Source organism: Xanthomonas sp. NCPPB 3761 (assembly GCF_041475705.2).
Classification (GTDB): domain Bacteria; phylum Pseudomonadota; class Gammaproteobacteria; order Xanthomonadales; family Xanthomonadaceae; genus Xanthomonas; species Xanthomonas phaseoli.
This window is the reverse complement of record NZ_CM191262.1, coordinates 3,854,003-3,911,673: the sequence shown is the minus strand read 5'-3', so window position 1 is coordinate 3,911,673 and position 57,671 is coordinate 3,854,003. Positions and strand designations below refer to the sequence as shown.

General features: G+C 64.9%; 39 protein-coding genes, 1 pseudogene and 1 riboswitch (2 of these 41 running past the window's edge). Of the genes and pseudogenes, 24 read left to right on the top strand and 16 right to left on the bottom strand.

Translation table 11 applies throughout. The features are described from left to right. Both ACCQ00_RS16945 and ACCQ00_RS16940 read right to left on the bottom strand, forming a co-directional pair. Nucleotides 1-287: the 5' end (the start) of a protein-L-isoaspartate O-methyltransferase family protein gene (locus ACCQ00_RS16945; protein WP_017157477.1), read on the bottom strand. The gene continues 370 nt to the left of window position 1, outside the view; 287 of the gene's 657 nt are visible here — the first part of the coding sequence; the start codon lies at nt 285-287; its stop codon lies off the left edge, out of view. Between the two features lie 128 nt (nt 288-415). Next, nucleotides 416-1,069: a TetR/AcrR family transcriptional regulator gene (locus tag ACCQ00_RS16940; RefSeq protein ID WP_039572637.1), complete on the bottom strand. Its 654-nt coding sequence runs from the start codon at nt 1,067-1,069 to the stop codon at nt 416-418. A gap of 217 nt (nt 1,070-1,286) precedes the next feature. Between ACCQ00_RS16940 and ACCQ00_RS16935 the strand changes: the two are divergent. Next, nucleotides 1,287-4,291: pseudogene (locus tag ACCQ00_RS16935) on the top strand (two-component regulator propeller domain-containing protein). Between the two features lie 238 nt (nt 4,292-4,529). Here the strand turns inward: ACCQ00_RS16935 and ACCQ00_RS16930 are convergent. After that, nucleotides 4,530-5,414 (bottom strand): LysR family transcriptional regulator, encoded by an 885-nt coding sequence (locus ACCQ00_RS16930; RefSeq protein WP_039572640.1) that lies wholly within the window; start codon nt 5,412-5,414, stop codon nt 4,530-4,532. A gap of 120 nt (nt 5,415-5,534) precedes the next feature. On the opposite strand from ACCQ00_RS16930, the gene leuC reads away from it, so the two are divergent. From leuC to leuB, 3 genes are all read left to right on the top strand, one after another. Beyond that, a complete protein-coding gene (gene leuC / locus ACCQ00_RS16925) occupies nt 5,535-6,974 on the top strand; it encodes a 3-isopropylmalate dehydratase large subunit (protein ID WP_039572644.1) in 1,440 nt (479 codons plus the stop codon). A gap of 69 nt (nt 6,975-7,043) precedes the next feature. Further along, the gene (leuD, locus tag ACCQ00_RS16920) at nt 7,044-7,691 is read left to right on the top strand and encodes a 3-isopropylmalate dehydratase small subunit (protein WP_007967735.1); all 648 of its coding nucleotides are present in this window, start codon (nt 7,044-7,046) and stop codon (nt 7,689-7,691) included. Nucleotides 7,692-7,781: 90 nt separating this feature from the next. Then, the gene (gene leuB, locus ACCQ00_RS16915) at nt 7,782-8,855 is read left to right on the top strand and encodes a 3-isopropylmalate dehydrogenase (RefSeq protein WP_039572649.1); all 1,074 of its coding nucleotides are present in this window, start codon (nt 7,782-7,784) and stop codon (nt 8,853-8,855) included. A gap of 1,342 nt (nt 8,856-10,197) precedes the next feature. On the opposite strand, the gene ACCQ00_RS16910 is transcribed toward leuB, so the two are convergent. The 5 genes from ACCQ00_RS16910 to ilvC form a co-directional block, all read right to left on the bottom strand. Beyond that, on the bottom strand, nt 10,198-11,760 hold the full coding sequence (locus ACCQ00_RS16910) for a 2-isopropylmalate synthase (protein ID WP_017156818.1): 1,563 nt from the start codon (nt 11,758-11,760) through the stop codon (nt 10,198-10,200). Next, nucleotides 11,757-12,827, bottom strand: coding sequence for a threonine dehydratase (locus ACCQ00_RS16905; RefSeq protein WP_236493374.1), 1,071 nt, complete (start codon nt 12,825-12,827; stop codon nt 11,757-11,759). Before ACCQ00_RS16905 ends, ACCQ00_RS16910 begins: the two co-directional genes overlap by 4 nt. A gap of 123 nt (nt 12,828-12,950) precedes the next feature. Continuing rightward, a complete protein-coding gene (locus ACCQ00_RS16900) occupies nt 12,951-13,208 on the bottom strand; it encodes an ACT domain-containing protein (protein ID WP_003483347.1) in 258 nt (85 codons plus the stop codon). Beyond that, nucleotides 13,192-14,913 carry an acetolactate synthase 2 catalytic subunit gene (gene ilvG / locus ACCQ00_RS16895; RefSeq protein ID WP_039572658.1) on the bottom strand — a complete coding sequence of 574 codons (1,722 nt, stop codon included), beginning with the start codon at nt 14,911-14,913 and terminating at the stop codon, nt 13,192-13,194. Before ilvG ends, ACCQ00_RS16900 begins: the two co-directional genes overlap by 17 nt. A 43-nt stretch (nt 14,914-14,956) precedes the next feature. Next, nucleotides 14,957-15,958 carry a ketol-acid reductoisomerase gene (gene ilvC, locus ACCQ00_RS16890; protein ID WP_017156821.1) on the bottom strand — a complete coding sequence of 334 codons (1,002 nt, stop codon included), beginning with the start codon at nt 15,956-15,958 and terminating at the stop codon, nt 14,957-14,959. 651 nt (nt 15,959-16,609) lie between these two features. On the opposite strand from ilvC, the gene ggt reads away from it, so the two are divergent. Together ggt and ACCQ00_RS16880 are read left to right on the top strand one after the other, a co-directional pair. After that, nucleotides 16,610-18,319 (top strand): gamma-glutamyltransferase, encoded by a 1,710-nt coding sequence (gene ggt, locus ACCQ00_RS16885; protein ID WP_039572662.1) that lies wholly within the window; start codon nt 16,610-16,612, stop codon nt 18,317-18,319. Between the two features lie 58 nt (nt 18,320-18,377). Then, nucleotides 18,378-20,234 (top strand): methyl-accepting chemotaxis protein, encoded by a 1,857-nt coding sequence (locus ACCQ00_RS16880; protein WP_180301725.1) that lies wholly within the window; start codon nt 18,378-18,380, stop codon nt 20,232-20,234. Nucleotides 20,235-20,497: 263 nt separating this feature from the next. Here the strand turns inward: ACCQ00_RS16880 and ACCQ00_RS16875 are convergent, their stop codons facing one another. After that, nucleotides 20,498-23,269: a TonB-dependent receptor gene (locus ACCQ00_RS16875; protein WP_039572664.1), complete on the bottom strand. Its 2,772-nt coding sequence runs from the start codon at nt 23,267-23,269 to the stop codon at nt 20,498-20,500. A 431-nt stretch (nt 23,270-23,700) separates the two neighbouring features. Beyond that, a riboswitch (TPP riboswitch) is annotated at nt 23,701-23,798 on the top strand. A gap of 91 nt (nt 23,799-23,889) precedes the next feature. On the opposite strand from ACCQ00_RS16875, the gene thiC reads away from it, so the two are divergent. The 4 genes from thiC (at nt 23,890) to ACCQ00_RS16855 (ending at nt 32,439) form a co-directional block, all read left to right on the top strand. Beyond that, the gene (gene thiC, locus ACCQ00_RS16870; protein ID WP_039572667.1) at nt 23,890-25,767 is read left to right on the top strand and encodes a phosphomethylpyrimidine synthase ThiC; all 1,878 of its coding nucleotides are present in this window, start codon (nt 23,890-23,892) and stop codon (nt 25,765-25,767) included. 421 nt (nt 25,768-26,188) lie between these two features. Continuing rightward, nucleotides 26,189-28,543, top strand: coding sequence for a winged helix-turn-helix domain-containing protein (locus ACCQ00_RS16865; RefSeq protein ID WP_039572670.1), 2,355 nt, complete (start codon nt 26,189-26,191; stop codon nt 28,541-28,543). Between the two features lie 110 nt (nt 28,544-28,653). Further along, nucleotides 28,654-29,547 carry a helix-turn-helix domain-containing protein gene (locus ACCQ00_RS16860; protein ID WP_039572674.1) on the top strand — a complete coding sequence of 298 codons (894 nt, stop codon included), beginning with the start codon at nt 28,654-28,656 and terminating at the stop codon, nt 29,545-29,547. A 48-nt stretch (nt 29,548-29,595) separates the two neighbouring features. Next, a complete protein-coding gene (locus ACCQ00_RS16855) occupies nt 29,596-32,439 on the top strand; it encodes a TonB-dependent receptor plug domain-containing protein (protein WP_017160076.1) in 2,844 nt (947 codons plus the stop codon). Nucleotides 32,440-32,855: 416 nt separating this feature from the next. Here ACCQ00_RS16855 and ACCQ00_RS16850 read toward each other — a convergent pair whose 3' ends face one another. Together ACCQ00_RS16850 and ppa are read right to left on the bottom strand one after the other, a co-directional pair. Beyond that, nucleotides 32,856-34,004 (bottom strand): HDOD domain-containing protein, encoded by a 1,149-nt coding sequence (locus ACCQ00_RS16850; protein ID WP_017156829.1) that lies wholly within the window; start codon nt 34,002-34,004, stop codon nt 32,856-32,858. A 113-nt stretch (nt 34,005-34,117) separates the two neighbouring features. Further along, nucleotides 34,118-34,654, bottom strand: coding sequence for an inorganic diphosphatase (ppa, locus tag ACCQ00_RS16845; RefSeq protein WP_017156830.1), 537 nt, complete (start codon nt 34,652-34,654; stop codon nt 34,118-34,120). Between the two features lie 197 nt (nt 34,655-34,851). On the opposite strand from ppa, the gene ACCQ00_RS16840 reads away from it, so the two are divergent. Further along, the gene (locus ACCQ00_RS16840; protein ID WP_039572679.1) at nt 34,852-35,334 is read left to right on the top strand and encodes a hypothetical protein; all 483 of its coding nucleotides are present in this window, start codon (nt 34,852-34,854) and stop codon (nt 35,332-35,334) included. Between the two features lie 299 nt (nt 35,335-35,633). On the opposite strand, the gene ACCQ00_RS16835 is transcribed toward ACCQ00_RS16840, so the two are convergent. Next, nucleotides 35,634-37,661: a sodium-translocating pyrophosphatase gene (locus ACCQ00_RS16835; protein ID WP_039572682.1), complete on the bottom strand. Its 2,028-nt coding sequence runs from the start codon at nt 37,659-37,661 to the stop codon at nt 35,634-35,636. A gap of 250 nt (nt 37,662-37,911) precedes the next feature. Between ACCQ00_RS16835 and ACCQ00_RS16830 the strand changes: the two genes are divergently transcribed. Beyond that, nucleotides 37,912-38,436, top strand: coding sequence for a hypothetical protein (locus tag ACCQ00_RS16830; RefSeq protein ID WP_017156833.1), 525 nt, complete (start codon nt 37,912-37,914; stop codon nt 38,434-38,436). A 247-nt stretch (nt 38,437-38,683) separates the two neighbouring features. Here the strand turns inward: ACCQ00_RS16830 and ACCQ00_RS16825 are convergent, their stop codons facing one another. Beyond that, nucleotides 38,684-39,940 carry a 6-phosphofructokinase gene (locus ACCQ00_RS16825; RefSeq protein WP_039572685.1) on the bottom strand — a complete coding sequence of 419 codons (1,257 nt, stop codon included), beginning with the start codon at nt 39,938-39,940 and terminating at the stop codon, nt 38,684-38,686. 160 nt (nt 39,941-40,100) lie between these two features. Between ACCQ00_RS16825 and ACCQ00_RS16820 the strand changes: the two genes are divergently transcribed. The 4 genes from ACCQ00_RS16820 (at nt 40,101) to ACCQ00_RS16805 (ending at nt 44,019) form a co-directional block, all read left to right on the top strand. Further along, nucleotides 40,101-40,664, top strand: a complete 564-nt coding sequence (locus tag ACCQ00_RS16820; RefSeq protein ID WP_003483308.1) for an adenylate kinase — start codon at nt 40,101-40,103, stop codon at nt 40,662-40,664. A gap of 358 nt (nt 40,665-41,022) precedes the next feature. Next, a complete protein-coding gene (mpl, locus tag ACCQ00_RS16815; RefSeq protein WP_180959819.1) occupies nt 41,023-42,390 on the top strand; it encodes a UDP-N-acetylmuramate:L-alanyl-gamma-D-glutamyl-meso-diaminopimelate ligase in 1,368 nt (455 codons plus the stop codon). Further along, nucleotides 42,390-42,986 (top strand): LON peptidase substrate-binding domain-containing protein, encoded by a 597-nt coding sequence (locus ACCQ00_RS16810; RefSeq protein WP_039572689.1) that lies wholly within the window; start codon nt 42,390-42,392, stop codon nt 42,984-42,986. Before mpl ends, ACCQ00_RS16810 begins: the two co-directional genes overlap by 1 nt. Nucleotides 42,987-43,134: 148 nt before the next feature. Continuing rightward, entirely contained in the window at nt 43,135-44,019 is an 885-nt protein-coding gene (locus tag ACCQ00_RS16805) for a bestrophin family protein (protein WP_017156837.1), read from the top strand. A gap of 583 nt (nt 44,020-44,602) precedes the next feature. Here ACCQ00_RS16805 and ACCQ00_RS16800 read toward each other — a convergent pair. Continuing rightward, nucleotides 44,603-46,684 carry a bifunctional DedA family/phosphatase PAP2 family protein gene (locus ACCQ00_RS16800; RefSeq protein WP_039572691.1) on the bottom strand — a complete coding sequence of 694 codons (2,082 nt, stop codon included), beginning with the start codon at nt 46,682-46,684 and terminating at the stop codon, nt 44,603-44,605. 151 nt (nt 46,685-46,835) lie between these two features. On the opposite strand from ACCQ00_RS16800, the gene ACCQ00_RS16795 reads away from it, so the two are divergent. Both ACCQ00_RS16795 and ACCQ00_RS16790 read left to right on the top strand, forming a co-directional pair. Continuing rightward, on the top strand, nt 46,836-47,495 hold the full coding sequence (locus tag ACCQ00_RS16795) for a serine/threonine-protein kinase (RefSeq protein WP_039572695.1): 660 nt from the start codon (nt 46,836-46,838) through the stop codon (nt 47,493-47,495). A gap of 125 nt (nt 47,496-47,620) precedes the next feature. Next, nucleotides 47,621-48,436, top strand: coding sequence for an SDR family oxidoreductase (locus tag ACCQ00_RS16790; RefSeq protein WP_039583367.1), 816 nt, complete (start codon nt 47,621-47,623; stop codon nt 48,434-48,436). A gap of 133 nt (nt 48,437-48,569) precedes the next feature. Here the strand turns inward: ACCQ00_RS16790 and ACCQ00_RS16785 are convergent, their stop codons facing one another. Continuing rightward, the gene (locus tag ACCQ00_RS16785; protein WP_007967699.1) at nt 48,570-49,442 is read right to left on the bottom strand and encodes an ion transporter; all 873 of its coding nucleotides are present in this window, start codon (nt 49,440-49,442) and stop codon (nt 48,570-48,572) included. A gap of 72 nt (nt 49,443-49,514) precedes the next feature. Between ACCQ00_RS16785 and ACCQ00_RS16780 the strand changes: the two genes are divergently transcribed. Then, complete coding sequence (locus ACCQ00_RS16780) at nt 49,515-50,741, top strand: acetylornithine transaminase (RefSeq protein WP_039572700.1); 1,227 nt, start codon at nt 49,515-49,517, stop codon at nt 50,739-50,741. A 184-nt stretch (nt 50,742-50,925) separates the two neighbouring features. On the opposite strand, the gene ACCQ00_RS16775 is transcribed toward ACCQ00_RS16780, so the two are convergent. Then, nucleotides 50,926-51,540 carry an HAD-IA family hydrolase gene (locus ACCQ00_RS16775; protein ID WP_039572702.1) on the bottom strand — a complete coding sequence of 205 codons (615 nt, stop codon included), beginning with the start codon at nt 51,538-51,540 and terminating at the stop codon, nt 50,926-50,928. A gap of 297 nt (nt 51,541-51,837) precedes the next feature. Here ACCQ00_RS16775 and ACCQ00_RS16770 point away from each other — a divergent pair, with 297 nt between their 5' ends. From ACCQ00_RS16770 to ACCQ00_RS16750, 5 genes are all read left to right on the top strand, one after another. Then, entirely contained in the window at nt 51,838-54,120 is a 2,283-nt protein-coding gene (locus tag ACCQ00_RS16770) for a TonB-dependent receptor (RefSeq protein WP_372354147.1), read from the top strand. 69 nt (nt 54,121-54,189) lie between these two features. Continuing rightward, nucleotides 54,190-55,797 carry a flavin monoamine oxidase family protein gene (locus ACCQ00_RS16765; protein WP_039572709.1) on the top strand — a complete coding sequence of 536 codons (1,608 nt, stop codon included), beginning with the start codon at nt 54,190-54,192 and terminating at the stop codon, nt 55,795-55,797. After that, on the top strand, nt 55,794-56,219 hold the full coding sequence (locus ACCQ00_RS16760) for a c-type cytochrome (protein WP_039572712.1): 426 nt from the start codon (nt 55,794-55,796) through the stop codon (nt 56,217-56,219). Before ACCQ00_RS16765 ends, ACCQ00_RS16760 begins: the two co-directional genes overlap by 4 nt. Nucleotides 56,220-56,243: 24 nt before the next feature. Further along, nucleotides 56,244-56,747 carry a RidA family protein gene (locus ACCQ00_RS16755; RefSeq protein ID WP_039572714.1) on the top strand — a complete coding sequence of 168 codons (504 nt, stop codon included), beginning with the start codon at nt 56,244-56,246 and terminating at the stop codon, nt 56,745-56,747. Between the two features lie 30 nt (nt 56,748-56,777). Then, nucleotides 56,778-57,671: the 5' portion of a pyridoxal phosphate-dependent aminotransferase gene (locus tag ACCQ00_RS16750; protein WP_039572716.1), read on the top strand. The gene runs 309 nt beyond the window's last position; only the first 894 of its 1,203 coding nucleotides appear in the window; the start codon lies at nt 56,778-56,780; the stop codon falls past the right edge of the window.

Genomic DNA, 57,671 nt, shown 5'->3' with positions numbered 1-57,671 from the left:
CAGGCGGTGGCAAAGCCGCTGCCGGTGCCGACTTCCAGCACGTCCTCGCCCGGTTGCAGGTCCAGTGCCTGCAACATGCGGCCTTCGACCACCGGCTTCATCATCTTGTGGCCGGCCGACAGCGGAATTTCCACGTCGACATAGGCCAGCGTCTTGTAGGCCTCCGGCACGAAGGCTTCGCGCGGCAGGCGCGCCAGCACGTCGAGTACGCGCAGGTCCAGCACGTCCCACGGCCGGATCTGCTGCTCGACCATCTTTTCGCGGGCCTGGGTGAAATCTATCGTCATGGTGCGGGTATCCAACGCGGTGGGGCGAACATTTTACCGGTGCGCGAGGCACCTGGCGCATCTAGCATCGCCGCGCGCTGCCATCCGGCGCAGTGCCGGAAGTCATCGCCACCAAAGGCCGGGGACGCTCAACGCGGCGCATAGGCCCTCAAAAAGAAGTCGACGCTGGTGTCGATGTGCTCATCGACCTGGGCGCGGGTGGGCTGGCCGTGCAGGCCGCACATCATCAGGGCGTAGAGCTCGCCCTTGAGCAGGCAGAAGAATTGCGAGGCGGCGCGCGCGACGTCCGGAATCTCCAGCTGGCCGTCGGCCACCCGCGCGGACAGGAAATCCGCCAGCGCCCCCTGCGTGCGCTTGGGGCCTGCATCCCAGAACATCTCGCGGATATGCACGTCGCCGGTGCCGGGCGCCATCATCATGCGGTGGGTGGAGATGGCCGATTCGGTGCTGACCATGGCGAAGAACGCATGGGCAATCTCGGTGAGCTGGTCGCGCAACGCGCCCTTGGGAGCATGATCGAACAGGTCGTCCGGCATCATGTGCTGACATTGCGCGCGGATCGCCTCGGAAAACAGGCTCTCCTTGTCGCCGAAGTGGCTGTACACGGTCAGTTTGGAGACGCCGGCCTGCGCGGCGATCCCATCCATGCTGACCCCTGCATAGCCCTGTTCCATGAACATGGTGCGGGCAGCACCCAGGATGGCGGCACGCTTTCCAAGATCCTTGGGACGGCCAGGGCCGTTGCTCTTGGTCTTGGAAGTGAGGGGGGACGAGCTGGACATGTCGTCAATACTAGACCATGGGGTTCTATATTTATACTCGGCGCCCAACCGCGACGTTAACGGTTCCGTCTGCCCGGTTCCCGGTGTCGTGCCGCTCCCGGTAGCTGTCAGGGATCCACCGAAGGCAGCACCAAAACCCCGGTGATAAATTTGCCGTAGGCCTGCCAGTGCATACGGGCAGGTATCTCCAGCGAGCACGGACGAGGGGACGGGGAGCGTGGGAAGGGGCGGTACGCAGGCGCACACAAGCTGCGTTCGCAGCACGTGCGTGCGGCGGATCGGGCACGCGTGGCTGTGGCTGTGGCTGCTGCTGTGCTGCGCCATGCTCAACGCCTGGCCTGCCGACGCGCAGGTGCTCAAGCACTCCGCTTACCACACCGTCACGCGCTGGAACATGGACGACGGCCTGCCGCACAACCTGGTGCACGCGGTGGCCCAGGGCGAAGACGGGCTGATCTGGCTGGGTACCTGGGAAGGCGTGGCGCGCTTCAATGGGCGCGATTTCACCGTGTACGACCGTCAGAACACTCCCGGCGTCGAGCTGGGCGGGGTATTTGTGGTGGTTCGCGACAGCACCGGCGGCATGCTGCTCGGCACTGCGTTCGACGGCGTCTACCACTATCAGGACGGTCACTGGCAGCAGCTGGGCGATGCGTCGGCGCGGCATCTTGCGGTCAGCGCCCTGCTGCGGCGTGCCGATGGCGCGCTGTGGGTGGGCACGCCGCAGACGCTGTACCGCATCGAGGGCGACGGGCGGGTGGTCGACGTCGGCCGTCAGACCGGCTTGCCGCGCGCGCGCGTCACCGCACTGTCTGCAGACGAAAGCGGCGACCTGTGGGTCGGCACCGAGGTCGGGCTGTATCGCCTGCCGCACGATGGCGTCCAGGCTGCGGCCTGGGGAAGGGCGCACGGGATGCGCGATGCGCCGGTGCGGCGGCTGGCCAGCGACCGTCAGGGCGGCCTGTTGGTCGCCGGCGACGATGGTGTGTGGTGGTGGAGCCGCGGCGGTGGCCTGCAGCGCTTCCGCCAGGGCCAACGCGTGGATTCGGTGTTGCTGGACCGCCGTGGGCACCTGTGGATGAGCCTGTCTTCGGGAATGCTGGTGGTGCACAGCGGCCCGAACGACCCGGACGAGCAGATCGCCATTTCCGGCGTCGCCAGCCCGGCGCTGCTGGAAGACGCCGAAGGCCTGATCTGGGTCGGCAGCACCCACGGGCTGTTCCGTATTGCCGAGGGCGCCGCGCACGGCGTCACCCACGACGAAGGCCTGAGTTCGGACTACGTGCGCTGCGTGCTGCAGACCGGCGAGGGCACGGTGTGGGTGGGCAATGCCGTCGGCCTGGATCGTTGGCGCGACGGCACCATCAGCCGCGTGTCGCTGTCGCCCAGCGAAGGTGGGCGCGTGCTCGAGCAATCGGTGCTGGCGCTGGCCGATGCTGGCGATGGCGGCGTCTGGGCCGGTACCTATAGCCAGGGTGTGGTGCGTCTGGACGCGCAAGGCCACGTGCTGGTGCGCATCGGCGCGGCCGATGGCCTGCCCTCCATGTCGGTGCGTGCGGTGTTGCCGGACGGCGACGATCTGTGGATCGGCACCGCCGCCGGGCTGGTGCGCTGGCGCAACGGCAAGGCGCGCCGCTACACCGCCGCCGACGGCGTACCGGATGGGTCGGTGCAGGTGTTGTACCGCGATGCGCAGGGCATCGTCTGGATCGGCACCGATCGCGGCGTGACCGCGCTGTCGCCGGACGGCAGCACCCGCGCCTGGCTGGGCGAGCAGGATTTCCCCGGGCAGAACGCCTTCGATTTCCTGCGCGATGCCGCTGGCGATATGTGGATTGCCAGCGATCGCGGCCTGCTGCGGTTGCGCGGCGACCGCTTCCGCGTCTACGACCACCGGGTCGGGCTGCCGCGCGACAAGGTGTTTCGCGTGATCGACGACGGCCATGGCTATTTCTGGTTGTCGAGCAACCACGGGGTGTTCCGCATCGCACGCGATAACTTCGACCAGCTCGATGCGGGCACGCGCGAGCAATTGAGCGTGGAGGTGGTCGACCGCAGCGACGGCATGCCCAGCAACCAGGGCAACGGCAGCAGCGCACCGGCTGGCTGACCCAGTCCGGGCAGTTGCTGTTCCCCACCGCCGCAGGCCTGGGCGTGATCGACCCGGCCCGCGTGGGCACCTTGCAAGGCCATCGGGTGCCGATCGTCTTCGAGCGCCTGCTGGTCGATGGCATGGTGCAGCCGCTCAGTGGCCCGCACCGGTTCGGCGCCGAGACCCGGCGTATCGCGATCGTGTATGCCGGGCTGAATTTCCGCGGCCCGGACAAGGTGCGGTATCGCTACCGGCTGGAAGGCTTCGACCCGGAGTGGGTGGATGCCGACAATGCCAGCGAAGCGGTCTACACCAATTTGCCGCCGGGCCGTTTCCGCTTCCGCGTGCAAGCGATGTCGCTGCCGGTGGATTGGCGCCAAGACGATCTGCTGGGCGAGGCCAGCCTGGTCATCGAACTGGCGCCGCCGTGGTGGCGCCGGGGCGAAGTGATCGGCCTGGGCATCCTTGGCCTGGCCAGCGTGATCTACGGCTTGTATCTGTGGCGTACCGCCAGCTATCGCCTGCGTCAGCGCCAGCTCAATACCGTCATCGACCGGCGTACGCGCGAACTGAGCGACAAGAACCTGGCGCTGCAGCAGGCCAGCCAGGAGCGCGAAGCGTTGATGCGCCAGCTGGAATACCGCGCCAGCCACGACGTGCTGACGGCCTTGCCGAACCGACGCGAAGCCGAGCGCGTGCTGCAGCACTGGTTCGATGAGGCGCACGCCGGTGGCGCGGCGTTGGCGCTGGCGTTGATGGATATCGATCATTTCAAGCGCATCAACGACGACTACGGCCATGAGGTGGGCGATGCGGTGCTATCGGCCATCGGCGAGGTGCTGGGCGAGCAGGAGCAGGCGCATTGCTTCGCCGCGCGTCACGGCGGCGAAGAATTCCTGCTGGCGGCCACCGGACTGGATGCGGCGCAGGCGCGCGCGCTGTTCGAGCGCATGCGACAGCGACTGGCCGACATCCAAGTCGATGCGCAGGGCATGACCGTGCGTTGTACCGCCAGCATGGGCATGGCGATGAGCGAGGAGGCGCCCAGCCGGCGCGAATTGCTGGCGTTGGCCGACCATCGTCTGTACGAAGCCAAGCGGCAGGGGCGGAATCGTTTGATCGGGCCGTAAGGCGTTGCTTACGCTCGTGAGTTGCTTGACGCAGACCCGATGCAGACAGGCGTTGTTACATTGCACGGGTGGCGCGTGGCGAAGAACCATCGCCGCATTGCCGGCCCGGCCGCGGCACCGCCGAGTCAACAAACCGCGTGTGACCCATCGCACCTCGCGTGCGCTCGTGCCGAGATCGAACTGCTGACGTCATCTTTCGCCGACACGTGCAGCACGCTGCAGACATATCGCCGGCAGCCTACGCCTGCGCCAGATCCGCCTGCGCATGCAACAACGCAACAAACGCCTGCGCCGCACGCGACAAGGTGCGCCCACCATGGGTGACGCAACCCAGCTCGCGGGATAACGCCACATCGGCCAGCGGCAGCGCCACGATCTGGTGGTCGATCATGCGCTCGGGCAGCACGCTCCAGGCCAGGCCCACCGACACCAGCATCTTGATCGTTTCCAGGTAATTGGTGGTCATGCGCAGACTCGGCACCAGGCCGCGCTCGGCGAACAGGTTGGCAACGATGCGATGGGTGAAGGTGCCCGGATCCGGCAACACCGCCGGGTGCGCCACCACATCGTCCAGGGACACCGCAGGCCGTGCTGCCAACGGGTGATCGGGTGCAACGACGAACTGCAGGCGGTCGTGCCAGATCGGCTGCGCGCGCAGCGGAGCGCGCGTGTCCGGTGCCAGGGTCGTCACTGCCAGCTCCACCTCGCCGCGCAGCACCGCGGCGTACGCCAGCTCCGAATCCAGGAACTGGATGTCCAGCGCCGCCTGCGGATGTTGCGTGGCAAAACCGCGCAACAAGGCCGGCAGGCGGTGCAGCCCCACATGGTGGCTGGTGGCCAGGCTCAAGCGGCCGCCAACGGCTGCTCCCAAATGCTCCAGCACGCGGCGGGTGTCCTGCAGCTCGGCCAGGATGCGTTGCGCACGCGGCAGCAATGCCTGGCCGGCTTCGGTCAACACCACCTGCCGGCCCAGGCGATCGAACAGCCGCGCCGACAATTGCGCCTCCAGCAGTGCGATGCGTTTGCTTACCGCCGGCTGGGTCAGGTGCAAGGCCTCGCCGGCTGCCGAAAAGCTGCCGCTCTCGGCGATCGCCACGAAGGCATTGAGGCTCGCCAGGTCCATTGCTATTCCTAAAATTCATTTCTTGAATAAACAATATGAATTTGCGTAATCCAAGGCAAGCTCCTAGCATCGATCTCAGCCAGGTGGGCGCACCCACCATCCGCCACTCGGATTGCCGCGATGACTGCCAAGACCCTGTACGACAAGCTGTGGGACCTGCATGAGGTCACACGCCGTGACGATGGTTCGTCGCTGATCTACATCGACCGCCACATCCTGCACGAGGTGACCTCGCCGCAAGCCTTCGAAGGCCTGCGCCTGGCCGGGCGCAGGCCGTGGCGCATCGACGCCAATATCGCCACGCCCGACCACAACGTGCCGACCACGCGCGCCGAGCGCCAGGGCGGGCTGGAGTCGATCTCCGACGAGGTCTCGCGCCTGCAGGTGCAGACGCTGGACGAGAACTGCGACGACTTCGGCATCCTTGAGTTCAAGATGAACGATGCGCGCCAGGGCATCGTGCATGTGGTCGGCCCGGAGCAGGGCGCCACCTTGCCGGGCATGACCGTGGTCTGCGGCGATTCGCATACCTCCACGCATGGCGCGTTCGGCGCGTTGGCCCATGGCATCGGCACCTCCGAGGTCGAGCACGTGCTGGCCACGCAGTGCCTGATCGCCAAGAAGATGAAGAACATGCAGGTGCGCGTGGAAGGCACGTTGCCGTTCGGGGTGACCGCCAAGGACATCGTGCTGGCGGTGATCGGCAAGATCGGCACCGCCGGCGGCAATGGGCATGCGTTGGAATTCGCCGGCAGCGCCATCCGTGCGCTGTCGATGGAAGGCCGCATGACCATCTGCAACATGGCCATCGAAGCCGGTGCGCGCGTGGGCATGGTGGCGGTGGACGAGAAGACCATTGCCTACGTCAAAGGGCGCCCGTTCGCGCCCAAGGGCGCCGACTGGGAAGCGGCGGTGGCGCTCTGGAGCACGCTGGTCTCCGATCCGGACGCGCACTTCGACACCGTGGTGGAGTTGCGCGCCGAAGACATCAAGCCGCAGGTCAGCTGGGGCACTTCGCCGGAAATGGTGCTGGCCATCGATCAGCACGTGCCCGATCCGGCCGCCGAGCAGGACCCGACCAGGCGCGATTCGATCGAGCGCGCGCTCAAATACATGGGATTGACCGCCAACCAGCCGATCACCGCCATTCGCCTGGATCGCGTGTTCATTGGCTCGTGCACCAACTCGCGGATCGAAGACCTGCGTGCCGCCGCTGCCGTGGCCAAGGGCCGCAAGGTGGCTTCCACCATCAAGCAGGCGTTGGTGGTGCCGGGCTCGGGCCTGGTGAAGGCACAGGCCGAAGCCGAAGGCCTGGACAAGGTGTTTCTGGATGCCGGTTTCGAATGGCGCGAGCCAGGCTGCTCGATGTGTCTGGCCATGAACCCGGACAAGCTGGGCAGCGGCGAGCATTGCGCTTCGACCTCCAACCGCAACTTCGAAGGCCGCCAGGGCGCCGGCGGCCGCACGCATCTGGTCAGCCCGGCGATGGCGGCGGCTGCGGCGGTGAGCGGTCATTTTGTCGATGTGCGTGAACTGCAGGGAATCGAGAGTCGGGAATAGGGAATCGCAAAGTCCTGCTTCCCGCTCTGCCCATTCCCGACTCCCCATTCCCCATTCTCGGCCTCTCTCATGACCCCTTTTACCCAACACACCGGACTGGTCGCGCCGCTGGATCGCGCCAATGTCGATACCGACCAGATCATTCCCAAGCAATTCCTGAAGTCGATCAAGCGCACCGGCTTCGGGCCGAACCTGTTCGACGAATGGCGCTATCTGGATATCGGCGAGCCGGGTCGCGATAACAGCACGCGCCCGCTCAATCCGGAATTCGTGCTCAATTTCCCGCGCTATCAGGGCGCCAGCGTGTTGCTGGCGCGGGAAAACTTCGGCTGCGGTTCCTCGCGCGAGCATGCGCCGTGGGCGCTGGACGAATACGGCTTTCGCACCGTGATCGCGCCGAGCTTTGCCGACATCTTCTACAACAACAGTTTCAAGAACGGCCTGCTGCCGATCGTGCTGGCCGAAGCGCAGGTCGATGCGTTGTTCGAGCAATGCCTGGCGACCGAGGGCTACCAACTCACCGTGGATCTGGCCGCACAACGCGTGCGCCGCCCCGATGGCGTGGAGTACGGCTTTGACATCGATGCCTTCCGCAAGCATTGCCTGCTCAACGGGCTGGACGATATCGGCCTCACCTTGCAGGACGCCGATGCCATCGGGCGCTTCGAGCAAGGTCATCGCGCACGCCAGCCGTGGTTGTTTGGCGCGTTGCAGTGATGTCGAGCCGCACGCGGGTGCGTTGATCGTGCCGCGTGCGCTTATTGCATTGAATTCAATGACGCTGCGGCGTCACTTCACGAGGGTGGCATGAGCAAGCAGATTCTGATTCTTCCCGGCGACGGGATCGGCCCGGAGATCATGGCCGAAGCGGTCAAGGTGTTGAAGCGCATTGACGCGCAACACGCTCTGGGTTTCGAGCTGGTGTATGACGAGCTGGGCGGCGCTGCGTACGACAAATACGGCAGCCCGTTGGCCGATGAAACGCTGGAGCGCGCGCGTGCCGCCGATGCGGTGCTGCTGGGTGCGGTGGGTGGCCCGCAGTGGGACACCATCGACCCGGCGCTGCGGCCGGAGCGTGGGCTGCTCAAGATCCGCTCGCAGCTGGGCCTGTTCGCCAACCTGCGGCCGGCCTTGCTGTACCCGCAGCTGGCCGATGCGTCCACGCTCAAGCCGGAGGTCGTGGCCGGGCTGGATCTGCTGATCCTGCGCGAACTCACCGGCGGCATCTATTTCGGCCAGCCGCGTGGCAACCGCACCTTGGACAACGGCGAGCGCCAGGCGTACGACACCTTGCCCTATAGCGAGAGCGAGATTCGCCGCATCGCCAAGGCAGGCTTCGACATGGCACGCCTGCGCGGCAAGAAGTTGTGTTCGGTGGACAAGGCCAACGTACTGGCGTCGAGCCAGCTATGGCGTGCGGTGGTCGAGGAAGTGGCCAAGGACTACCCGGATATCGCGCTGTCGCATATGTACGTGGACAACGCGGCGATGCAGTTGGTGCGCGCGCCCAAGCAGTTCGACGTGATCGTGACCGACAACATGTTCGGCGACATCCTGTCCGACCAGGCCTCGATGCTCACCGGTTCCATCGGCATGCTGCCGTCGGCCTCGCTGGATGCCAACAGCAAGGGCATGTACGAACCGTGCCACGGCTCGGCACCGGACATCGCCGGCAAGGGCATCGCCAATCCGCTGGCGACGATCCTGTCGGTGGCGATGATGTTGCGCTACACCTTCGCGCAGGCCGCTGCGGCGGATGCGATCGAACACGCGGTTGGCAAGGTGCTCGATCAAGGCCTGCGCACTGCCGACATCTGGTCGGAAGGCACCACCAAGGTCGGTACCGTGGCAATGGGCGATGCAGTGGTGGCCGCGCTGTAAGAGCGTTCGCGTCCCCGACAGGTTGTGGCTTTGCGGGTGGCTATCGTTCTTCGGACGATAGCCACTTTCGTTTGCTTGACCGATTCGTGATCACATCATTCGACCGAAGCGCTGGCATGAAATCGGCGGATGTCGTGCGCAGCACTGGTCGGCATCCAGGGGCGGTCGGCAGCGCGGTGCCGCATCCAGTGCCGGGACACGCCGTGGATCCGTCCATGCAGGCTCGGTGGCGGCATCCATGCCGCCACACGGTCCCGCCCCCGGACGCGACACCGCGCTCTCAAGATTGCTACTGCTGATCGGCACGCAATGCTTCAAGCAGGTGTTGATTCGTGATGACTTCGTGGCCGATGTGATCGGCAAGCCATCCATCGACTGTCATGTCGCCAGCGATAATGACGCTCCGAAAGACCTGCAGACCACTAGGCCCTTCGCATTTCCTTCGGCAATCGAAGACAACCGGTGGTGCTTGCGCGCGTGCTGGCGTGGGGCCTTGAGCGGCATGGATGCCGCGCCAGCGCCTACATGGACGTACTCGCGGCGTGTCCCAGGCCGGTTGCGTGCAAGCGCCTGCCGCAGACCGAAGCATTGGCATGAAACGGACGGCTTCGTGCGAGATTGATCGGCGTGCTGAGTTGATCGGCAGCGCGGTGCCGCATCCAGTGTCGGGACACGCCGTGAATCCGTCCATGCAGGCTCGGTGGCGGCATCCATGCCGCCACACGGTCCCGCCCCGGACGCGACACCGCGCTCTCAAGATTACTACTGCTGATCGGCACGCAATGCTTCAAGCAGGTGTTGATTCCTGAGCACTTCGTGGCCGATGTGATCGGCAAGGCATTTATCTGCTCTTGCATCTCAAGGAATGGGTGCCCGGAAAAACGGGCAGTTCATCTGGCTGTCGGCATTTCGTTCCGCGACCGACAGCAATCGGTGGTGCTTGCGCGCGTACCGATGTGGGACCTTGAGCGGCATGGATGCCACGCCAGCGCCTGCATGGATGTACTTGCGGCGTGTCCCAGGCCGGTACGCGTGCAAGCGACCGCAGCGGACCGAAGCATTCATACAGAACCCGCAGACACCGCCCGCAAAGCCTCGAATGGGAGGTAGGTGCCCGATGTCGGTATGAATGCAAGCGCCTCCACAGACCGACATATTCGTACAGAACTCGCAGACGTCGCCCGCCAGGCTGGTCCGTGGCGTAGCGCCGTTTCCAGCATACGTATACCCACAGGCGGCGGTACCAAAGCCACGCGCCTGCAAAAGTGAAGCAACAATTACCAGAACGGCCAGCAGATCACTCTGCCGGCCGTCAGGTTTGCATCGTCCAGCGCAGGGCCGGTTACGCCACCGCAGCCGTCTTGCCGGCCACCACGCCACGCTCGCGCTGACGCAACAAGCGGTTGGCCACATCGAGCCACGCAAGCGCGCTGGCTTCGATGATGTCCTTGCTGGTGCCGGTGCCTTCGTATTCCACGCCGTCGTGACGCACGCTCAAGCTGGCTTCGCCGCGCGCGTCCGCGCCGATGCCCACGCTGTGCACCTGGTAGCTGTCCAGTTCCAGCCTCACGCCGGTCGCCGAGGCCAAGGCACCGAACAGTGCATCCACTGGCCCGTTGCCTTGCGCGGTTTCGGCCACACGGTTGCCTTCCGGGTCGGACAACTCCACCAACGCATTGGCGCGGCTGCCCACATCGCTGATGGTCATCGATGCCAGGCGATAGCCTTCCTGCACGGTAGCGTCCTGCATCAACGCCTGCAGATCCGCATCGGTGACCACGCGCTGCTTCTCGCACAGCGCCTTGAACTGTTCGAATACCAGCTTGACCTCTTCTTCCTCCAGCAGGTACCCCAGCGCACGCAGACGCTGCTCGACTGCGGCGCGGCCGCTGTGGCGGCCCAGCACCATTTGCGAGGATTCCCAGCCCACATCTTCCGGGCGCATGATTTCGTAGGTGCCGCGATGGCGCAGCATGCCGTGCTGATGAATGCCGGATTCGTGCGCGAATGCGTTGCCGCCCACCACCGCCTTGTTGCGCTGTACCGGCATGCCGACCAGGCGTTGCAACAATTGCGACGTGGACACGATACGCGGCGTATTGATCGCCGAATCGATGTTGTAGAACGCGCCACGCACCTTCAACGCCATGGTGATCTCTTCCAGCGCGCAGTTGCCGGCGCGCTCTCCGATGCCGTTGATGGTGCATTCCACCTGGCGCGCACCGCCTTCGATGGCCGCCAGCGAGTTGGCCACCGCCAGGCCCAGATCGTTGTGGCAGTGCGCGCTGAAGATGACCTTGTCGGCACCGTCCACGCTGGCGATCAGGCGCGAGAACATGCCGCGGATTTCTTCCGGCGTGGTGAAGCCGACCGTGTCGGGCAAATTGATGGTGGTGGCGCCGGCGGAAATCGCCACGCGGGTGACCTCGGCCAGGAAATCTTCTTCGGTGCGGGTCGCATCCTCGGCGGAGAATTCGATGTCGTCGATATAGCCGCGCGCCAGCGTCACATGTTTGTGCACCGACTCCAGCACCTGCTCGCGGCTCATGCGCAGTTTGTGTTCGCGGTGCAGCGGGCTGGTGGACAGGAACACATGCAGCCGCGGATTGGCTGCCGATTCCAGCGCCTTGGCCGAGGTTTCGATATCGGCCTGCAGGCAGCGCGACAACACCGCCAGGGTGGGGCGGCGCAGTTCGCGGCCCATCATCGCCACCGCTTCGCGGTCCGAGTGCGAGCTGGCAGGAAAACCGGTTTCGATGATGTCCACGCCGAGTTCGTCCAGCGCGCGCGCCATGACCAGCTTCTGCTGGGGCGTCATGCTGCAGCCGGGGGATTGCTCGCCGTCGCGCAGGGTGGTGTCGAAAATTCGGATACGCGGGGTCTGGTTGGATACGGTCGTGTTCACCAGGAAGACTCCTCTACGGCGATGGCGGTGACAGGCGTTGAAGCGACTGCGGATGGGCGGGAAAGAACGTGTGTGGCGGGTGGCGGATTGGCGCTGCGTTCGTTGCGGAGTCGCTCGGTATTGCGACGGCGCGGCTTGCGTGGCGGACGCGGCCGCACCTCGGACAAGAGTGTAGCCAGCACGGTTGCGTCGATATTACCGCCAGAGACCACCGCACATTTGCGTTTGCCGGAAACGCGGCGACCGGCGGCCAGGGCGAGGGCGCCAGCGCCCTCGGCAATGACGTGTTCTTCCAGTGCCAGGCGCACCAATGTTTCGCGAAGTTCGGCCTCGCGCACGATCACCACATCATCGAGCAGACTCGAGCACAGGCGGCGCGTGAGCAGGCCTGGAATCTTGACTTTCACGCCATCGGCGAGCGTCGGTACCGGGGTGATTTCGCGCAGATCGCCGCGGACGGCGCGCGCCATCGAATCCACGCCTTCCACCTGCGCCCCGACCACGCGCACGCCTTGCGACTTCAATGCCAGCGCCACGCCGGAGGCCAGGCCGCCGCCGCCGATCGGCACGATCACCACGTCCGGCGCATGCGCCGCCAGCTCGATGCCGACGGTGCCCTGGCCGGCGATCACGTCCGGGTCGTCGAAGGCGGACAGGAAGCGATAGCCGTTCTGCTCGGCCAGCTCGCGCGCAAACGCGAACGCTTCATCGTAGCTGTTGCCGTGCTGGCGCACGGTGGCGCCCCAGTGCGCGACACCGGCGATCTTGGTCTGCGGCGCGCCATAGGGCATCACCGTGATGGCCTGCACGCCCAGCCGGTACGCCGACCACGCCACACCTTGCGCGTGGTTGCCGGCCGAGGCGCAGATCACCGGGCGCTCGTCGCCGCGTTCCAGGCCGGCCAGCAAGGCATTCAAGGCGCCGCGCACCTTGTAGGAACCGGTGCGCTGCAGATTCTCCAGCTTCAACCACACACCGAAGCGTTCGGCGTAGTGCAGCGGCGTGGGCGACAGGTACTTGCGCAGGCGTGCCTGCGCGGCCAGGACGTCGGCCACGCTGACGGCCACGTCGCCTACCTCTGGCTCCTGTGCGGAAGGGCGGCCGGAATCAGGCATTGCGGCACGCGCGCGGGCGATCCGGAAGAAGGCACCTCCGGACGGCTGTCTGATGGTCGCGCGAGGTCTGCATGCTCATGCCGCCGCCTCGACCGATTCCAGTGCGGTGATCACCACCGATTCGCAGTCGTAGACCTTTTCCAGCTGCAGGCGCAGCGTTTCCGGCGGACGGTTGCTGTCCACATCCAGCAGCAGATGCCAGCGCCCGGCATCGTCTGGCGCTGCGGCGCCCTGGATCGCGCATGGGCGGAAGCCGCGGCGTTCGGTCATGCCGATCACCCGCACCAACGCGCCTTCTGCCGGCTTCAGCACCAGATCAAGCCGGTAACGCATGCGATGTCTCCTTGGCCGCGTGTGCGGGATTGCTGTCCAGCATGGTGCTGTTGGCGTTGTTGGGCGGCACCAGCGGCCACACGTTGGCACGCGCGTCGATCGCCACATGCAACAGGCCGGGACCGGGCTGCGCCAGCAAATCGGCCAGCGCCGCGTCCACGTCGCCGCGGGCGATGATGCGCTTGGCCGGAATGCCGAACACCTGCGCCAGCGCCGCAAAATCCGGGTTGTCGGACAGGTCGATTTCGCTGTAGCGCTCGGCAAAGAACAGTTCCTGCCACTGCCGCACCATGCCCAGTGAGCTGTTGTCCAGCAGCACGATCTTCACCGGCAGCTTGCAGCGCGTAATCGTCACCAGCTCCTGCACGTTCATCATGAAACTGCCGTCGCCGGAGACCAGCACCACGGTGCGGTCGGGGCAGGCGAACTGCGCGCCCATCGCGGCCGGCAGACCGAAGCCCATGGTGCCGAGCGCGCCGCTGGTGAGGTGATTGCGCGGGTCGTTGAAGCGGCAATGCTGGGCCACCCACATCTGATGCTGACCCACGTCGCACGCGATGATGGTGTCGGCCGGGGCCACTTCGCTCAGGCGCTTGAGCAGCGCCGGCGCGTAGATATCGGTGCCGGGCGCGTCGTAACGCGCGCCGAATTTTTCGCGGTTGGCAAAGCAGCGCGTACGCCAGCCCTGGCAGTTGGCCCGCGCTGCGCTCAGTGCCTTGAGACTGGTGGCCACGTCGCCGGGCACTGCGATGTCGGCAGTGCGCAGCTTGGAAATTTCATACGCGTCGGCATCCAGGTGGATGACGCGCGCAAACGGTGCGAACTCGCTCAGCTTGCCGGTGGCACGGTCGTCGAAACGCGCACCGACCACCACCAGCAGATCGCATTCCTGGATGGCCATGTTGGCCGCACGGGTGCCGTGCATGCCCAGCATGCCCAGGTAATCGGGATGCGCATGCGGCAGCGCACCCAGGCCGCGCAAGGTCAGCGCGGTCGGGATGCCGGTGGCTTCGACGAAGCGCCGGAACGCCTCCACCGCACCCGCCAGCGCGATTCCGCCACCGCCGTACACCACCGGGCGTTCGGCGCCGGCGATCGCCGCCAGTGCTTCGGCCAGTTTCGCGTCCGCCGGCGCCGGCGGCGGCTGCACGGCTGCCGGAACATGCGGCGGCAGATGCGAGGCATCTGCCACCTGCACGTCCTTGGGCAGGTCGATCAGCACCGGCCCGGGACGTCCTTCGCGCGCGATGCGAAATGCCTCGCGCACCATCTCCGGAAGCTCCTCCACGCGCCGCACCAGAAAGCTGTGCTTGACGATCGGCATGGTCATGCCGAACACGTCCAGCTCCTGGAATGCATCGGTGCCCAGCAACGGGGTGGCGACCTGGCCGGTCAGGCAGATCATCGGCACCGAGTCGAGCATCGCATCGGCGATGCCGGTGACCAGGTTGGACGCGCCCGGGCCGGAGGTGGCCACGCACACGCCGACCCGGCCGCTGGCACGGGCATAGCCGTTGGCAGCCAGTGCAGCGCCCTGTTCGTGACGAACCAGGATGTGCTTGAGCCTGGAATCCACCAGGGCATCGTAGAACGGCATGATGGTGCCGCCCGGATAGCCGAATAGCGTTTCCACGCCTTCGGCTTCCAGGGCCTGCGTCAGCCAGCGCGCGCCATTGCGGGGCGTGCTGTGTGCGGAGGTGTTCATGCGTTGCGGACCTTCGGTTTAAGCGGTGGGGGAGGCGGCGGCGTTATGCCGCCTGTTGATTCGCAGGTGCGGCAGCGGCTTGCTGTTGCCCGTTGAGCCACACCATCTTGGCGCGCAGCTTCTTGCCCACTTCCTCGATCGGGTGCTCCAGGTCGGCCTGCTTGAACTTGTTGTAGTTCGGCAGGCCGGCGTCGTATTCGGCCACCCAGTTCTTGGTGAAGGTGCCATTCTGGATGTCGGTCAGCACGTCCTTCATGCGCGCCTTGGTGCTGGCATCGATCACGCGTGGGCCGCTGACATAATCGCCGTATTGCGCGGTTTCGGACACGAATTCCAGCATGCGGGTGATGCCGCCTTCGTAAAACAGGTCCACGATCAACTTCAATTCGTGCAGCACTTCGTAGTATGCGATTTCCGGCTGATAGCCGGCCTCGACCAGTACTTCGAAACCGGCCTGCACCAGCGACGAGGCGCCGCCGCACAGCACCGCCTGCTCGCCGAACAGATCGGTTTCGGTTTCTTCCTTGAACGTGGTCTTGATGATGTTGGCGCGCGCGCCACCCAGGCCGCCGGCATAGGTCAGCGCGAACTGCTCGGCCTTGCCGCTGGTGTCCTGGTACACCGCATAGATGCACGGCACGCCGCGGCCGATCTCGTATTCGCGACGCACCAGCGCACCCGGGCCCTTGGGCGCGACCAGCACCACGTCCAGATCGGCGCGCGGTTTGATCATGTCGAAGTGCACGTTCAGGCCATGCGCGAACAGCAGGCAGGCGCCCTGCTTCATGTTCGGCGCGATGACGTCTTCGTAGAGCTTCTTCTGCACCATGTCCGGGGTCAGGATGGCGACCAGGTCAGCGCTCTTGACCGCCTCCGACGGCGCCACGACGGTGAAGCCGTCGGCCTGGGCCTTGGCTTCGGTCGGGCCACCGGCACGCAGGCCGACGGTGACGTCGAAGCCGGAATCGCGCAGGTTCAGCGCGTGTGCGCGGCCCTGGCTGCCGTAGCCGATGATCGCGATTTTCGGTTGGGTGTCGTTGCTCATGGGATGTCCTTGCGGGGTTGGCAGTGGAGATGGGTATCGATAAATGGATCAGCCGGCAGTGCGGGCACTGGCCGGCTGAACAAAGCGGGGACGCGCGATGACACGGCGCAGGCAACCACAGGCGGCCATGCGCGTCTGGGCGCACGGCGATGTTGCGGATATGGCAGTGATGTCGTTCATGTCATTCGAAACTTTTGGTGATCCCTGAAACGCGAAACCCCGCGCCGTTGCCGGTGCGGGGTCTGATCGAAGCCTTGTGTGTCTGTTGCCTACACGAAGTCTCGTCCCGCACCGGTTGGCGAGGTAATAAGTACGAGCACGAGAAGCGACGCAGCCGACGCGCCGAAGGGCGCGGACATCAGAGCGTTCGAGGTGGTGGGGCGGTGCGGCATGGGTTGAGATAACCACCGCCGCCGGTGAGGTGTCAACCCTTGCGGGTGAAACATCCGCGGGCCCGCTGCACCTATCGTGCGAAGCCGCATGGCAGCAGCATGGTTACCGCTGAAACCGCATCGTCTCATGCTCTGCAGAGCCGACCTGGATCACCAATTGCGCGGGTTTATCGCAACTCGCATTGTCGATCGGGCGCTGTGCCCCGGGCCGCTGGTATGGTGGGTCATCCACTGTTGTGTCTTGGGGAGTTGCCTGCATATGCGTCGCGTACCTGTCTTGTTGGTGTCTGCTCTGGCGCTGCTCGCGTCACCTCTCGGCGCTGCCGACCGCGTCACCGGGCTGCCGTTTGCCACCCGTTCGGAAGTCATTGCGCCGCATGCCATGGCCGCCACCTCGCAACCGCTGGCCACCCAGATCGCGCTGGATGTGATGAAGGACGGCGGCTCGGCGGTGGATGCAGCGATCGCGGCCAATGCGGCGCTGGGCCTGATGGAGCCAACCGGCAATGGCGTGGGAGGGGATCTGTTCGCGATCGTCTGGGACCCCAAGACCAGCAAACTCTATGGCTACAACGGCTCCGGCCGCTCGCCCAAATCGCTGACCCTGGCCGAATTCCAGCGTCGCGGCCTGAAGGACATTCCGCCGACCGGACCGTTGCCGGTGTCGGTGCCGGGGGCGGTGGATGGCTGGTTTGCGTTGCATGCGCGCTTCGGGCGCAAGCCGATGGCGCAGAACCTGGCGCCGGCCATCCGCTATGCGCGCGAAGGCCATCCGGTGGCCGAAACCATCGCCTACTACTGGGACCGTTCGGTGCCGCGGCTGTCGCAATACCCGGGTTTCAAGGAGCAATTCACCATCGACGGCCACGCGCCGCGCAAGGGCGAGCTGTGGAAGAACCCGAACCTGGCCAACACGCTGCAGCAGATTGCCGACGGCGGCCGCGACGCGTTCTACAAGGGCGAGATCGCGCGCACCATCGGTGCCTACTTCAAGGCCAATGGTGGGTATCTGAGTTACGACGACATGGCCAGCCACCAGGGTGAGTGGGTCGAGCCGGTCAGCACCAACTATCGCGGCGTTGATGTGTGGGAGCTGCCGCCCAACAGCCAGGGCATCGCCGCGTTGCAGATGCTCAACATCCTGGAAGGCTACGATTTTTCCAAGATTCCGTTCGGCTCGGCCGAGCACGTGCACTTGTTCACCGAAGCCAAGAAGCTGGCCTTCGCCGACCGCGCACGCTTCTATGCCGACCCGGCGTTTCAGCCGGCACCGCTGGCCAGGCTGATCTCCAAGGACTACGCCGGTCAGCGGCGTGCGCTGATTTCGATGGGCAAGGCGCTCAAGGAAGTACAACCGGGGACACCCAAGCAACTGGAAGAAGGCGACACCATCTATATGACCGTGGCCGATGCCGACGGCATGATGGTGTCGCTGATCCAATCCAACTACCGCGGCATGGGCAGCGGCATGGCGCCGCCGGGGCTGGGTTTCATCCTGCAGGACCGCGGCGAGATGTTCGTGCTCAAGAAGGACCATCCCAACGGCTATGCGCCGGGCAAGCGGCCGTTCCAGACCATCATCCCGGCCTTCGTCACCAAGGACGGCAAGCCCTGGCTGAGCTTCGGCGTGATGGGCGGGGCGATGCAGCCGCAGGGGCATGTGCAGATCGTGATGAACCTGGTGGACTTCCACATGAACCTGCAGGAAGCCGGCGACGCGCCGCGCATCCAGCACGAGGGCTCCACCGAGCCCACCGGCCAGGCCACCGCGATGAGCGATGGCGGCGAGGTCAACCTGGAAACCGGCTTCTCCTACGACACCATCCGCGCGCTGATGCGCAAAGGCCACCGGGTGATCTTTGCCGACGGCCCGTATGGCGGTTATCAGGCCATCGCCCGCGATCCGGCCAGCGGCGTGTACTACGGTGCGTCGGAAAGCCGCAAGGACGGACAGGCGGCCGGATATTGAGCGCGGTACGGTCGAGGTTGCCGCTCAATTCCGGCCGCCGCACGCCGCTAATCACGGGATGGAGCAGGAGCCCCTCATGAATTCGATGCAACAGCCCGACCCGCCGTCGCAGGCCCAGACGGCCGTGCTCCCGGATGCGCCCGTGGCCTTGCTGCGCCTGTCTGCCGAGGCGTGTGTGGTGGCCTGCAACCGCGTCGGCCTGGATGTGCTGGGCAAGACCGCGGTCGAGCTGCAGGGGGCGCCGGCCTCGGTGATGTGGGGGTTGAGCGCCGCCGATCTGGTGGGCGAAGAAGGCGTCTGGGCTGCCCCGGGCGACGACCCGGCGCGGCGCGTGCGCTATGTGCGCGACCGCGCACAGGGCGGCTGGATGCTGTCGCTGCCGCATGTGGAAACCGCGATCCTGCTGCGCGAGGCCACGCGTCTGGCCGACGGCAGCCGGCCGGTGCCGATCTCGCCCCTGCTGCAACCGCTGGTTGCGCGTCTGCAGGCCGAGCACGAAGACCGCACGGTGCTCGAGCGCACCGCGCAGGCGCTGGCCGGCTGCGAACTCGAACTGTTGTTGCCGCCGGGACTGGCGGAAACCGAGATGGGCCGGCGCCTGCAAGCCGGGTTCGGCAATCTGGCCGAGGCCATCCGTCAGGCAGTGGCCTTGTCGGTGCAGATCGCCGCCGAAGTGCCGCCGCTGGTGGCCGAAAACGATGAACTGGTACGCCAGTCGCAGGCGCAGAACGAGGCGCTGGATGGCGCGCGCACCGCGGTGGAGCGGCTGTCGTCGAGCCTGCAGGACGTCAATGCCGAGCTGGCGCAGGTGATCGCGCTGGCCGCCAGCGCCGACGACAGTGCGCGCCAAGGCGTGGCCGCCGCGCATGCGCTGGGCCAGGCGATGCACGAAGTGGAGCGCCGTGCGTCGCGCGCGGGCGAAGTCATCGAAGTCATCGATTCGGTGGCGTTCCAGACCAATATCCTCTCGATCAACGCCAGCATCGAAGCCGCGCATGCCGGCGATGCCGGGCGCGGGTTTGCGGTGGTGGCCACCGAGATCCGGCGGCTGGCCGAACGCGCCGCAGCGGCGGCGCGCGACGTGCGCGCGATCCTGGCCGAAACCAGCGCCGCCGTGGGGGAGGGCGCGGCCTCTGCACGTGGTACCGAAGCGGTGCTCGATGGCATCACCCGCGTGCTCGGGCAGGCCAGTAGCGCGATGACCACGGTGGCCGGGCGCATCCAGGCGCAGGACGGGGAAATTCGCGGGATCGAGCGTGCGGTAGATGGCGTGGTGGCGTTGGGCCGCAGCAATCTGCAGCATGCCGCGCACGTGGCCGAACGCAGCGAAGCGCTGGGGCGCGGCACCGAAACCCTGCGCGATTGCGTGGGCTTGTTCCGGTTGCCGCCGGACCCACTGCTGGTGCCCAGGCACGCGCGGGTCAAGGAGCTGGCCGTTGCCACGGCCGGCAAGATCGGCAGTGCGCTGGCGCAGGCCATTGCGCGCGGGCAGATCGAGCAAGCTGCATTGTTCGCGCGCACCTATACGCCGATCGCCGGCGTGGAGCCGCCCAAGTTCAATACCGACTTCGATGCGCTCTGCGACCAGGTACTGCCCGCTTTGCAAGAGCCGCTGCTGGACGCGCACCTATGGATCGTCTTCGCCATCTGCGCCAATCCCGATGGCTATGTACCCACGCACAATCTGCGCTTCACGCAACCGTTGACCGGCGATGTCAAGCGCGATCTGGTCGGCAACCGCACCAAGCGCAAGTTTACCGACCGCGTTGGGCGCAGCGTGGGCGCGCACACCGACCCATACCGCCTGCAAGTCTATCGCCGCGATACCGGCCAGATCATGTTCGACCTATCCACGCCGATCTTCGTCGGCGGCAAGCACTGGGGCGGCTTGCGGGTGGGCTATACGTTGGAGTGATGGCGTCGACCGGCCGGCGTTTGGCGGCTGTGCGTCAACCCGGGCAACAAAAAAAAGCCGCCGAAGATCGGCGGCAGGGAGAGAGAGCAGGTTTCTTGTTGTAGTGGCTGCAGGCTAGCGGTGCGATGTGCCGTGGAAATGTCTGTGCATGTCGCCATCGCCGTGCCGTGTGCCAGGCGCTCGATTGCGTGTTAGCCGTGGCACACAGACAACGACCTCCCGAAGGAGGTCGTTGTGACACCACGTGGATCAGGGCAGCGTGCTCAGAAGCGCTGGGTGTACTGCAGGTAGCTGTAGCGTCCCGGGATGGCGTAGGCCGGATCGAACGAGTTGGCCGAGGCGCTGAGCGCGACCGGCGGGTCGCGGTCGAAGACGTTGTTCAGGCCCAGCCGCACGGTCGCATTCCATGGAAGCTGGTAAGACACCTGCATGTCGTTGAACGCAGTCGCCGCAACGTGGCGATAGTTTCCGTTGTCGTCCAGTTCCGAATCGTAGTCCTTCATGCCCGAGTAGTAACGCACGGCCCAATTGGCGGCCAGATTGCCGTAGCTCCAGTCCAGGGTGAGCGTGCCGCGGGTGCGCCAGTTCGGATTATTGGTGTGGTAGATGCCGTTGTAGCTTTCCCACGCAGAATTGTCGTCCTGCTTCTGCTCGTTGACCGCCACGTAGGTCGAATCCAGCGTCAGCATGAACTGGCCGATTGCGGTCTGCGGCAGTTTGTAACGCGCGGTGAAATCGTAGCCCTGCATGCGTTGCTCGCCGACATTCACCGGCTGGATCACCAGGCCGGTGATGGTCCCGGTCGCATCGCGGGTCACCAGATCGCAGAACGCCGAGACGTTGAACTGGTAGCACTGCGTCAGGATCTGATTGGCGCTGAATTCGGTGATGGCGTCGGTGATCTGGATCTTCCACCAGTCCAGCGACACGTCCAGGCCCTGCACCGAAGCCGGGCTGTAGACAAAGCCAAGCGTGGTGTTCTTGGACTTTTCCGGTTGCAGATTGGCGTTGCTGGTGTAGGTGAACGGATAGATGGTCTGGCCGGAGTTGCCGCTGGCGCTGTTGTATTCGGCAACGTAATTGGCAGGCACGCCGCGGGCGGCGCATGCGGCCGCAATCGCGCTGGTGTAGGAGGTGCTGTTGGTCGAGCAGGGATCGGAGTAGGTATCGAAACTGTCCGACGCGCCCAGGTACAGGTCTTCGATCGATGGCGCGCGGAAACCGGTGGCGTAATTGCCGCGAATCAGCAGGTCGGCGACCGGCTTCCACTTGAAGCCGAACTTGCTATTGGTGGTGCTGCCGAAGGTGTTGTAGTCCGAATAGCGCACCGCTGCGCTCAACTCCAGCAACTGCGCACCAGGCACATCCTTCAGCAGCGGAATCGCCACTTCGGTGTAGTAGTCGTTGAGCGTGTACGAGCCGGAGGTGGGCGTGAACGAATTGCCCGAGGTATAGCCGGCAGAGATCAGGGCATCCGGTGAGGAGAACCCGCTTTCCTCGCGGTGTTCGACACCGGCGGCAAAACTCATCCAGCCGGCGGGCAGCTCGAACAGGTCGCCGGTGAGGTTGGCGGTGAAGCTGCTGTTTTTGTATTGATAGGTGTTGTGCGCAGTGAACAGGATGTAGTCCAGCATTTCCTGGGTCACGCCACCGGCCGGCGACAAGGGGTTGAACGGTACGCAGCCGGTAATGACGGCGCCGCCGCTGTCCAGGCACGCCAGGGTGCCATTGACGATGGCCGATGCACCGAGCGCATTGCTCAGGTTGAGCAGATTGACATCGCCATACTGGGTTTCGGTCTGGTCGGTCTGGTTGTGCGCAAAGCCCACATCCCAACTGAACTGTCGGTCGGCAAACTGGAAGTCGCCTTCCAGCCCGGTGTACACATGCGAGGTCTTGACGTCCTGCTGGTAGGTGCGCGCGAATTCGGTCAAGCGATGCGACCAGCCCACATCGCGCCCGTCGCCGCCGTAGGCGGTGTTGTACGGGTTGTAGTAGCTGTCGCCGCTCAACAGGATGCCGGTATTGACCGAAGCCAGCGGAAAGCCGGCCAATTGCTGCGACGACTGGCGGCGGTTATACAGGCCATCGAACTTGAAGCGCACGTTGTCGGTGAGTGCATAGTTGCCCTGCACATACAACGCGTCGCGCTTCTGTGGCGTCACCAGGTAATTGTCCTTGGCGTAGTTGTAGCCATATTCGGATGTGTTGAAGGCGGTGTACTGGTCCAGGCCGTAGCGCGGGTACCTGCTGTCGCCGCTGGCGGTAGCACTGTCGGGCAACACCGTCCATGCGCCGCTGGTGCCATTTGCACGGAGGCGGCCGCTTGCCGAATAGCTGCTGTAGGCCGAAGAGCCCGCGCCGTACACCGGCTCGGCGGAGATCTCCCGGTCGCCTGCCATCACCGCATCTTCCTTGACGCTGGACAAGCCGATGACCAGGTTGCCGCGCTCGCCGGTGGCGCCCACGGTGGCATCGAAGGAGGTGCGCTGGCCATCGCCCTGGCCATATTGGCCAACGTAGGCATTGACTTCGGCACCATCGAAATTGGTACGGGTGATGATGTTGACCACGCCGGCGATGGCATCGGAGCCATAGATCGACGAGGCGCCATCCTTGAGGACTTCCACGCGCTCCACGATGGCCGAGGGAATGGTGTTCAGATCCACCGAACCGGACAGGCCCGAGACCCAGCGCCGGCCGTTGACCAGCACCAGCGTGCGAGAGGCGCCCAGGTTGCGCAGGCTGACCGTGGCCGAGCCGTCGCCGCCGTTGTTGACGGTGCTGTTCATCGTTGCACCGTTGGAAGGGATGCGCTTGAGAACGTCGGCAACCGAGGTCAGGCCCTGCTTTTCGATGTCCTGGCGCGTCAGGACCAGCACCGGTTGCGAATTTTCCACATCGACCGAGCGGATGCGCGAGCCGGTGACTTCGATCTTGTCCAGGTTGGTCGGACTCTTGTCGGTTTGTTCCTGGGCGAAGGCGCTCGTGCTGACGCACAGGCTGATGGCGATCGCGAGCGAGCCCCGACGCATGGTCGGGTAGAGCGTTGTCATAGTCATATGTACGGCGGTTCCCGGTAGAGGAGGAGCGGCAGCGCGATCCCCGTGAATGACACCTGCATGCGTGCAGCGTTTCCGGCATGCCATGCAGGCTTAGCGGGAATTTAACGAGCGGGTTTCGCCGCCGTTTTTCGTCAATCGGCGCCTTGTTGCGTGCCCACGCGCGCAATGCATGGGCGCGCCATGTAATGCCTGCGCAACGCCGGGCGTGTGCTGCAGCGACGTGGGATGACCTGTGCGGACATATGTCGCCGCCGGACGCGACAACCTTGCCACGCGCAACAGCAGCCGTTGCGGGCGCTGCGTCAGTGCGGTATGCCCTATGGGTTTGGCTTGGCGCCATGCGCGCCGCAGGTCTCTGGCGGCGTTTGTTTAGCCGCGCAGGGGGCGATGTGGTTTAATCGCCGCCGAAGTGGGGGTACCGCAGCGTGCTGCGGTTGAGATAGTCCCTTCGAACCTGATCCGGCTGATACCGGCGTAGGGAAGCTTCGTCAGATGCGATGGTTCGTGCGTGCACGGGCGATCCGTATCGAGCGCCGCCGCTTCGTCCGCACTGCGACTCCTTCGCAGGGCCAGCACACAGGACGAATGCCATGAATGCCGCGCCCACCGTTTTGCAACAACAAGCCCAGTCGTTGTCGGAGGCTGTCACCCAACCGATTCCCGGTTCACGCAAGATCTTCGTGCAGGGCTCGCGTGCGGATCTGCAGGTGCCGATGCGCGAGATCGCCTTGACGCGCACGCCCACCCTGTTCGGTGGCGAAGAGAATCCGCCCCTCAGCGTCTACGACACGTCCGGGCCTTACACCGATCCACGGGTGGCGATCGATCTGGCAGCCGGTCTGGCACCGCTGCGCGCGCAGTGGATTGCCGAGCGTGACGACACCGTCGCCCTGGACGGACTGAGCTCCAGTTTCGGGCGTGGGCGCGAGCACGATGCGCGTCTGGATGCAGTGCGCTTCCCGGCGCGGCGTCTGCCGCGGGTAGCGCGCCCGGGCGCCAACGTCACCCAGATGCATTACGCGCGCCGCGGCATCATCACGCCGGAAATGGAATACGTGGCGATCCGCGAAAATCAGCGCCTGGAAGCGGTGACCGATGCCAGCTTGCGCAAGCAGCATCCGGGCCAGGCGTTTGGTGCCTCGATCCAGCAACGCATTACGCCGGAGTTCGTGCGCGAAGAGATCGCACGGGGTCGCGCGATCTTGCCCAACAACATCAATCACCCCGAAAGCGAGCCGATGATCATCGGTCGCAATTTCCTGACCAAGATCAATGCCAACATCGGCAACAGCGCGGTGTCTTCGGGTATTGCCGAAGAAGTCGAGAAGCTGGTGTGGTCGATCCGCTGGGGCGGGGACACGGTCATGGATCTGTCCACCGGCAAGCACATCCATGAAACGCGGGAGTGGATCATCCGCAACTCGCCGGTACCGATCGGCACGGTGCCGATCTATCAGGCATTGGAAAAGGTCGATGGGCGCGCCGAAGAACTCACCTGGGACATCTTCCGCGACACCTTGATCGAACAGGCCGAACAGGGCGTGGATTACTTCACCATCCACGCCGGCGTGCTGCTGCGCTACGTGCCGCTGACCGCAAAGCGCGTGACCGGCATTGTGTCGCGTGGCGGTTCGATCATGGCCAAGTGGTGCCTGGCGCATCATAAAGAGAACTTTCTCTATACGCACTTCGAAGACATCTGCCAGATCATGCAGGCCTACGACGTTGCGTTTTCGTTGGGCGATGGCCTACGCCCCGGCTGCATTGCCGATGCCAACGATGCGGCGCAATTCGGCGAGCTGGAAACGCTGGGTGAACTGACCAAGCTCGCCTGGAAGCACGATGTGCAGACCATGATCGAAGGCCCGGGCCATGTGCCGATGCAATTGATCAAGGACAACATGGACAAGCAGCTGCGCGAATGCGGCGAGGCGCCGTTCTATACCTTGGGCCCGCTGACCACCGACATCGCGCCGGGCTACGACCACATCACCAGTGCGATCGGTGCGGCGATGATCGGCTGGTTCGGCACCGCAATGCTCTGCTATGTCACTCCGAAAGAACACCTGGGCCTGCCCAACCGGCAGGACGTGCGCGACGGCATCATGGCCTACAAGATCGCCGCGCATGCGGCCGACCTGGCCAAGGGGCATCCGGGCGCGCAGGTGCGCGACAACGCCCTGAGCAAGGCGCGTTTCGAGTTCCGTTGGGACGACCAGTTCCATCTTGGCCTGGATCCGGAAAAGGCCAAGGAGTTCCACGATGAGACGCTGCCCAAGGACGCGCACAAGCTGGCCCACTTCTGCTCGATGTGCGGGCCGCACTTCTGTTCGATGAAGATTACCCAGGACGTGCGTGATTACGCAGCCGAGCACGGCATGAGCGAGGCGCAGGCGTTATCGACGGGCATGCAGGAAAAGTCCGCGCAATTCGTCGCGCAGGGCGCGCAGGTCTATCGCGCCACGTGAGGCGTTACATGGCAGCGTTTCACGGAACATGATGTAGCGCCTGCTTAGGAGAAGTTCAGTTTTGTACTGAACAGATTGCGGTGCGGTGCGCAAGTGCCGCGCGATGGCCCGGTTGCAAGCGATTCCAGGAAATAAGGGTTTTGGCTGATTTAGCTGAATCGCAGATAAAAAAATCGCGCCAGAAGGCGCGAAGGGTACATCGTCATTATTCGAATTCGTCGGCGAGAGAGAGAGCCTGACGCTGCCGCCTGTCATAGGAAGCAACGGGGCATAGCGTAAAATTTGCACCAAATGGATGCATGACACAGTTGGTCGTCGTCCTTTGCTGAATTTGGCGTTTCGCGAAAAGCGCGGGGCGTTCTTTGTTGTTCTTGCATGCCGACGCGTGTTTTTGCCGATGAGTGTTCCTCCCGTTATTGCAATGCCATCGGGCCGGCTACGTGTCGGCCAGTGCGTGGTCGACGTCGCCTCGCGCGAGGTGCACGCACCGGGCGCAAAGCGTCCGCTGCGGCTGGCGCCCAAATCCCTGGCGGTGTTGCTGACCCTGGCGCGGCAGCCGGGCCAGGTGGTCACGCGCGAGCAGCTGCTTGCCGAGGTCTGGCCCGATACCTTGCCGACCAACGATGTGGTGACCCAGGCGGTCACGCAGCTGCGCAAGGCGTTTGCCAGCCATAACGGGCAGCGCTCGGAGCACATCGAGACCATCGCCAAGACCGGGTATCGCTTGATGGCGGCGGTGGTGTGGGAAGCGCATGCAACTGCAGCGGCGACGCTGTCCGGCGAGGCACCTGGTTCGGACGCGCTCGGGGCGGCGCAGCCGGACGCAGGCGTGGCGGCCGTTACCGACCAGTCCGACGCTGCCACGCCCCCCCTCCACACCGCGCCTGGCCAGCCCGTATCGCCCGTCGCTGCGGAACCGGCCGCTTCGACGCCGGCCGCGTCACGACACCGGCGCTCGCTGGCGCTGGCAGTCGCCAGCGTGGCGTTGCTGGTCGTGCTGAGCCTTGCGGTATGGACCTCATGGCGCCGTGCCCCGGCGCCTTCTACCGAGCAAGCGCATGCGGTGTTGGGCAGCCCCAAGCGGCCGTATCAGGTGATTACCGCAGGCGGTGGATTCGATCTCACGCCAAGCCTGTCGCCCGATGGCGCGCGGGTGGCGTACGCCTCGTTGACCCGCGATCGTGCCGGCACCTCGATCCTGGTCAAGACCACCGATAACGCCTATCCGCGGGTACTGGAGACGCCCGCGCCCGGCGTTTCCGATCGTTTGCCGGCGTGGTCGCCGGATGGCCGGCAGATCGCGTTTTCCAGGCAGGCGCCCGATGGCGGCTGCCGGGTCATGATCGCCGCAGCCGATGGGCCTGCGGCCTCGCGCGAGGTCATGCGGTGCGACGGTGCCGACATGCTGAGTTTCAGCTGGTCGCCGGATGGGCGCGCGCTGGTGTTCGGCAGCATGACCGGCCCGCATGGCGCGGCCCGCATGCGTCGCCTGGATCTGGCAACTGGGCAGTGGCAGACGCTGGACTACCCGGCGCAGGCGGGTGATTTCGATTACGCGCCGCGGTATTCGCCCGATGGGAATTGGATCGTATTCCTGCGTAATCCGCAGCTCGGGGACCTGTGGCGAATTCCGGCCGAAGGCGGCGTTGCCGAACGGCTTACCCATGACAACGCCGATATCCGTGGATGGAGCTGGCTGCCCGACGGCAGCGGTCTGATCTTCGGGCGTCGCGTGGACAGCGAGGCGCGGCTGTATCTGCTGGATCTGCGGGACCACAGCTTGCAGGATGTGGGGGTGGACGATGCGCAAGCACCGGACGTGGCGAACGGCCATCTGGTATTCGTGCAGCGCAAACCGCAATTTGGCGTCTATCAGGTCATTGGCGACACGATGAACGGTGGCTACATTCGCCGCCGCCTGTTTCCATCCAGCGGGCGCGACGATCAGCCGATGATTGCGCCGGATGGGCGGCAGCTGATCTTTGCATCCAACCGATCCGGTGCGTACGGGCTGTGGTGGGGCGATGTCAGCAAACCCGGCTCGGTGCGCTTGATCGAAGGGCTGCGCCCGGATTCGCGCCAGGCCGCCGACTGGTCAGCCGATTCGCAGCGCGTGCTGGTCAGCGGCAGCGATGCTGCCGGGCATGCAGCGCTATTCGAAGTGAACCCCGGCAGCGGCCAGGTGGTACGACTGCCGGTGCCGCAGCCGCGCCCGCTGCAGGCGATCCATCTTCCCGACCCCGACCGGCTGCTGGTACTTGCCGCCGCCGCCGACGGGCATACCTTCGCAACGCTGTACGACCGACGCAGTCGCCCATGGCGTGCGCTGGCGACGCTGCAGGACGTCTCGCAGTTGCGGCTGGACCGCGTCAGCGGACAGGTCTTGTTGACCCGTCTCAGCGGTGGCGGTGTGTGGCAGGTCGCTCCATCGCTGGCCGCCGACACCTTGCATGCCGTCGATCCGCAGCGGCCGTCGCGTTGGCGGTATCGCAGTTGGGCGCCGGGGGCGCATGGCCAGCTGCATTACCTGTCGTCGACCGACAGTTGCGCTGCCTACGATAGCGAGCTGCGCAGCGGCCGCAGCCAGTGTCTGGATGCGGTCAAGTTCACCACCATCAACGGATTCAGCCTGAACCAGCACGACGGCACACTGTATGTGTCGCTGGCCGAAGAAGATGGCAGCGCCATCGCATACATGCCGTTGCCGCAGCATTCCGTGGCGCCTGTTGGCGTCGTTGCTAACCTGTTGTCGGTATTGAAAAAAATCGCTTCGTAAGTTTTTCGGAAAGGCTTCGTGGCAATTTCGGCACAGTTTCGTCAAAACTTCCTGACCGACGCCACATTCGGCAAAACACTACGCCCTCTTTTGTACAGGGGGCTGCCAACATGCAACAGGTCATCACCGCAGATCGTGGGCTTGCGCTCGCGCTGGACAGCGCCAGCGAGTCGACATCGACCACCTGTCTGGCGGTCTCGCGGCTCGGCAGCATCCGTACCAGCGCAGCGACATTCACCCTGTGGATACAGCTACGCGGACGCGCATGGGTGGAATCCAAGGAGGGCCGCTTTCGTCTGCGTGCCGGGGACTGGATCGCCTTCGACAAGGATTCCCATCCCATCGTGCAGGCGGACCGCAGCGCGCTGTGCGTGGGGGTCGGTCTGGATGGCGAGAGCCTGCAGTCGCTCGCTGAACTGACCGATGCCACGCTGTATCCCGGCCGCGCCCAGTTGTCGCGCGGCGATCTGCGCATCGCCTTGCGCCTGTGGCGCAATGCTGCCGCACAAAGCGGCAGTGCCTCCGCGCGGCCGTTGCTGCTGCACCTGGCCGCGATGCAGCGCGATTTCATTGCGCAGGAACAGCGTTGCCCGGGCCGCTCGCGCAGCCGGCGGCGTCAGGTGTTCGGGCGCATGCAGCGTGCACGGCTGTACCTGGAAGGCAATAGCGACCGGGTGGTGCGCATCAGCGAACTGGCGCAGCTGACCAACTTTTCCAGTTGGTACGTCTCCAAGACGTTTCAGAGTTTGTACGAAGAAAGCCCGCAGGCGCTGTCTGCGCGCTTGCGTCTGGAACGTGCCTCCGATTTGTTGCGCGATACCTCGATGATGATCGGCGAGGTTGCAGCGGCAAGCGGCTTCGACAATTGCTGCAGCTTCGCGCGCGCATTCCGTGCGCGCTTCGGTGTCTCCGCATCGCACTACCGCGACCAAACGGCAAATCCGCCAGATTCGGCAAAGCCACGTAACGTGACGCGCAAAGCGACGGCGTTCACGCAATCGTAATTTGCACAGGGGCGCTTAACGCGCCACTAACGAACCCTGGAGAGATTGATGAACCTTCGCACCTCCGCAGTGCGGCTGGGCCTGTTGCCCGCCGGTATTGCGATCGCGTTGACGCCGGCTTTTGCCGCCGCACAAGAGTCGACCACCACGCTTGATCGTATCGAGATCACCGGCTCGCGCATTCGCAGCGCCGACGTCGAAACGCAGCAGCCGATCTTGACGCTTGACCGTCAAGCGCTGGAAAAGCAGGGCCTGACGTCTGTTGCCGATGTGCTGCAGAACCTGACCTCCGCCGGCTCTCCGGCCATCTCGCGCGCTGACGCGCTGTCGTCCGGCGAAGACGTTGGCGGTTACTACGTCGACCTGCGTAACCTCGGCGCGCAGCGTACGTTGGTGCTGGTGAACGGTAAGCGTCTGGGTGCGTCGACCTCCGGTCTGCAGGATCTCAGCCAGATTCCGATGTCGGCCATCGAGCGTATTGAAGTGCTGAAGGACGGCGCCTCGTCCATCTACGGCTCCGACGCGATCGCCGGTGTGGTCAACGTCATCACGCGTAAGCGTTTCGACGGCGCTGAAGCCAGCGTGCAGTTCGGCCAGTTCGGCCAGGGCGACGGCGACACCACGCAGTACTCCTTCACTGTGGGCTCGCAGGGCGAGCGCGGTGGCGTGACGCTGTCTGCCGAATATTCCAAGCAGGATCCGGTGTTCGCCAAGAACCGTTGGTTCAGCCGCGATGGTTCGCGTGGTCCCAACTCGACCCCGAACAGCTGGAGCCCGATCAGCCAGAACGGCTCGTGGTGCAATCCGCTGCAGGTCGATTGCGATGATCCGGACACCGCGGTGTGGCAGACGCTCAATGCCGGCGGCAACCCGAACAACCCGGCCGACTATCACCCGATCACGCCGGCCGAGTACGCCAACTCGAACCAGCAGATGATGGTGCAGACCGGTATCGAGCGGAAGTCGGTCTTTGCGAACGTCAACTACGACGTTGCCGATGCCATCACCTTCAACGCCGATATTGCCTACAACGAGCGCACCACTGACGGGCAGATCGCGGGCTACCCGTATCAGTCCGGTTCGTTCGGCACTCCGCTGGAAGGCAGCAGCGCGTTCAATCCGATCGGCCAGGATGTCGACTTCCGTCGTCGTCTGTGGGAAGTGCCGCGCGCCAGCGAAAACCAGCTCAAGACCCTGCGCTTCGCGCCGACCTTGAGTGGCTACTTCGACATCGGCGGCAAGACCTGGGACTGGGATGTGGGTGCGTTGTGGAACCGCAACGAGAACACCAAGCGTAGCCGTGGCGACATGAGCCTGATCGCGTCGCGTCAGGCGCTGGGCCCGTCCTTCATCAACGGCCAGGGCGTTGCGCAGTGCGGTACCGCTGCAGACCCGATCTCGCTGTCGGCCTGCCGTCCGTGGAACCCGCTGCTGCCGTACAACGTTGCAGGTCAGGGCTCGCTTGCCGACCCGGCGCTGCAGGAATTCCTGTTCCCGACCTTCACCGACACCGGTCTGACCAAGACCACCAGCTTCACCGCAAACCTGTCCGGTTCGGTGGTCGAGCTGCCGGCTGGCGATCTGGGCGTTGCGGTGGGCTACGAACACCGTAAGGAAGAAGGTCGCTTCTCTCCGGATGCGTTTGCGCAGTCGGGCGAAAGCACCGGCCTGGGTGCCAAGACCACGCAGGGCCAGTACTCGCTGGACGAGGTCTACCTCGAATTGAATGTTCCGCTCCTGAGCGATGTCGCCTTCGCCAAGGAACTGACCTTCAACGCTGCAACGCGTTATTCGGACTACAGCAACTTCGGTAACACGCTGAACTCGAAGTTCGGCCTGACCTGGCGTCCGCTGGAAGACCTGCTGGTGCGTGCGACGTATGCGGAAGGTTTCCGTGCGCCGACCATCAGCGACCTGTACGGTGGCCTGAGCAGCAGCTTCGAGTCTTACATCGATCCTTGCGGCGTCGGCGCCCCCAACAGCGTCAACGGCAACGCGGCCTGCACCAACGCCGGCGTGCCGCTGGGCTACACCCAGCTCGGCCAGGGCTTCGTGCCTTGCACGACCTATCCGTGCCAGACGCCTGATGAATTCATCAGCGGCGCCAACCCGAACCTGAAGCCGGAAACCTCCACCAGCAAGACCGCCGGTCTGGTCTGGAGCCCGCGTTGGGTGCAGGGTCTGGACATCTCGCTGGATTGGTACCGCTACGAGATCAACGACATGATCATCGCCGATAGCGTCGACCGCATCCTGCGCGACTGCTATGTGCTCGGCAATTCGGAGCGTTGCGCCAATGTCACGCGCGCAGCCGACGGTCATATCTCGGCGATGAGCTACGGCGTGGCCAATCTCGGTCAGATGGAAACCGAAGGCTACGACCTGGGTGTGAAGTACCGCCTGCCGGAAACGGCCATCGGTTCCTTCACCTTCGACTGGCAGACCAGCTACGTCAGCAAGTACGACGAAGCCGGCCAGGACAGCGCAGGCAACGCCATCATGATTGGCCGTGTCGGCGAGCCGGGCATCTTCCGCGTGCGTTCGAACGTTGGCGTGAACTGGTCGCTGGGTGATTTCGGCGTCAACTACACCCTGCGTTACTACTCGGGCATGAAGGAAAGCTGCATCACGCTGGCCGAAGGCTATTGCGATGCGCCGGACCATATCGCCAACGGCGAGTCCGACCCGCTGCGTCACACCGGCGCCAACACCTTCCACGACCTGCAGGTCAACTGGAAGGCGCCGTGGGATGCAACGATCGCACTCGGCGCGAACAATGTGTTCGATCACCGCGGTCCGCTGCAGTACTCGGCACCGAACAGCAGCTTTGCCTACTACGGCGGCTTCGAAATCGGTCGTTTCATGTACATGAAGTACACCCAGCGCTTCTGATCCATCGACGCGTGTAGTAAATGAAAGACGGGCCGCAAGGCCCGTCTTTTTTTATTTGCGATGCGCTGTTGCGATGAGGGGGCGCGAACGCAACGCGTGATTCGGACGCAAAGCAGCCGTTGCGCGGCTCATGCGGTGTGCATTCCCGCAAAGAACGCACGCACGACGTGGACGCTGCCGAGCGATGCGGCTCGAAAGGAACTGCAGTCTTTACGCGCGTGCAGCCGCCGCAACGCTCGAGCGCATTGCCTGCCCGTGGTGCGGTGCGCATCGGGTGAGTGACGTGACACATCGCCGCAGCCCAAGGTTTGACATGCGCGGCCCTGGCGCAACGGCCCCATGCATTGGGGCGAAGAAACGGCATAAAAAAACGCGGCCTTGGCCGCGCTTCTTTCCGGATACCGCATGCGAGTAACTTACGCCTCGGCAAGCCCCAGCAACGTGTCGGCCTGTTCGCGCCAGCTCGGCAGGCGGGCGATGACGCCGACCTTGGTCAGGTACTCTTCGTCCACGCTTTCGCCGCTGGCCAATGCCGTGGCGACATGCACGGCACCGGTGACCCAGAAGCTGCGCATGCTGGAACGCAGCGGATGGCGATGGAAAGCCACCGCTTCGATGATGGGCATCGGCAAGCCCCACAGACCGAGCAGGTAGGCGCCGGCTTCGGTGTGACCCAGGCGTTCGTCGCCGCCTTCGGCCGGCGGTTCGCGCTCATCGCGCACGCCCGGCAGCAGCAGGCCGATATCGGCCAGCAATGCAGCGGTGGAACCGAGTTCTGCGCTGGTCGGCGGAAGCACCTTGGCCGCCAGGCGCGAGGAGAGCAGGGCGCGGCGCTGCATCGCATTGCGCTCGGCCGGTGTGAGCGTCTGGACCGAAAACACTTCGCTGGCCAGCACCAGGTCGCGCAGCGTCGCCACACCCAGGCGGGTCACCGCCGTGCGCAGGTCGGTGATGCTGCGGCCACCGGAAAAGAACGCCGAATTGCACAATTGCAGCACCTTCGCCGCGATCGCCGGGTCGCCGGCGATCAGCTTGGCGATATCGGCCGCATCGGCGCCGTCGTCCTCTTCCAGCGCATGCATCAGGCTCAGGTACAAATGCGGAGGCGATGGGAGCTTTTCGATCCGCCCAATCGCCGCGCGCAGGCGCGGATTGCTGAGCAGCTCGCGCAGTTCTTCCAGGCTGGTGACCGCTTCGAGCAGCACTTCGGGTGCCAGCGGCATCGGCAAGAAGCGATGCGCCACGCCGATGATGCGGGCCGGCGGCGTGCGCTGGCCGCCTTGCGCATCGATCAGCGCGATACGAATGGTGTCCGGGCGCAGCGTGCGGATTTGCCCCAGCAAGGTGGCGGCAGTCAGGTCCGGCAGCACCGGCGCAACGATGACGGCGTCGAATGGCGACAGCGCGGCAGCTTCGATCGCCGAATTGCCATCGGCCACCTGCTGTGCCTGCCACTGGTCGCCCAGGTCGGCGACGTAGGCGACAAGGTCGGACGGAAGACTGGCTTCGTCCCCAACAAACAGAATACGCAAGACACTTCCCCAGAAGTCACCGGTGACAGACACCGGCCAAACGCTTTCGGCAATGTACCCAATCTGCCGACTGCGGTCACCGGGATCACGCCAGAAGCGTGATCCCGGTCGCCCCCTACACGCAGGGCAGCATCACGATCGATGGATCAGGGTGCGTCGGAATTGTAGCGTTCCACCGCTTCGGTCAGGATACGCTTGGCCTCGGCCGCGCCGCCCCAGCCATCCAGCTTGACCCACTTGCCCTTCTCCAAGTCCTTGTAATGCTCGAAGAAGTGGCCGATGCGCTCCATCCAGTGGCTGGACACCTGGTTGATGTCTTCGATGTGCGCGTAACCGGAGAAGATCTTCTCGATCGGCACAGCCAGGATCTTTTCGTCGCTGCCGGCCTCGTCGCTCATGCGCAGCACGCCCACCGGACGGCAGCGCACCACCGAACCCGGCACCAAAGGCAAGGGCAGCACCACCAGCACGTCGGCCGGGTCGCCATCGCCGCACAGGGTGTTGGGTACGTAGCCATAGTTGCAGGGATAACGCATCGGGGTCGACAGGATGCGGTCGACGAAGATCGCCCCGCTGGCCTTGTCGACTTCGTACTTGACCGGCTCGGAATCCTTGGGGATCTCGATGACGACGTTGATTTCTTCCGGCAGGTTCTTGCCAGAGGTGACCAGTTCAAGGCCCATGCGGGTAGCTCCGAGGCGTCAGCAGTGTGTGGAGCGCGATTCTACGCGTTCGGCTGTTGCGCTGCAGCGACACTGAATGGGCAATCTCCTGACCGCTGCGTGCGGCATAGCCCGCGTTCATCGCGGGTGGCTGGCTGATCGTCGCGGCCCGGCCGGCGGCGCACGCTGCAGGCTCATCCACCGCATAGGAAGTGCCCATGTCCAGGCTTGCGCGTTTGCTTGTTTTCTTGCTGCTGTCCCTTGCCGCCCAGATCGCCGCCGCCGGCACGCCTCCACCCACCTATGTGGATGCAGTGGACTGGCCTGCCAATGGCGAGGGCTGGGAGGCGTTCATCGATCTGGAGCAGCGGCTGGACCGCGATTTCGACAATATCTGCGGCGACACCTTTTGTGGCGGCGACTTCAGCGACTACCAGCCGCTGCGCTTTCGCTGCTCGGTGCATCGCGTCACCGGCGTGGTGCGGAGCTGCATCTGGACCTTCGGCGCCAGTGAGGTCAGCGTCGACCCGCGCAGCGGTTACCTGCGGTCGGACAGCCGGGTGTGGCGCTGCACGGCACCGTTGAAGGCCGGTACCCGCCTGGATGAGATGTATCGCACGCTTGCGGTGGCCAATCCGCTGTTCAAGCCACTGCCGGGCGGCGCACCGCCGATCTATGACGGTTTGATCGGCTGCCTGTGATGGTTGGCGGGCGCGGGGCAGGGCCTGCCGGCACAGGCCAGCCCCTTCTGCCTGGGGCGCCCATCTTCGCATCGAGGACGGGCGCCGCCAGCAGGTGCCGGCGTGATGCCGATCCTGAGCTGGTAAGGGCAAATGACCCGGCCAGGCGACGTCCTTGGTGGCCCGGTTCCCATGCCCCAGCGTTGCCGCTTGCGGCAGTGACCGGTTCCGGCCTGCCGCGACTCGTCGAGTCGGTCGGCTGCTGCCCGTCGTCATGACCGCAGGCCACGCGACCTGCGTCATTGCAGCGTTACAGAGCGTTACAGCAGGGGCACGAGCAATAAAGCCACGATGTTGATGATCTTGATCAACGGGTTGATCGCCGGCCCCGCGGTGTCTTTGTACGGGTCACCGACCGTGTCGCCGGTAATCGCAGCCTTGTGCGCCTCGCTGCCCTTCCCGCCGAAGTGGCCGTCCTCGATGTATTTTTTGGCGTTGTCCCACGCGCCGCCGCCCGTGGTCATCGAAATCGCCAGGAACAAGCCAGTGACGATCGTGCCGATCAACAAGCCACCCAACGCACGCGGCCCCAATAGCAACCCGACGACGATCGGAACCACCACCGGCAGCAGCGAAGGCACGATCATTTCGCCAATCGCCGAGCGGGTCAGCATGTCGACGGCGCGGTCGTACTGCGGCTTGGCGGTGCCGGCCATGATGCCGGGAAGTTCGCGGAACTGGCGGCGCACTTCTTCCACCACGGCGCCCGCGGCGCGGCCGACCGCCTCCATCGCCATCGCGCCGAAGAGATACGGAATCAGCCCGCCAATCAGTAGCCCGATGATCACCGTGTGGTCGGATAGATCGAAGGCGTACACCTGGCCGGGATTGGCCGCCTGCAGGTTGTGCGTGTAGTCGGCAAACAGCACCAATGCAGCCAGCGCCGCCGATCCGATCGCGTAGCCCTTGGTGACTGCCTTGGTGGTGTTGCCTACCGCATCCAGCGGGTCGGTAATGCTGCGGACCTCGGGCGGGAGCTCGGCCATCTCGGCGATGCCGCCAGCGTTATCGGTAATCGGCCCATATGCATCCAGCGCGACGATCATGCCGGCCATCGACAGCATGGCCGTTGCTGCAATCGCAATGCCATACAAGCCGCCGAAATGAAACGCACCCCAGATCGCTGCGCAGACCGAGATCACCGGTAGCGCAGTAGATTTCATCGAAATACCGAGGCCTGCGATGATGTTGGTGCCGTGTCCGGTGGTGCTGGCCGATGCAACATGCTGCACCGGAGTGTACTGCGTGCCGGTGTAGTACTCGGTAATCCACACGATCAGGCCGGTGAGCACCAAGCCGATCAATGCGCAGGCGTACAACGCTGCGGCGCCGTGGGTGTTGTCGCGCATCAGCGATTGGGTGATGGGCCAGTAGGCCAATGCCGCCAGTACGCCCGATACGATCACGCCTTTGTACAGCGCACCCATGATCGAACCGCCGTCCTTGACCTTGACGAAGGCCGCGCCCACGATCGAAGCAATGATCGATACCCCGCCGAGCACCAATGGATAGAGCACGGCATGCGAGCCGGTTTCGGCCAGCGTCAGGCTGCCGAGCAGCATCGTGGCGATCACGGTGACTGCGTAGGTTTCGAACAGATCGGCGGCCATGCCGGCGCAGTCGCCCACATTGTCGCCGACATTGTCGGCAATCACCGCCGGGTTGCGTGGATCGTCCTCTGGAATACCGGCCTCGACCTTGCCGACAAGATCGGCGCCCACGTCCGCGCCCTTGGTGAAAATGCCGCCACCCAGGCGCGCGAAGATCGAGATCAACGACGACCCGAACGCCAACCCCACGAGTGCGTGCAGGTTTTGCTCCAGTGGCAGCCCCATGCCTTGCAGCACGGCAAAGTAGCCGGCCACGCCAAGCAGCCCGAGGCCGACCACCAGCATGCCGGTGATCGCGCCGCCGCGAAACGCCACGTCCATCGCCTTGCCGATGCCATGCCGCGCCGCTTCGGCAGTGCGGACATTGGCACGTACCGAGACGTTCATGCCGATATAGCCGGCTAACCCGGACAACACGGCACCCAATGCAAAGCCGATCGCGGTATACCAACTCAGGAACAGCCCGACCAACACGAACAGCACTGCCCCAGCAACCGAAATGGTGAGGTATTGCCGGTTGAGATAGGCGCGCGCCCCTTCCTGGATCGCGGCGGCGATCTCCTGCATGCGTGCATTGCCGCTCGGCTGCGCGACCACCCAGCGCGCCGACACGATTCCATAGACGATTGCCAAGACCGCACAACCCAGCGCAAGCCACAACCCGTAGTGTTCCAGCATGACCCCTCCCAAGAGAATGGATGTCGTCCGGTCGGGACGAACCAAGGGCGATGCACACACCGAGTGGATTGACGAATACGGACTCGACGGCCGCCGGGCCGTAATGCGCGTCGCGAATGTTCAGGTGGCCGGATCGCGACCGAGTATGCGCCGCGCCTCGCATGGCGACCAGCATTACGGCTTTGGCGCGTCGTTCAGTTGCGGCGTGACAGCCTGCGGCCAACGTGATTCGGTCGACCCAGGAGTGTCCATGTCCCCCCATGCCACGCAAAAATACGCCGCGATGCTCGCGACGCTGTTGCTGACGAGCCAAGCGTTTGCAGCCGATCCCACGCCCGAGCTCAAGCCGCGCGCACCCGGCACCGCGCAAGCGGTCGGCGCCGTGCACACCTTGCGTCAGATCCCGGAAGCCTGCGCACGTCTGGAAGGCGTATTTACCGGAAATGCTGCACAGCCGTATACATTGTCGGTAGTCCGCAGCAGCCCCACCTGCCAACCACGTGCACGCTTCGTGGATTTCGCCAAGGCCGCGCCCAGTGTTGCCTCGGGCTGGATCTTCAACGATGTGATCCGCGTACCGAGCGCAGCCTGCCCGTCACAGCAAGCGGTCGTGCGCGTATGGCGCAAGCCGGTGGATGCGAAACCGCAGCTCGATGGACAAGGCCAGTCGCGCATCTACTTGGAAGACGCCAAGCAGCAAGCCGCTGCCGGCAAGATTCCGCAGGTACCCATGTTCGCTGCGCAGATGACGGTGGAAGGCAAGGCGTGTCAGTAAGTCAGATGTTGCTGTGCATCCGTAACAACGAACCCCGGCCAGGCCGGGGTTCGCTTTCAGTACATGCACAGGTGGATCAGCTACTTCGACAATCGCCTGGACCACGCGCCTTCATGATCCTGTCGTAATGACCCACGCCTTCGGCGTCACCTTCAGTTAGTGCGCAGGCCACGTGTGTAAGTCGCCCGATCTGCCACCACCTCAGCGGAGCGTTGAACATCGCTGTGCATCCCACGCAGCTTCGATCTCACCCCTCCCAAGCCGGCAGCTTCTTGGCCACCGCCACGTTCTTCAACGTCACATACTTCGGCAAGCCATCGCTGGCGTAGACCAGCGGGGCTTCGCCCTTGATCAACGGGGCGAAATAGCGGCGGGCGCGTTCGGTGATGCCGAAGCCGTCCTTGCGCAGGAAGCTGGGCGGCATCTTCTTTTCGTGGTTGGCCACCTTGTGCAGGGGCGCGGGCACGATCTTCCAGCGGTATGGTGCGTCGCTGACGCGTTCGATCACCGGGATCACCGCGTTCATGCCCTTGAGTGCGTATTGCACTGCGGCCTTGCCGACCGCTTGCGCCTGTTCCCAGTCTGTCTTCGATGCGAGATGGCGCGCGGAGCGCTGCAGGTAATCGGGCAGCGTCCAGTGCACCTTGTAGCCGAGCTCCTGCTTGACCTGCGCGGCCAGGAACGCGGCCACGCCGCCGAGCTGCGCGTGGCCGAACGAGTCGGCCGCACCGCCGGCATCGGCGACGAACTTGCCGTGCGCGTCCTGGATGCCCTCGCTGGCCACCACCACGCACCAGCCGACCTTGTCCACCACCTGCTTCACCTTGGCCAGGAATGCAGCCTGATCAAAGGCGCGTTCGGGCAGCAGGATGATCTGCGGGGCGTCGTCCGGATCTTGCCCGGCCAGGCCTGCCGCTGCGGCCAGCCAACCGGCATGGCGGCCCATCGCCTCATAGATGAAGACCTTGGTGGAGGTGTCGGCCATGGCGGCGACATCCAGTGCGGCCTCGCGTACCGACACCGCGGTGTACTTGGCGGCCGAGCCGAAGCCGGGGCAGGTGTCGGTCACCGCCAGATCGTTGTCGATGGTCTTGGGCACGCCGATGCAGTGCAGCGGGTAACCATAGGCCTTTGCGAGTTGCGAGACCTTCCACGCGGTGTCGGCCGAGTCGTTGCCGCCGTTGTAGAGGAACCAGCGGACGTCGTGCGCGCGCAGCACCTCGAGCAGACGCTCGTACTTGGTGCTGTCTTCTTCCAGCGATTTGAGCTTGTAGCGGCACGAGCCGAATGCACCGCCGGGCGTCTGCGCCAGGGCGGCAATGGCGGCGGCGGACTCTTTGGAGGTGTCGATCAACTCCTCGCGCAAGGCGCCCAGGATGCCGTTGCGTGCGGCCAGCACCTTGATCTTGCGCGCGCGCGCTTCGGCGATGACGCCGGCTGCGGTGGCGTTGATGACGGCGGTGACGCCGCCGGATTGGGCATAGAGCAGGTTGCCAGTGGTCATAGGGGGACAGACTCCTCACATGGGAACATGGCGCAGGGGGACAGTGCCGGGACATTCCCCGGATGCGGTAAGCTGCACGACCATACGGTCAGCGCCGGCGAAGACGTGAGTCTAACGCCGCCCACCGCAACGCGTTTTTATTCGAAAGTGGAGTCCACTGATGCGATTGGTTCTATTGGGACCGCCCGGTTCGGGCAAGGGCACCCAGGCGACACGTCTCAAAGACACGTTTGATATTCCGCACATTTCCACCGGCGACCTGTTGCGCGCCGAAGTGGCCGCTGGCTCGCCGCTGGGGTTGAAGGCCAAGGAAGTCATGGCACGCGGCGACCTGGTGTCCGACGACATCCTGCTCGGCATGCTCGAGGCGCGCCTCGGCCAGGCCGATGTGGCCAAGGGTTTCATCCTGGATGGCTACCCGCGCAATGTGGCCCAGGCCAATGCGCTGGACGAGCTGCTCGGCAAGATCGGTCAGCCGCTGGATGCCGTGGTGCAGCTGGATGTGGCCAGCGAGCTGCTGGTCGAGCGCATCGCCGGTCGTGCCAAGGCCGAAGGCCGCGAAGACGACAACCCGGAGTCGGTGCGCAAGCGTCTGCAGGTCTATACCGATTCCACCGCACCGGTCATCGGCTTCTACGAGCAGCGCGGCAAGTTGGCGCGCGTGGACGGCGTGGGTTCGCTGGACGAAGTGCTGGAGCGCATCAGCAAGGCGCTCGGCCGCTGAGCCGGCAATGGGCGGCCGGGCGCAAGGCCCGGCCGTGGGCAGGCGCGGCGCCTGGCGGCGTTGCGTTCTGGCCATGATCGCCCGGACGGTGCCCCAAAAGAAAAACCCCGGACGTACAAGACGCCCGGGGCAGAATAACGCCAGTAGTAGGCTTGCTCAGAGCCCCGACAGCATGAGCTCCCTGGGGATTTGGCCTCTTGGGGAGTAGGACCAAAGGGATGCTGCGACTGGCGTTCAGCATAGTGAGGGATGTGATCGGGTTCGCACATCGGGAAATTCCCGACAGTACGGTAGGAAATCCCCGACACTTGGGCTTGCATTGGATCGGAATGTCCGGCAACTGCGACGATCGGCGACAATGGGCGGCATGAGCAAACTCCACATTCTCGGCATCGCCGGAACTTTCATGGGCGGTGTCGCCGCCCTGGCGCGTGAGCTGGGCTGGCAGGTGGAGGGCAGCGACCAGGCCATCTATCCACCGATGTCTACACAGCTGGAAACGCTGGGCATTGCGCTGGCGCAGGGCTATGCGCCGTCCAATATCTCGCCGGACGCGATCGAAGTGGTGGTCGGCAACGCCCTGTCGCGCGGCAACGCGGCGGTGGAGGCGGTACTGGATGCCGGCCGCCGGTATACCTCCGGCGCGCAATGGCTGGCCGAGCAGGTGCTGCCCGGCCGCGACACGCTGGCCGTGGCCGGTACCCACGGCAAGACCACTACCACCACCATCCTGAGCTACCTGCTGGAGGCGGCCGGGCGCGCGCCGGGGTTTCTGATCGGCGGCGTGGCCGAAGATTTCGGTGTGTCGGCGCGGCTGGGCCAGGGGCGCGAATTCGTGGTGGAAGCCGACGAATACGACACTGCCTTTTTCGACAAGCGCAGCAAATTCGTGCACTACCGGCCGTTGGTGGCAATCCTCAATAACCTGGAATACGACCACGCCGACATCTTCCCGGACGTGGCGGCCATCCAGCGCCAGTTCCACCATCTGGTGCGCACGGTGCCCGCGCGCGGTCGCCTGATCGTCAACGGCGAAGACGCGCACCTGGCCGAGGTGCTGGCGATGGGATGCTGGACGCCGGTGGAGCGGTTCGGGTTCGATGCGTCGCTGGACTGGAGCGCGCGGTTGATCGCGGTCGATGGCAGCGCGTTTGCGGTGCTGCATCGTGGCGTGGAAATCGGCCAGGTGCGATGGCCGCTGGTGGGGCGGCATAACGTCCTGAACGGGCTGGCGGCGCTGGCGGCGGTCAGAGCGGTAGGTGTGGACCCGGCGACAGTGATGCCGGCATTGGCGCAGTTCCAGAGCGTCAAGCGGCGATTGGAAGTCATCGGTAGCGCGCGCGCGATCACCGTGTACGACGACTTTGCGCACCACCCCACCGCCATCGCGACGACGTTGCAGGGGCTGCGTGCGAAGGTCGGTGCGGCGCGTGTTGTGGTGGCCATGGAGCCGCGCAGCAATTCGATGCGGCTGGGCGCGCATGCGCAGGCGCTGGCGCCGTCGTTGCACGATGCCGATGCAGTGGTGTTTCTGCATCGGCCGGAACTGGCCTGGGACGCGGCACCGATCATTGCGCAGGTGCGCGGCCAGGCACGCGTGGTGCAGGACGTGGATGCCCTGCTGCGCGCGCTGGGCGAGATTGCCCAGCCCGGCGACCATGTGGTGTTCATGTCCAACGGTGGCTTCGACGGTGCGCCGCGTCGCTTCCTGGCGCAGTTGTCCTGATGGTGCCGCTCATGCCTGCCGGCGAGACCAGCCCCCTGCCGCTGTTTCCGTTGCACAGCGTGTTGCTGCCCGGTGCGGCGATGGGCTTGCGCGTGTTCGAGCGACGCTATCTGGATCTGGTACGCGAGAGCGGCCGCAACGGCACAAGCTTCGGTGTCTGCCTGATTCTGGACGGCACCGAGGTTGGCGCGCCGGCAACGCCGGTTGCCTTCGGCACCGAGGTGCGTATCGAAGATTTCGATGTCGGGGCCGATGGCGTGCTGGTGCTGCGCTTGCGCGGTACGCGCCGCTTCCGTGTGCAGCGTTCGCGTATCCGCGACAACGGCCTGGTCGTCGGCCAGGTGAGCTGGTGCGAGCCCGACAGCGACGACGAATTGCGTCCCGAGCACAGCTTGCTGGCCACGGTGCTCGAGCGGATGCTCGAACAGGTGGGGGGCGAATTCGCTTCGGTGGGGCCGGGTTTGCTGGATCAAGCCGCCTGGGTCGGCTGGCGGTTGGCCGAGCTGTTGCCGCTGACCGAACAACAGCGTCTGTCCCTGCTGCAGCAGGACGATCCGCATCGGCGGCTGGATCAATTGCTCGCATGGATGCCATAACGCGTCGACGCAATGGCGCAGGCGAGCCCATCACTGCACCTGCACCCATGCAACGGCACACTCGCATCGCTTGAGTGCGATGTTGATGGCAGCCACACACTGGATGCGTGCACTGGCCGCACTCGCTATCGATCCACGGGAGTGAGCCTTGATCATCGATGTCAAACCGCGTGTGGCGGATGTGTTCAACCAGGTCTGGCGGACCCTGGCGGTGCTGTTCGTATGGGATGTGTTGATCACGATCATCTACTACGTGCTGCCGTTCCGCGCGCCGGCGCTGCCGCTGACCATCTTCGGCTCGGCGTTGGCGTTGTTCCTGGGTTTTCGGGCCAATTCCACCTATCAACGCTGGTGGGAAGGGCGTGTGCTGTGGGGCCAGATGATCAACGCATCGCGCAACCTGGTGCGTTTGAGCGTGAGCATTCTGTCCGCGCCGGAAGCAGCAGCGCTCGGGCGCACGATCGCGCTACGCCAGATCGCCTACGTCAATACCTTGCGCTGCCAGTTGCGTCGATTGCCGGTTGCCACGGCATTGCAGCCGCGTCTGGACGCCGATGAGGTGACCACGGTGATCACCCGCACCAATGTGGCCAACGGCTTGCTCGACATCACCGGCCGCAGCGTGGAGCAGGCGCGGCGCGATGGCTGGATCGATAGCATCCAGCAGGCCAGCGTGGAGCGCATCCTCGTGGATATCGCCAACGCGCAGGGCGGCATGGAGCGCCTGAAAAATACCCCGTTGCCGTACCAATACCGTTTTTATCCGACGCTGTTTACGCGGCTGTTCTGCGTGCTGCTGCCGATCGGTCTGGTGGAGACGCTGCAATACGCCACGCCGGTCGGTTCGACCGTGGCTGGTTTGATGTTTCTGGCAGTGCTCAAGATCGGCGATGAGCTGGTGGACCCATTCGCCAACACCATCCACGACCTGCCGCTGGACAGCATGTGCCGCACGGTGGAAATCGATGCGCTGCAGGCGATTGGCGAACAGGCACCGGAGCCGATGCAGCCGGTGGATGGCGTGTTGTGGTGAGATATCGCGCGCTGATTCAACGCGGCGTTTGCATATCCGAACGGCGCTGATCCCCAGTCGCTTTGAAAGGAGATTGAACGGCGCTGACAGTTGCAGGGCTGATGATCTGCGGCTTGGCTGCAGGGCCCTTGCCCGCCCACCATCGCGGAACACGCTGCAAGGACGTCCTTGTAAGCTCTACGCGGCATCCATGCCGCGTAAGGTCCCGCGATGGTGAGCGGGCAAGGGCCAGTGGAGATGGTGGGTGCGCAGAGTGTTCAAGCGATAGCAACCATGCGACGCAAGTAACCAGGCGGCGCCCTGTTCTTTGCTCTTTGGTAGATCACCGACAACGTCCTGGTGCAGTGTCCTCGCCGCTTGCGGAACCGTGGGCGGCATGGATGCCGCCATCGAGCCCCCATGGATGGGTTCACGGCGTGTCCCGCAAGCGGCGAGGGCACCTAGCGCTCGGCTAGCCAAGCGTTCACCCTGAAAATTCAGCAGCCTCAAGACGGCGCCAGCACGTCACCATCGAGACAGGGTTCAACGGCCGTTACTGACATCCCACACCGACACGACGCGCGATCGCCTGTTGCCCGCTCGATCAACGGCGCCGTTGTGGCGGATCTGATACGGCAGGCTTGGACGCAGTGGTTTCCGTCTGCGGTGCAGCTTTGTCCTCGCCACGCACCGCGCTGCTCGAGGTGCTGTCGATCAGGATTACCGGCACCTGCGAGCGACGACGCCGTTCCATGCGATGGGGCAGCGGGCCGAGCGCCTCGCGCAACGCGCTCAATGCAGGATCGACGCCGCGCAGCGGGTACCACAGCCCGATCAGGCTGAAATGGCGGCTGTAGTGCAAGGTCTGGGTGCTGCCCACCCACAGCGGTTGTGCATCCGGCTGCAGGTGTGCGGCCGCCGGCCACAGGCGCAGCACATGCACGTGGCCGGGCGCGGCGTGGCGCACCATCAACAGGGCTTCGACCTGGGTATCCAGCGTGGCCGGGAGAATCGGTACTTCGTCCGGGCGGCCGCTGACATCGAGCAAGTGCAGCGCCTGTTCCCAGCCAGCCTGCGGCTGGACCCGCCAGCCGCGCGCCTGAAGCTGGCGCTGCAGCGGGGCGAGCGGGCCGGCCAATTGGACGTCCAGCGGCCAACGCTGATCGTCGTCGAATTCGTTGCGGCGTGCCGGCAGCAGACGCCATTGGTCTTCCCACCACGCGTTTGCGGGCAACTCCATCAATGCCGGCGGCGGTGGTTCGAACTTGGCCAGCTTGATGTCGAGGTTGCGCGGCGCAAAATAAATTGCGCAGCTCACGAACACCCCGTAGAAGATCCACGACACCGGCTTGACCCAGAACGCACGCGTGGCGCGGCGGCGGTAGGCAATGCCCAGCACCAGCAGCCAGAAGATGCCGAACAACATGCCGCCGACGACGTCGCTGAGCCAGTGCGCACCGAGGTACAAACGTGCAAAACCGATCAGCGAGACGATGGCGCCGCTGACCAGATACGGCCACACGCGGCGGCGGCCAGGCAACTCGCGCGCGATCAACAGCGCGAAAAAGCCGAAGGCGATCGTGGCCATGGTGACCGCAACCGACGGAAAGCCGAAACCGCTGCTGGCCGCAGGCGGGCGCACTACCTGGACGGTGGCGCCAAGCAGCTGCGTGAGCGCCAGGCCGAAGGCCAGCGCGATCACCCAATGGGCCACGGCCATCCAGCGACGGCGCCAAGCCAGATAGCCCATCGCGGCGGCAATGGCCGGCAACAGCACCTGCCAGTCGCCCAACGAGGCCAGCGCCACCATCGGGTAGTCGGCCAAGGGGTTGCGCAGCGCCAGCATCAGGTCGTGCACGGCTAGGTCCACGCGCAGCGGCTCGCCATGCGCCAGCACCACCATCAGCAGCACAAACCAGCCCCAGCCGAGCAGCAAGAGCATCAAGGCCATCATGGCCAGCGGCACCGATTCGCGACGGCGCGGGTCGAAGACGCCGACCGACCAATTCCCCAGGACCGGATGCCGGTGCGACCACTCCAGCAGGCGCGCCAGCAAGGCATCCAGGTGACCGGCCGACCAGCGGTAGGAATACAGCACCACCGCCCAGGCAAGCCCGATCACCGCCGCCAGCAATGCAACCACCACAAATAGCCGCCCGGCCACCGCGGCCACTGCGTCGTAGGCCGTGCCCAGCACCCAGCCGGGCACCAGGAACAACAACGCCCACGACACGCAGGCCAGGCCGCTGGCGACCAGATACCGTTTGAAGGGCATGTGCGACATGCCGGCAATCGCCGGCACGAACGGGCGCACTGCACCCACGTAGCGCGCAATCAGGATGCTCTTGAAGGCATTGCGGCGGAACAGCAGCTCGCCGCGCTCCAGCAATTGCGGGTAACGCCGGAATGGCCAGTAGGTGTGCAACTGATGGCCCCAGCGATGGCCGACCCAGAAGCTCAACGCATCGCCAACGAAGGCGCCCAGGGTGGCGCATACCACCGCATAGGGGCCGTTGATCTGCCCGAGCCCGATGAGCACGCCAATGGCGAACAGCAACGGCAACGCGGGCACGATGGCGCCCAGCACGATCACCGCATCACAAAATGCGATGCCAAAGATCACCACGCCAGCCAAGGTGGGGTGGTGTCCGATCCACTCCAGCGTGGCGTCGATCCATGAGTTCATCCCTGAATTATAGGTGGGCGCGGCGGTGCCTGACCTGCATCGTCCTCACATCGGGGGATCGGCTTCACCTGAGGTTGCAGCCCTGCAGCTGCCGCACGCGCGCATGCCATAGATGCGCGCGGCGAGACAGACCTGCCGCCTACAATGGGGGATGACTCACGACCCTGCAGCCAACCTGCCACTGAAGTCCGATACGTTCGGGCGCATCCTGCTGGTCCGCGATGGCGAACGCATGTTCGTGCGTCGCGACCTGAGCGTGGCGCCGTGGCTGTTGCGTGGCGTGGCCTGGTGGCTGGCACGCCGCGAAGCGCTGGCCTTGCGCCAGCTGGATGGCGTGCCGCGCACACCGCGGCTGCTGCACTGGGACGGGCGGCACCTGGACCGCAGTTATCTGGACGGCGCTGCGATGTACCAGCGCCCGCCGCGCGGCGATCTGGCCTACTTCCGCAGCGCACGCAGGCTGTTGCAGCAACTGCATCGCCGCGGCGTGGCCCACAACGATCTGGCCAAGGAAGCCAACTGGCTGGTGCAGGAGGACGGCAGCCCGGCGGTGATCGATTTCCAGCTGGCGGTGCGCGGCAACCCACGCGCGCGCTGGATGCGTCTGCTTGCCCGCGAGGATCTGCGCCACCTGCTCAAACACAAGCGCATGTACTGCCCGGCCGCGCTGACCCCGGTGGAACGCCGCGTGCTCAAGCGCACCTCCTGGGTCCGCGAGCTGTGGTTCGCTACCGGCAAACCGGTCTACCGCTTCGTGACCCGCCGCGTGCTGCACTGGGAAGACAATGAAGGGCAGGGACCGAAGCCCTGAGGGGCCGGGATTGGGTATTCGGGATTTGGGATTCGCAAGAGCGGATTGCTTGAGCGGTGGGTTGGTTGGTGTTAGCAATGAAGGAATAAGCTCTTGCGAATCTCCAATCCCGACTCCCTAATCCCATGACGTTATCGGGCAAAACCCTGTTCATCACCGGTGCCTCGCGCGGAATCGGCTTGGCGATTGCGTTGCGGGCGGCGCGCGATGGGGCCAATGTGGCGATTGCGGCCAAGTCGGCGGTGGCCAACCCCAAGTTGCCCGGCACCATCCATAGCGTGGCCGCAGCGGTGACTGCGGCCGGTGGGCAGGCGCTGGCACTCAAGTGCGACATCCGCGACGAAGTGCAGGTGCGTGCGGCAGTGGCGGCAACGGTCGATGCGTTCGGCGGGATCGACATCCTGGTCAACAACGCCAGTGCGATCTGGTTGCGCGGCGCGCTGGACACGCCGATGAAGCGCTTCGATTTGATGCAGCAGGTCAACGCGCGTGGCAGTTTTCTATGCGCGCAGGCGTGCCTGCCGCATCTGCTGCAGGCGGCCAATCCGCACATTCTCACCTTGGCGCCGCCGCCGTCGTTGAACCCGGCGTGGTGGGGCGCGCATACCGGCTACACGCTGGCCAAGATGGGCATGAGTCTGGTCACCCTGGGGCTGGCGGCAGAATTCGGCCCGCAAGGCGTGGCGATCAATGCGTTGTGGCCGCGCACCGTGATCGCCACCGACGCGATCAACATGATTCCGGGTGTGGACGCAGCGGCCTGCCGCCGGCCGCAGATCATGGCCGACGCCGCGCATGCGGTGCTGACGCGCGCTGCGGCCGGGTTTCATGGGCACTTCCTGATTGATGACGAGGTGCTCGCGCAGGCCGGCATCACCGACTTGCGCGGCTACGCGATGGATCCATCGCGTGCGCTGTTGCCGGATCTGTTTCTGGACTGAGACACACAGGGCGCGCAGTGGTCGTGGGCGTGGACGGCAGGCTGGAGCCGCGATGTAGGAGCCGCACACGCCCTACCGAGCAACGGCCGCGTCCGCCCGACGGCGGCGCCGTGGTGTTGGCTGCTCCAGCGCCTCAGCCGTTGCCAAGCTCCGGCAATGGCTCGGCACATTGCCGGCAATAGCGTGCGTCGGCTGCGTGGCCTTCCAGCCCGCAGCGGGCGCAGTTGCGCGCGTCGCGTTTGCCGGTATGGCCTCCTTCGCGCAACGAGCTGGCCAGTTCGGCGGTATAGATGCCGGTGGGCACGGCGATGATGCTGTAGCCGATCAGGATCAGGGCCGAGGTGACGAACCGGCCTAGCGTGGTCTGCGGCACCAGATCGCCGAAGCCCACCGTGGCCATGGTGACGATGGCCCAGTACATGCTGGTGGGGATGCTGGTAAAGCCGTGCTGCGGGCCTTCGATGATGTACATCGTGGCGCCGGCGATCACGGTGATGGTGAGCACGGTGAACAGGAACACCAACACCTTGCGACGGCTACGCCATAGCGCATCCAGCAATTGCCCGCTTTCTTCGATGTAGCGGGTGAGCTTGAGAATGCGGAACAGCCGCAGGATGCGCAGCACGCGCACCACCAGCAGCGTCTGCGCGCCGGGTACGAAGAACGACAGATAGCTGGGCAGGATGGACAGCAGATCGATCACGCCCCACACGCTCAGTGCGTAATGCAGCGGGCGCCGCACCACGGCCAGACGCAACGCGTATTCGATGGTGAAGATCACCGTGAACGCCCATTCCAGCGGTACCAGCCAGTCCGCGGCATGCGAATGGATGCGCGGCACGCTGTCGATCATGATCACCACCACGCTCGCGAGGATCGCGACCACCAGCATCAGGTCGAAATTGCGCGAGGGGCGGGTGTCGTGGCGGTAGATGATGTCGAACCACTGCCGGCGCCAGCCATCATCGGTGGCGGCAGTGAGTTGCGGATCGGAGAAAGGGCGAATGCGCCCATTGTGCCGCAGGCCGGCGAATGCGCGAGAATGCCGCTTCTCCCTCCGCTTCTGCGACCCATCCTCATGAGCACCGCTGCCGATTCGCCCCTGTCCCTCGCGCATTACTACCTGCCGGTGTATCGCCCGCGCCAGGTGGTGCTGGAGCGCGGCCAGGGCAGCCGCGTGTGGGACGATGCCGGGCGCGAATATCTGGATCTGTCGTCGGGCATTGCGGTGAGCGGGCTCGGCCATAACGATCCGGACCTGGTGGCTGCGCTCACCGAGCAGGCCGGCAAGCTGTGGCACACCAGTAACGTGTTTTTCAGCGCGCCGCCGCTGAAACTGGCCGAGGAACTGGTGAACGCCTCGCGCTTCGCGCACAAGGTGTTCCTGTGCAATTCCGGCACCGAGGCCAACGAGGCGGCGATCAAGCTGGTGCGCAAGTGGGCCAGCAGCCAGGGCCGTCCGGCCGACAAGCGCGTCATCGTCACCTTCCGCGGCAGTTTCCATGGCCGCACGCTGGCATCGGTCACCGCCACTGCGCAGCCCAAGTACCAGGAAGGCTACGAACCGCTGCCGGGTGGATTTCGCTATGTGGATTTCAACGACGTCGCGGCGCTGGAAGCGGCGATGGCCGGCGGCGATGTGGCTGCGGTGATGGTCGAGCCGATCCAGGGCGAGGGCGGGGTGATGCCGGCCGCGCCGGGCTTCCTGAGCCGGGTGCGCGCGCTGTGCGATCAGCACGATGCGCTGCTGGTGCTGGACGAAATTCAATGCGGCATGGGCCGCACCGGCACGCTGTTCGCGCATTGGCAGGAACAGGTGACGCCGGACATCGTGACGCTGGCCAAGGCGCTCGGCGGCGGTTTCCCGATCGGCGCGATGCTGGCCGGGCCCAAGGTGGCCGAAACCATGCAGTTCGGCGCGCACGGCACCACCTTCGGCGGCAATCCGCTGGCCGCGGCGGTGGCGCGCGTGGCGCTGCGCAAGCTGGCTTCGCCGCAGATCGCCGAGAACGTGGTGCGGCAATCGGCGGCATTGCGCGCCGGGCTGGAAGCGCTCAATGCCGAGTTCGGCCTGTTTGCGCAGATTCGTGGGCGTGGCTTGATGCTGGGCGCGGTACTGGCTCCTGCGCACGCGGGGCAGGCCGGGGCGATCCTCGACCTGGCGGCCACGCATGGTCTGCTGCTGCTGCAGGCCGGCCCGGATGTACTGCGCTTCGTACCGGCACTGAATCTGACCGATGCCGAACTGGCCGATGGCCTGGCGCGCTTGCGGCTGGCCATTGCCGAGTATGTCGAGAAGTCCTGACGCCTGGCCATGCTGGCGCGCCCCCTGGCCGGCACCGTGCCGGCTGGAAGGGTGTTGGAGATGAGTGGTGTGTGGCATGGAGCGCGCCGACGCAGTGCCCTTTTTTTCATTGCCCGGATGGGATGGCTGTCTTCCGCCGTACCTTCACCCCCAACCCCTCCCCCGACGGGAGAGGGGCTTGGTTTCATGCAAGTCCGTACCGCTTCAGCACCCGCCGCAATCCGCGGGCGTCGCGCACGGTGTCGGCATGCAGGCCGGCCGCGCGTGCGCCGCGCACGTTGACGAATAGGTCGTCGACAAACAACGTGCCTTCGGCGCGTTGCTCCAGTTGTGCAAGCGCGCGCTGATAGACCGGCACATCCGGTTTGCGGCCGCCCAGTGTGCCGCTGCACAGCACGCGGCCCTGCAACAACGGAAAGAGCGATGGCACGATCCGCTCGATCGCTTCTTGCATCAACGGGCCGTTATTGGTGAGCACCGCCACCGCCGTGGTTGTCGACACCGCCAGCACCTGTGTCACCACCGACGGGTCGGCGCGACAGGCCGCCACGCGCGCATCGATCCAGGTCGCGCGATCGATCGGCTGCCCCAGCCCTTCGCTCAAACGCGCCAGATACGCCTGCGTGTCGATCGCGCCAGCATCGTAGGCGCGCTCCAGGCCTTGCACGAATAGCACCTCATGCACGTGCTGCGGTGAGCAACGCGCCGCTGCTGCAAGCGCGGCCAGGCGCCGTGGCCGCGCGTAGTGCGCAAGCACGCCGTCGAAATCCAGCAACAGCAGCGATGGTGCGGGCGACATGTGCGTGCTCGTACGGTGGCTGCGCAGCGTTGTCGATTCGGCGCGGCATGGCAAGCGCGCAAGACCTGCAATGCAGGATCTCCGCGCAGGTAGGTGGTGTCGTTACCTATTCAGAGTTTTGAATTCGGTAGCGACCTACCCGCCTGCACAGACCCCACCCGCCGCACCGCGATTGCCGAGCAAGCGTGCTGGTTATGGTCACTGCACGCCGCATCCGCGGTCTCAGCCGGTCTCGGGGGAGCGCCCGGTCACTCAGCACGCCACACGTCTCCAGGGGTTGATTGCATGCCAAAGTGCTTGAACACCGATCAATTGGCGGCCTCGGTCGCCGACATCCTCGCCACCGCCCGCCCGCGCCACGCGCTGGCGTCAATGACCTTGTTGCTGGCCGGTGCGCAGGCCTTGCCTGCACTGGCGCAAGACGCACGCACGCTCGATGCGGTCAGCGTGGTGGGGACCGGTTCTACGCGCACCACCGCGTCCATCTCGGTGGACGAGATCCAGGCGCAGGTGCCCGGCGTTGCGCCGCAGCAGCTGTTGGCCAGCCTGCCCGGCGTGAACGTGCAGACCACCGACCCGTTCGGGCTGTATGAGTTTGGTGATTCGATGACCATCCGCGGGTTTTCCGCCAACCAGATCGGCGTGACCCTGGACGGCATTCCGATCGAAACCTTCGACACCCGCGAAGGCGGGCCGATTACGCGGTACGTGTCCAGCGAAAATCTGCTCGATGTCACCGTGTCGGCCGGCTCGGGCGACGTCACCCAGCCGTCGTATCACGCGTTGGGCGGTGCGATCCATTACACCAGCCTGCCACCGAAGGGCGGCGACAGCTGGAGCGGCAATCTCACCCAGACGATTGGTTCGAACGATCTGGTGCGCAGCTTCGTGCGCCTGGATACCCCGGATTGGTGGGAGGGCGGCCCCAGTGCGTATCTGTCTGCCTCGCGCACGCAAGGCGGGATGTGGGACATGGAGCCGGCCACGCAGAAGAGCGACCACTTCGAAGCCAAGATTCGCCAGGCCTGGGATGCAGGCAGCCTGACGCTGGGCTGGATCTACAACAACCGCAAGGACTACGACGTGCAGTCGTACAACTCCGATGGTTCGGTGTCCTGGGATCTGCATGAGCGCATCACCGGCAACCCGGAAGTGGATGCCGAGCATTACAGCGAATGGCAGAACGGGCGACGCGACTCGCTGCTGAGCCTGCACGGCGATTTCCTGTTCAACGATGCAATCGGCTTCACCTTTACCGGCTATTACGAAAACAAGCATGGGTATGGCGTCGGCGGCACTCCGCCGAGCACGGCGACAGGTCTGTACGACGATGCCATCGCCGGCACGCCGGGGCGCACCGATATCGCCATCAACGACCCGCAGATCGTCGACGCCAGCGGCAATGTCACCCACGTCGGTGCGATGACGCGGCGCGAAGAAATCATGGGCGGCGATCGCTATGGCCTCACAACGGCGGTGGCGTGGGAGACCGAGCACAACAAACTCGAAGTCGGTGCGTGGTACGAGAACTACGATTTCGATCAGGTGCGCCCGCTGTACAACCTGGACCCGGCCACCGGCGCATTGCTCAAAAGCGCGCTGCCGATCGTGATCTATTACGACAACCACTTCTCCACCGAAGTGAAGCAGCTCTACATCAAGGACACGCTCCGCCTGCTCGAGGACCGGCTCACGATGGAATTCGGCGCCAAGGGGCTGGATGTCAAACGCGACTACAACGGCATCGCCAATCTCGACGATTTCAACGCTGGCGTGCGGCGCGATGTCTCCATCAAGAACAGCGATTGGTTCCAGCCGCAGGTGGGCGCCAGCTTCCAGCTCGCCGACGGGGTGCAGGTGTTCGCCAACTACGCGGAGAACTTCAGCTCGGCGCCGCGGCTGGCACTGACCTCCGGTGCCTTCAATCCGGATATCGCGCCGGAAGAATCCACCAACATCGATATCGGCATCCGCGCCGAATCCACGCAGTGGAGCGGCTATCTGGCTGCCTACAGGATCGATTACGAGAACCGCATCATCGCGCTCACCGACCCTGACCCGCTGGTGGTTGCACCGACCGTCTACGCCAACGTCGGCGACGTACAGACCTATGGCGCGGAAGTCTCCGGCATGTGGAAACCGGCGCCAGGCTGGCGGCTGGGCGCATCGCTGACCTGGAACACATCCGAATTCCAGGACAACTATTTCGGCCCCGTCAGCGGCAACCTGGTGCAGGTGAAAGGCAACGAGGTGCCGGATGCGCCGAAGGTGATGTTCAGCGTCAACGGCGGTTGGGAAGGCACGCATTTCTTTGCCAACCTCGATACCAAGTACACCGGCAAGCGCTACGGCGACACGCTCAACACCGATCGGGTGGATGCCACCTTCATCGTCAACGGCAGCGTCGGGTATCAGGGCGAGGACAGCGGGTTTCTTGCCGGCGGCCGGCTGCAGTTGTCGGTCTACAACCTGTTCGACAAGGACGATGCGATCGGTGCGGTGTTTCCCAACGAAAGCTCCGGCTCGTATCAGTTGATCGCACCGCGCCAGCTGTTCGCGAGCCTGGCCTACACATTCTGAGGTGCAGCCGCGGCCGGCAGGGTTGCCGGCTGCGTGCGTTGGTCCATGACATGCAGGGGACGTGCGTTGATGCAAGGCAATCACACGGGAACGATGACGCGGCGGCAATTGCTGGCGCGCATCGGCATGACCGCCGGCGGCGCAATGATGTATCAGGCGATGAGCAGCCTTGGCATGGCGGCCGAGTCCACCTTCAAAGGGCCGCTGCAATTGGATGGCGACCCCAAGGGGGCGTCGGTCTTGATCCTCGGTGCCGGGCTGGCGGGCATGAGCGCGGCGTTCGAGTTGCGCAAGGCCGGTTACCGCGTGCAATTGCTCGAATACAACGACCGCCCCGGCGGGCGGAACTGGACCCTGCGCGGCGGCGACCGCTATGCCGAGCTGGGCGGGGCCACCCAGCATTGCCAGTTCGACGAGGGCTTGTATCTCAATCCAGGGCCGTGGCGAATTCCGCACCACCACAAGGCGGTGCTGAGCTACTGCAAGCAGTTCGGCGTGGCGCTGGAAGCGTTCAATCAGGTCAATTACAACGCGCTGCTGCACAGCCAGAAGGGCTTCGGCGGCAAACCGCAGCGCTTTCGCGCCATCGACGCCGATTACAAGGGCCACGTGTCCGAGTTGTTGGCCAAGTGCACGCAGCAACACGCTCTGGACACGGCCGTCAGCCGCGAGGATCAGGAACTGCTGCTGGAATCGCTGCGTACCTGGGGCGCGCTCGACCAGAAGTTCGGGTATGTCAAAGGCAAGGACAGCAGCGAGCGGCGCGGGTTTGCGCGCTATCCCGGTGGCGGCCTGTCTGGCAGGCCGGAATTTTCCGATCCTTTCAGCGTGCAGGACGTGCTGCGCTCACGCCTGTGGACCACATTGGCAGCAGGCAACAACTACGAGATGCAGACCACCATGTTCCAGCCGGTGGGAGGCATGGACCAGATCGGCAAGGCATTCGCGCGTCAGCTGGGCAATGCCATCACCTATAACGCCAAGGTCACCAAGATCGATCAGGACGGCAGCGGTGTGCGCGTGTCCTGGCAGGATGCGGCGCGTGGCGGCGAAGAGCGCCTCGCCACCGCGGACTGGTGCATCTGCACGATTCCACTGTCGGTGCTCAGCCGCATACCGGTCACCGCCAGCGATGCGATGACCACGGCGATCGGCAAGGTGCCGTATGCGGCCTCGGTGAAAGTGGGCCTGCAATTCAAGCGCCGTTTCTGGGAAGAAGACGAGGCGATCTACGGCGGGATCAGTTACACCGATCTGCCGATCACCTTGATCAGTTACCCCAGCACCAACTACCACAGCCCGGGCAAGGGCGTGCTGCTCGGTGCCTATGTGTGGGGACTGGATGCCTACCAGTTCACCGCGATGCCACCAGAACTGCGCGTGCGCAAGGCGGTGGAATACGGCACCCAGCTGCATCCGCAGTATCCGCGCGAATTCGAAAACGGCATTGCGGTCGGCTGGCACCGCGTGCCGTTCACGCATGGCTGCTTCGGCATGTGGACCGAGCAGGCGCGCGCCGAGCATTACGAACCGCTGTGCCAGATCGACGGGCGCCTGGCGCTGGCGGGCGAGCACGTGTCGTACATTCCGGCCTGGCAGGAGGGTGCCATTCTGTCGGCACACGATGTCGTTGGCCGCCTGCATCGCAAGGTCATTGCCCAGGGAGCACGCCCATGAGTCTGCTGCCAAGAGCGTTCGGTGCCATCGTAGCGCTTGCCATTACCGCCTTGTTGCTGCCGCCCACCGTGCGCGATGCGCAGGCGCAGAGTTCCGATGCCACCCAGCTGTTTCCGCAGCAAGGCTTTGCCAAGGCCTCCGGTAAGGACGTTTACCAGGCGATCTGCCAAGGCTGCCATATGTCGGCCGGCCATGGTGCGCAAGGTGCCGGCGACTATCCTGCGCTTGCCGGCAATCCCAAGCTGGCTGCCGGCCCTTACGTCACCATGATGGTGCTCGACGGCCACGCCGGGATGCCGGGGTTCGCCGACATGCTCGACGACCGCCAGGTGGCCGAAGTGGTGAGCTATGTGCGCACGCACTTCGGTAACGACTATGCCGAGCGCGTGACCATCGACGATGTCAAATCGCTTCGCCGCTGATCTTCTCTCCTACAAGGAATTGCCATGCTCCGTTCCATCACGACCGTTCTCACCACTGCAGTGCTGTGGTCTGCCAGTCTCGGTGCCGCACACGCCGCCGAGGTGATCCGCCACAAGATTCCCAACAGCGATTTCCCCATCGCTGCCGCGGTGGAAATTCCCGCCGGCAAGGCCACGGTGTATGTCAGCGGCAAGGTGCCGGCGGTGATCGATGCCAGTGCGCCGAAGGATTCCGCTGCCGCCTATGGCGACACCAAGGCGCAAACGGTGAGCGTGTTGAACCAGATCAAGCAGCAGCTGGCCACGCTGGGGTTGGGCATGGGCGATGTGGTGAAGATGCAGGTGTTTCTGGTCGGCGATCCGGCGATGGGCGGCAAGATGGATTTCAATGGTTTCATGGAAGGTTATCGCCAGTTCTTCGGCACCAAGGAGCAACCCAACCTGCCGGCGCGCTCGGCATTCCAGATCGCCGCATTGGGTAACCCGCTGTACCGGGTCGAGATCGAAGTGGTTGCCGTGCGTTCCTGAATCCGCGTTGTCATCCTGCTGGAGGTTGTCATGAACACTGCTCTTTCGCGCCGCGCCTTTCTACGCGACTCCGCGTTGTTTGCCGGCGCCGCCGGTGCCGGCAGCTTGCCGCTGCTGGCCAGCGCCGTCGAACGCTCCATTGCCATTGCGCCCGCACCGGCAACGGCGCTGGCGCCGGTGATGATCGACTCCAATGAATTTCCGGATGGACCGTCGGCTGCCGCAATAAAGGCCATCGCGCAGATCGCACCGCAGGGCGGGCGCTATCTGCGCCAGGTACAGATGGAATTGATGACCACCCTGGCTGCCGAGCTCACGCTGCCGGTGGATCATTTGATGGCGTATGCCGGGTCCACCGAACCGCTCGACTACACGATGCTGGCATTCACCTCGCCCAGCGCTGCCTTGGTCACCGCCGACCCCACCTACGAATCCGGCTGGCGTGCGGCAACCCGTAATGGCGCGCGCTTGATCAAGGTGCCGCTGCGCAAGGACTTTTCGCACGATGTACAGGCCATGTGCGCAGCCGATGCCAACGCAGGCGTGATCTACATCTGCAATCCCAACAACCCCACCGGCTCGGTCACCGCTCGCAAGGATCTGGACTACGCATTGGCACACAAGCCCAAAGGCAGCGTGCTGGTGGTGGACGAGGCCTACATCCATTTTGCGCAGAGCACGCGCAGCGTCGTCGACATGGTTGCCGCAGGCGAAGACGTGGTGGTGTTGCGCACCTTCTCCAAGCTCTATGGCATGGCCGGCATCCGCCTGGGCTATGCGGCCGCGCGCCCGGACCTGCTGGCCAAGCTGCGGTTCTACAGCGTCAACAGCTTACCGGTCACCGCCGCCGCTGCCGGACTGGCCAGCCTGCGCGATCCTGCACTGGTGCCGCAACGGCGCGCGCGTACGGCCGCGACGCGCGCG

Bases quoted from the DNA above. Each gene is read 5' to 3' on its own strand.
- ilvC (WP_017156821.1), bottom strand. From the start codon at position 15,958: ATGAGCAACGACACCCAACCGAAAATCGCGATCATCGGCTACGGCAGC.
- ACCQ00_RS16865 (WP_039572670.1), top strand. From the start codon at position 26,189: ATGCCATCGGGCCGGCTACGTGTCGGCCAGTGCGTGGTCGACGTCGCC.
- ACCQ00_RS16930 (WP_039572640.1), bottom strand. From the start codon at position 5,414: ATGGACCTGGCGAGCCTCAATGCCTTCGTGGCGATCGCCGAGAGCGGC.
- ACCQ00_RS16780 (WP_039572700.1), top strand. From the start codon at position 49,515: ATGAGCACCGCTGCCGATTCGCCCCTGTCCCTCGCGCATTACTACCTG.
- ACCQ00_RS16940 (WP_039572637.1), bottom strand. From the start codon at position 1,069: ATGTCCAGCTCGTCCCCCCTCACTTCCAAGACCAAGAGCAACGGCCCT.
- ACCQ00_RS16800 (WP_039572691.1), bottom strand. From the start codon at position 46,684: ATGAACTCATGGATCGACGCCACGCTGGAGTGGATCGGACACCACCCC.
- leuC (WP_039572644.1), top strand. From the start codon at position 5,535: ATGACTGCCAAGACCCTGTACGACAAGCTGTGGGACCTGCATGAGGTC.
- leuB (WP_039572649.1), top strand. From the start codon at position 7,782: ATGAGCAAGCAGATTCTGATTCTTCCCGGCGACGGGATCGGCCCGGAG.
- ACCQ00_RS16835 (WP_039572682.1), bottom strand. From the start codon at position 37,661: ATGCTGGAACACTACGGGTTGTGGCTTGCGCTGGGTTGTGCGGTCTTG.
- ACCQ00_RS16825 (WP_039572685.1), bottom strand. From the start codon at position 39,940: ATGACCACTGGCAACCTGCTCTATGCCCAATCCGGCGGCGTCACCGCC.
- ACCQ00_RS16840 (WP_039572679.1), top strand. From the start codon at position 34,852: ATGTCCAGGCTTGCGCGTTTGCTTGTTTTCTTGCTGCTGTCCCTTGCC.
- ACCQ00_RS16875 (WP_039572664.1), bottom strand. From the start codon at position 23,269: ATGCGTCGGGGCTCGCTCGCGATCGCCATCAGCCTGTGCGTCAGCACG.
- ACCQ00_RS16820 (WP_003483308.1), top strand. From the start codon at position 40,101: ATGCGATTGGTTCTATTGGGACCGCCCGGTTCGGGCAAGGGCACCCAG.
- ACCQ00_RS16775 (WP_039572702.1), bottom strand. From the start codon at position 51,540: ATGTCGCCCGCACCATCGCTGCTGTTGCTGGATTTCGACGGCGTGCTT.
- mpl (WP_180959819.1), top strand. From the start codon at position 41,023: ATGGGCGGCATGAGCAAACTCCACATTCTCGGCATCGCCGGAACTTTC.
- ACCQ00_RS16765 (WP_039572709.1), top strand. From the start codon at position 54,190: ATGCAAGGCAATCACACGGGAACGATGACGCGGCGGCAATTGCTGGCG.
- ACCQ00_RS16795 (WP_039572695.1), top strand. From the start codon at position 46,836: ATGACTCACGACCCTGCAGCCAACCTGCCACTGAAGTCCGATACGTTC.
- thiC (WP_039572667.1), top strand. From the start codon at position 23,890: ATGAATGCCGCGCCCACCGTTTTGCAACAACAAGCCCAGTCGTTGTCG.
- ACCQ00_RS16900 (WP_003483347.1), bottom strand. From the start codon at position 13,208: ATGCGTTACCGGCTTGATCTGGTGCTGAAGCCGGCAGAAGGCGCGTTG.
- ilvG (WP_039572658.1), bottom strand. From the start codon at position 14,913: ATGAACACCTCCGCACACAGCACGCCCCGCAATGGCGCGCGCTGGCTG.
- ggt (WP_039572662.1), top strand. From the start codon at position 16,610: ATGCGTCGCGTACCTGTCTTGTTGGTGTCTGCTCTGGCGCTGCTCGCG.
- ppa (WP_017156830.1), bottom strand. From the start codon at position 34,654: ATGGGCCTTGAACTGGTCACCTCTGGCAAGAACCTGCCGGAAGAAATC.
- leuD (WP_007967735.1), top strand. From the start codon at position 7,044: ATGACCCCTTTTACCCAACACACCGGACTGGTCGCGCCGCTGGATCGC.
- ACCQ00_RS16755 (WP_039572714.1), top strand. From the start codon at position 56,244: ATGCTCCGTTCCATCACGACCGTTCTCACCACTGCAGTGCTGTGGTCT.
- ACCQ00_RS16830 (WP_017156833.1), top strand. From the start codon at position 37,912: ATGTCCCCCCATGCCACGCAAAAATACGCCGCGATGCTCGCGACGCTG.
- ACCQ00_RS16855 (WP_017160076.1), top strand. From the start codon at position 29,596: ATGAACCTTCGCACCTCCGCAGTGCGGCTGGGCCTGTTGCCCGCCGGT.
- ACCQ00_RS16790 (WP_039583367.1), top strand. From the start codon at position 47,621: ATGACGTTATCGGGCAAAACCCTGTTCATCACCGGTGCCTCGCGCGGA.
- ACCQ00_RS16880 (WP_180301725.1), top strand. From the start codon at position 18,378: ATGGAGCAGGAGCCCCTCATGAATTCGATGCAACAGCCCGACCCGCCG.
- ACCQ00_RS16760 (WP_039572712.1), top strand. From the start codon at position 55,794: ATGAGTCTGCTGCCAAGAGCGTTCGGTGCCATCGTAGCGCTTGCCATT.
- ACCQ00_RS16810 (WP_039572689.1), top strand. From the start codon at position 42,390: ATGGTGCCGCTCATGCCTGCCGGCGAGACCAGCCCCCTGCCGCTGTTT.
- ACCQ00_RS16860 (WP_039572674.1), top strand. From the start codon at position 28,654: ATGCAACAGGTCATCACCGCAGATCGTGGGCTTGCGCTCGCGCTGGAC.